Below are 51,887 nucleotides of genomic sequence, written 5' to 3' on the forward strand. Positions count from 1 at the left end.
GCCCACCAAACCCAAGCGGCGCATGGTGCTGGCCACGGTTTTGCGGGAGATGATCTCGCCATCGGCGCGGAGGTCGGCGAGGATCCGCAGGGACCCGTAGACCTCGTCTGAGTCGCTGTGGAACCACGCGACCTTCTGCTCGATGTTCTCCCGCCGCACCGCCCTCTCAGATGGGCTGCGGCCCAGCCAGGCGTAGTAGCCCGACCGGGACACGGCGAGGAGGCGGACCATGCGGACGATACTGAAGTTGGTCTTCTCCACCAGCATCAGTGCGAACGCTTGGCGTTCGTATCCGAGGCTTCCTGGGCGAAGAAGAGGGAGGCTTTTTTTAGGAACGCCCGGTCCAGTTTCAGGTCGGCGTTCTCTTTGCGCAGCCGCAGCAGTTCGGCCTTCTCCGTCTCCGTGACCCCGCCCTCACCGGCGTCTTGGCTGGCCTTGAACACGGGCCGACCGGTGTTGATCACCAGCTTGACGGCCTCGTCTTTGAACTCAGGAGTGAACTCCCGGCGTGTGTTTTCAATGATAAATATTCTCTCTTGTGAGGTGTCCACCAACCGGGGTCAAGGCCATACATCAGGTCGGTGGCTCGCGTGTCAGTTGTGAGGTCGATTACGGTATACGCCGCAGTCCGGGTAGAGGTGAGTTGGGGCGTAAACGTGGTCATCTTCTATCTCGTCTGGGAGGGCGAAAATGGCACCACTTTGTGGGCGTGTTGACATGAAGTACCGCGGGTGAAAGTCTGAATTGTAGTTACAAGCAGGCGAAACGAGGACAGTATGGCCGAATTCACCACGGAAACTGATCAGCTCACGGGGGTGCGGCATCGCACCGTTACAGTCGATGGGTTGGAGATCTTCTATCGGGAAGCGGGTCCGGCGGATGGGCCGACGCTCCTGCTTTTGCATGGTTTCCCTGCTGCGTCGCACCAGTACGCGCGCCTGATGGATCGGCTCAGCGACCGGGTGCATCTCATCGCACCGGATTATCCGGGGTTTGGTTACAGTAGCGCTCCTGCCTCGAGCACCGGCGGCGGCGACTTTGTTTACTCTTTTGATCACATTGCCGAGGTCGTCGAAGCGTTTCTGGTGACCCTTAACATTGACGCGTTCTTCATGTACGTTTTCGACTTTGGCGCTCCTATCGGGTATCGCATCGCGGCGCGACATCCGGATTGGATACAGGGGGTCATCGCGCAAAATGGCAACGCCTACGAGGCGGGGCTGGGGCCGAATATGCAGTCTGTGGTTCGGTACTGGGCAGATCAAGAGGGGGTGGAGACCGCTATCCGCGGAGCGCTAACAGCGGAGGCGACGCGCTCCCAGCATCTCGAAGGGACCGCGCACCCAGAGCTCGTCGATCCTGACTCATGGACTTTGGATCAGCACTGGCTCGATCAATCCGGGCGAGACCAGATCATGCTCGACCTGCTCTATGACTACCAGTCCAACGTCGTGTTGTATCCAGCGTGGCAAGCGTGGATGCGCGAACATCAGCCCCCCATGCTTGTGCCTTGGGGGCGCAACGATCAGTTCTTCTCTGAAGCAGGCGCACGAGCATACCTCGATGATCTTCCCGCTGCTGAACTGCACCTGCTTGACACCGGGCACTTCGCCTTGGATGAGCAGCTGGACTCCGTTGCGCATCTGATCGATGACTTCATCGGACGACATGCGCAATAGCGGTCGCTCTACGTACAAGCACCATGAACACTGACAGAAAGGTAACGACAATGTCAGTTGAGCAACGCCTCTCCGTCGGTGATGTCGATCCCGAGGCCTAGAAACCGATGTTCGCCCTAGAGAAATACATCCATGCGGGAAGCCTGGGTGAAGCTCTGCCGGCGCTGGTGAAAATTCGCGCGTCGCAGATCAATGGATGCGCGTACTGCCTGGACATGCACGGGTGCGAAGCCCGGGCGGCGCTCAGCGCCGCCTCGATGTGTTAGAGGCAGGGAGGAGGCGCCGAGCTTGTACGGCTACGTCCCCGTGAGTGTTGTGTTGCTTCGTCAACGTGAGTCGTCGCATGGTCACGGCGATGGTCTTGCGAGAGATGATCTCCCCGTCCGCGCGGAGATCAGCCAAGATCCGCGGGGCCCCATAGACCTCGTCGGAATCACCGTGGAAGAAGGTGACCTTCTGCTCGATATGCACCCGCCGAATCGACGCCGGCGACGGCGGCCGGCCAACCCAGGCGTAGTAGCCCGACCGGGAAACTTCGAGGAAGCGGACCATGCGGGTGATGGTGAAGTTGGTCTTCTCCGCCAGCATCAGTTCGAACGCTTGCCGTTCGTATCCGACGCTTCCTGGGCGAAGAAGATGGACGCTTTTTTTAGAAAGGCCCTGTCCATCTTCAGGTCCGCGTTCTCTTTCCGAAGCCGCAGCAGCTCGGCCCTTTCAGTCTCCGTCACCTCAGTCTGCCCGGTCTCGTTGCGAGCCTTGAACGCGCTCACCCACCGGCCCAGAGTGGCCTCGTTAACACCGAGCTCGCGGGCAACGGTCGCGACCGCTCCCCTACGTGTCAGGGTGAGTTGAGGCCAGTTGGGGGGAACCTGACGAGGTGACACTCGACGACCTGCGGCTTTCAAGAAGCGCATTTCACGTTCCGCACATGCCTACAACAGAAATGAGTGGAGCGATGACAGCCAGTTGGGTCCGCCTCTCACTCTGGGTTGCCGCCCTGGTCGCATGGTCCGCGCTCATCCTCGTCGGGCTGGTCCTGTTGGGGACAGGTCTCGATAATGCGTTTTATTTTGAGCCAACCGGTGGGGCTCTTGAACGCGATCGTGTGGGGAAGATTCTCATTCTCGTGGGTTCGGTCGCCCTCGTCGGGGCCGCGGTCTGGGCTCGGTCGATGCACGCCCCCATCTGGTCCTTCGCCCTCGTCGCAGCCCCGGCTGTCCTTGTCGGCGGCCTCACCTTGTTTTTTGGAGGTTCTCTGCTCCCGCACCTCAGCGCCTTGGTGACTTTCCCTGTTGCCCTCGCTGGCCTGGTTTGCGGGCTTGTCCTCGCCAGGCCACTGCTTCGCGCTGGATCCACGGGCCCTACCGCGTCGGTCGACCGTCAGGAATCAGACTGAGCTTCCGCCCGCCGTCGGCGAGTGCTGATCACTATCCATCTGAAGATGGCAGCATTGATCGCAGCCAAGAGGAAGAATCCCAGGTAGTACAACGCCGCGCTCATGGTCAATGCTTCGACGGCGAATTCTGCTGGCCCGGACATTTGCGATGAACCCAGTGAACCGACGACATAGTAAGCAGTAGATAACGGCAACGTCAGTACCACGATGAGCAGAACCATCGCTTCGGGTGCGGCCGTCCCGCCGCCCAGTTCGAAGGCGCGCATCACGGACACTGCCGCAATGAGCCCGGCGACTGACACTAGGTAGGCGCCCATCGACCCCGCGGCCCAGAGCCGTTGCTGCGAGCACAGCCGCCAGACCCGGTTCTCACCTGCGGTGAGGCCGGCCTGGCCGAGCTCGTCGGAGATGAACCGGTAGCCGAACGCGGGGTCGTCTCCGTGGATATCCCAGGCGGCGTTGGTGAGGTGGGCGTCGTCCCAGTCGCGCTGGGAGATGGGGTCGCGCTTCCATTGGTAGAACGCTTGTTTGGAGAAGCGCAACACCCGGCAGGTCACCGTGACGGGGACACCGTCGACGGCAAGTTCAAGGACCAGCGGGTAGATCATTTTGGGTTGACGTCCCGGGACAGATAGGCGACGGCACGGCGCATGACCTCGGCTTCCTGCTCGAGCAGCCGAATGCGCTTCTTCGCATCCCCCAGCTCGACGGACTCCTTCTCGGTTACGCCGGGCTTGACGCCTTCTTCGACGTCGGCTTTCTTCAGCCAGTTCGCGAGACAGGACTCGGAGATCCTGAAGTTTCTCGCGATCTGGTTCAGCGGGGCTTCGTGCTTCCGGGCGACCGCGACATCGCGGCGGAACTCGGGCGGGTAGGGCTCGGGCATGATGACATCCTTCCAGCGAAGACGAATCTCCACAGGTCAGGAATCAACCAAACCGGGGGCAGTCCCATCCTCTTCGGTGCAGTGGTGCAGGTGGCCCTTGTACTCGGTGTCTTTCGTGTGTACCCCGCTGATTTTGCTGGCGATCTGACCGGCCTCGAAATTTTTAACCTGCCCGGTCACCACCGTTGAAATTGTGGTTCATCGGTGTCTCCTTCCGGTCCGTCCACCCGAAAACTGGGCTACTCGCCGACCATTTCGACGGCGGCCTCGGGTGTGGCGACCCGGAAACTGAACGACTGCTCAAGGTACAGGTGAATCGCTTCGCCGTCGTGATAGTCGTAACCGAGAGAGAGGTCCTGGCCGGATTCGAAGAGGAAGTCCCCGCCGCGCAAGCTCAGGACGACCGCGCCGCGAACGCCGGCGGCCCACACGATCGGGCCTCCTAGGATTTGGCGCAGGTGGTCCAACAGGGGATAACCGCCGTGCTCGCTCGTCTCGATTACGGCCGTGTAGTCATTGGGACCCAGCGCAAGCCCATATGGGCCGCTGATACCATTCCTGAGCAGCGCCGTGACGGCCAGGGCCACCCGTCGAGGATAGTCGTTGAAGTCCTCTACCCGTTCGATGGCAGCATTCGGGGATGACTCCGTGATGCCCGTGATGCCCGCACTTTCCCAGCCGTGGAAGACGGCAATATTTTCCGTGCTGGCCATGCGCATGACTGCCCTGTCGAGATCTCGCAGATCCGGATCCGCAGCACCTCGGTCGTAGTCAAGCAGGTCCCTGCGGGAAACGATGAACTCGGCCCGTACCTCAGTCAACCGCAACACCTCACGGCGACATGCACTGATGCCGACGACGGGGACGTCTGCCACAGCTTCGGTCCGCCCCAGGTTGGTGGACGAGTATGACCACCCGTGAGGGCCCGAGAAATCCACGACCTTCCGCGCACCGAGCGTCACAGTCAGACGTTCCTTCGCTTCTTTATCTAGCAGCTGCCAGCCGTCATGAGAAATCGGAGCGAGGGTCCGCAGTAAATGGTTCATGCTCATGATTCTGCTCGCTTCAGTCTGCCGATTCCTAAGGATGAGATCGAACCTACCCCGCCGGGCGTATCGGAAGCCCGACCATGTTTTTCAGCAGCCGCAGCTTCCGATCGTTCACCATTCTCAACAATGTCACCATCCTGAAAGAGGATGCCGCGGGCGGTCTCGCGCCACAACGGTTTGGCCCGCATCAGGAACTCCAGATCCATGCTGAAATGCTTGAACTCCTCACCCAGCGAGTCCTCCATGATGGCGCGGGAGGTGGCATCGGGCTCCAGCGAAATGCGTTGCTCATACCACCCGATGGCCTCAGCTTCTTCGGTCAGGTTCGCGCACATCCGGGCGAAGGTGCGGGTCTGCGCGGACAGCTCCCCAGCAGGTTCGTGGTACTGATCAAAGCCCATTTCAACACCCTCTTCCGACGTTGGCGGTAGCACTACTACGGTACTCCGCACCGGCCCTGCAGACAACCGATCGCCTGGACTCAGTGAGGATGCCTTCTCGATCATCGGTCGGCACATCTCTGGGTCGATGTCGAGGGACTGCTCCGCTGGATCGTAGTGATGTGGTGGGCGGAGTGGGCCGCTCACCAGAATCGGTCGAAACAGCAGATCCTACTAAATGACGCGATCGCGACCGGGCTCCTCCAATGCATCGCGTCAATTCCGGGTGGGTCAAGGTCGGTCGCGACGATCAGCGCAAAAGTATTCCACGGCCTCGAGCATGTCGCCGCAACCCGGCTCTCGTTTTTACTTACTGTCCCGGCGCTCGTCGCCGCCGGCGGATACGAAGCAGCCACGCAGGCCGGAAACGATCGGTGCTTCTGTCGGTTGGGGCACTACGCTGGCCGCAACGCTGGCGCACTTCGTTGTAGCGGTCGCGGTCGCGGCCGCCAGGCTGCGTCGTCGTCAGCGTGCCACGATGAGTGCCTGCGGGGCGGCCTGTTTCATGCGGGTGCTAAGCCAGTCGAGTTGCACCTTCGTCTGCCCCTCACATCGGGTGATGATCTCGACGAGTTCACTGTCGCGGAGCCCGAGGGCGGCCTGTTTGACCACGGTCCAGGTGACGTCGACCAGGCTGGCCAGAATGTAGACGTCCTGCAGGTCTCGAAGAAAGCCGATGGGGCCGCTGCGGCTGGACAGAACCGCGTCGGCATGGAGTCGTTCCGGTTCGTCGTCGGGCCGCTCGCCATAGCGGCCGATTGCGGGGGCGAGCGCCTTCTCGTGCTGGTCGCACTGCGCGGCGAGGGCCTCGCAGAGGTGTAGTACGTCCGGTTCGTTGCCGTGTTCTGCCGCGACCTGGCGGAATGAGTCGGCGAGGGAATGCTCGGCCGTCGCCAGCATGCCGAGGTACACGGGTAACAGCATCAGTTTCCCTGCCCGGTTGCGACGGTAGGCGGCTCAATCGGGGGTATCGATTCGTGCGCCTCCGCGTCACCACCGCCGTCGGTGACCGGCACGCCGCGGGGATCCGCGGGTCGGGATGCGGCGGTGGTTGGGGCGGGGGACGGCCCTGCACCGTCCGCTATCTTTTCCACACGCACGGCCGCGTTTTTGAACAGGGGCTGCTTGGATACCGGATCCCACTCGGTCACCGTCAGTTCGTTGGCTGCGGTGGGTTGGCCGTCGGGGCCGGACCGACCGGAATCCCAGTAGCCGTAGTGGAACGGGGCGAATACTGTTCCCTCGCGCACATTTCCGACGCGGGCGGGCAGGACGAGTTCGCCGCGGCGGGAGGTGACCCGGACAAGGTCGCCCTCCGAGATGCCGAGGTGGCCAGCATCCGGCACCGAGACCTCTATCCACGCCGACGGTGCGGCATTGTTCAACTGCCGGGCGCGACCGGTTCGAGTACGGGTGTGGAACTGGTAGGCCGTGCGACCGGTCGTGTATCGCAACGGGTAGTCGGCATCCGGCTCTTCGTGTGGTGGCGCGTAGGCTGCAGCCCTGAAGAGGGCCCGACCGTGGGTCTCCAGCGCACGGAACGCCTGCTCGCCGACCGTCGCGCCGGTGAGCAGGTCATGGCCGAACGTTTCGCAATCGTCGGGTTCGGTGCGGAAGACGCCGTCACCATAGAGTCGAACCGTTCCGTCGGAATGCTCGTCGTTGCATGGCCAGGGAATGCCGCTTCCCCCGCGAAGTCGTTCGTAGCTGATGCCGGTGTAGTCGCACGGGCGCCCGCGGCTGCAGTCCTGCCAGGCGCGGAAGCCATCCTCGGGCCCCGCCCAGTCGAGGAGTGGCGCGCCCGACTTCGTGCGGAAATCCATCCGTGCCGAGTAGTCAAGAAAAATGTCGAGGTCGCTCCTTGCCTCACCGGGCGGCTCGACGGCCTTGTCGGAGAGATGCACCGTACGGTCCACGTTGGTGAAGGTTCCTGTCTTCTCGCCCCAGCCCGCGGCAGGCAGCACGACATCGGCGTACCTCGCCGTCTCGGTGAGATACAGGTCCTGCACGACCAGGAAGACGCTTTCCTGGCCGAGGATGCCGCGGATGCGAGCCAGTTGCGGCATCGAGACCGCCGGGTTCGTCGCCGAAATCCAGAGGAACTCGATGCTGCCCTGCTCGACATAGCGGAAGATCTGCATTGCATGGGTCGGGGGTGCCCAGTGCGGAATGACCGAGATATCAATGTCCCACAGTGTCGCGAGCTCGGCGACGTGCTCCTGGTTCTCCCAGTTGCGGAATCCGGGAAGGTCCCCGTCCGCCCCGCACTCTCGGTTGTTCTGTGCGGTGGGCTGGCCGTTCATCTGCAGCACCCCGTTCCCCGCGGTGCCGATTTTTCCTCGGAGCAGGTGCATATTGTTCACCTGGCAGGATGCTGCGGTCGCCTGCGCCGACTGGTAGAAGCCCTGTAAAACGGTGGAGAGCACCCGCTCGCTCGTGCCGAAGATACGCGCGGCCTCCCGCACGTCGTCGGCGGAGACACCGCAGGTGTCCGCTACCGCCTCCGGGGTCCATGGTTCCACCACGGCCCGCAATTTGTCGACGCCGATGGTGTGCGCCGCGATGTACTCCTCATCGATCCATCCGTTCATGAAGAGTTCCCGGATCAGGCCGTTCATCATCGCCTGGTTCGTGCCCGGACGCACCGCGAGGTGCACGTCCGCGAATCGTGCCACCTCGGTCTCGCGCGGGTCGATGCAGACGATGCGCGGCCGGTCCGGCCCGGCGATGCGGTCTAGCATCCTCGCCCACAGCACCGTTTGGGTCTCGGCCATGTTGTGGCCGTAGAAAAACATTGCGTCACACTCGTCGATGTCGACGTAGCTGCCGGGCTGGCCGTCCGCGCCGAAGCTCTCCTTCATCGCCGCGGCGGCGGTCGCCGTGCACAACCGGGTGTTGCCATCCATGTGCGGAGTGCCGATGCCGGCCTTGCCAAGAATCGCCAGCGCGTAGTACTCCTCGAGAAACAGTTGGCCGCTGGTATAGAACGCGTGACTCAGCGGTCCCTTGTCCGCCAAAAGCTGCCTGCTTCGCTCGACGATCCGGGACATGGCCGTGTCCCAGTCAGTCTCGACCAGCTCGCCACCGATCCGGATGAGCGGACGAGTCAGCCGGTCGCCATTGGACATGCCCTGCCAGCTGCCGAAAAGGCCCTTCGGCCCGAGTCGCCCATGATTGACGATGTCGACGGCGCGGCCGCGCACGCCGACCATCCGCCCGTCTTTCACCGCGATGTCGCACGCGCAGCCATTGCTGCATAGCGTGCAGGCCGACTGCACCCAGCGATCAACGTCGTCGTCGCCGAGGCCATCAGCCAACTTCTGATCGACGCGCACCGGCCATTTCTCGCCTCGGGCAAAGGGCGTCCTGGTACCCCAGATGTCGCCGATCCTGTCCACCATGACAATGCCCGCTTCCGCTCTGACTTGTAGTCTGCGCTCACGAGCGGTTCAGATCAATGTCACGACGGGACTCATCTGAAGTGCACTGTGGCAAAGCCATGTTGTGCGGATTATCATCACGGGTACTGCATTGATTTCTTTACCGACGTACGGGACGAAGGAACAGTTAACATGGCCACGACTCACACTCCGAACACCTCGAAGATGGGCACCGAACAGGTGGATCTTTCGCGTGCGCTGGCGACCCAGTTGAGGGTGGATTCCATCCGCTGCAGCACCCGGGCGGGTTCCGGGCATCCGACCTCGTCGTTGTCTGCGGCCGATCTGATGTCGGTCCTGCTTCTTCGGCACCTGCGGTATGACTGGGCCAACGCCCAGCAGGCGACCAATGACCACCTGATCTTTTCGAAGGGGCACGCTTCGCCGTTGTTGTACTCGATGTACCGTGCGGTGGGCGTCGTGGATGAGGACGAGTTGGTGAACACCTACCGCCAGTTCGGTTCTCGTCTTGAGGGGCATCCGATGCCTATCCTGCCTTGGGTGGATGTTGCGACCGGTTCTCTCGGACAGGGCCTACCGGATGCGGTCGGGGTGTGTCTTGCCGGAAGGTACCTGGACAAGCTGCCATACCAGGCGTGGGTGCTCTGCGGGGACAGCGAGATGGCCGAAGGCTCCATGTGGGAGGCGATCGACAAGGCGAGTTATTACAATCTCGGCAACTTGACGGCCATCGTCGACGTCAACCGGCTTGGCCAGGACGGTCCTACCGAGCTGCAATGGGACATGGACAAGTATGCCAAACGGGTCGAAGCGTTCGGCGCCCGTGCTCTCGTGATCGATGGACACGATGTCGCCGCGATCGACGCGGCACTGACCGAGGCCCGGTCCCATCCGGAGCAGCCGACGGTGGTCTTGGCCCGCACGATCAAAGGTAAAGGTGTGCCCGAGATTGAAGACAAAAACGGCTGGCACGGCAAGGCCCTGCCGCAGGAGATGGCGGAGCGGGCTATCGCTGCTCTGGGTGGCGTGAACGGGTTGACTATCACTACCGCCGTCCCCGAAGCCGGCACATCGGCGATCGTCCCCGACCCGGACGTCGCCGTCACCCTCCCCACCTGGGAGATCGGCGAGAAAGTCGCCACCCGCGCGGCTTTCGGTGCCGCGATCTCGGCGTTGGCGGTGCGACCGGAGGTAGTTGTCCTCGACGGTGAGGTCGGCGACTCCACGCATGCCGGCGAGTTTCGGGAGGTCTGTCCGAAACGATTCTTTGAAATGTTCACTTCTGAACAACAGCTCATCGCCTCCGCGGTGGGTTTGTCGGTGCGCGGATACATCCCCTTCGCGTCAAGCTTCGCAGCTTTCTTAATCGCCCGACCCTACGACTTCATTCGGATGGCCGGTTTGTCGGAGGCGAACATTCGCCTCGTCGGCACTCACGCGGGCGTTGAAATCGGCCAGGATGGGCCCTCCCAGATGGCGCTGGAAGACATTGCGGCGATGCGGGCCATCCACACCTCAATTGTGGTGTATCCAAGCGACGCACCCTCGACTGCGGCGCTGGTGAAGATAATGGCCGACACGGACGGCATCAGTTACCTACGCGCAACCCGTGGGGCCTATCCGGTCATCTACGGACAAGAGGAGCAGTTCCCCCTCGGCGGGTGCAAGGTCCATTGGGCTGGGGCCGACGACACCGTGTCACTCATCGGGGCGGGAGTCACCCTGCACGAATGCTTAGCAGCCGCCGAGGAGCTCGCTCAGTCCGGCATCGCCGCACGGGTGATCGACCTGTACTCGATCAAACCCCTCGACCGGGACACCCTGATCGACACCTGCCGCATCACGAAGGGACGGTTGGTTGTGGTGGAGGACCATTATCCGCAGGGCGGCATCGGGGCTGCGGTGATGGAGGCTCTGGCTGAGGCGGAGGTGCCACAACTGCACGTCAAACTCCTCGGCGTCGCCAAGCTACCGATGTCGGGTGAGTCGGCCGAACTCCTCGACGCCGCAGGGATCTCAGCCCGCCATATCGTCGCCGCTGCCCGAGAACTAATGGGGTTTCGATAATGCGCCTCCCAGACACGGCCAACTTCCGGAGGCGCGCAGAGTGAGGTTGTCGTCAGCAGTAATGTTTGTACGTGAACTCGACCGATCAGTGCTGTTCTACAAGAAACTACTCGGCTTCGACGTGACGGTTCGAAACAACAGCGCTGCGCTGCTGGCGGCGCCGACGACGGCGAGCTGTACCTTCGCGAGATAGGAGCGCGCGCCGAGCATCCCCTCGGAGGACGAAGAAGAACTTCGACTATGTGAACGGGTACTCCGCGCGCAGTCACCACACGTGACAAGCCAAACCATCGATGGATTCAGGATGGTCGAGAACCGTGGTCCCGACGACGTGCCGATCGTGGTCACTTATCCGGGACCCGAGCAGGCACCGCGGCACGAGATAGTCCAACGCATCTACGAGTGGTAACCACACACCCGGCGTAAAAGTCGATCACGACCCTGTCGGCCGGGCACGCCGCGGATCATGCCCGTCAGGTTGAGTCGGTCTGGCGCCGAGTTGTGGTGGGGCGGGGATCGCGCACTCACCGGTTTTCCAGCGGAAACGGTGACCTGTTGGCCGTGGTGGACGAGTTGGACCGGCACGCCATCGAGAGCGGAGTACGTGGCGGCCGTGGCGGTGACCTTGACCCGCAGCATTCGCCCGGACAGGAGCAGTCCGAACGCGAGCGTGGTGAGCCCGGGAGGCAGCCGAGGGGCGAAGCGAAGCGTGGTTTCGGCGTGCCGCGTTCCGCCGTACCCAGCAACAAGCATGCCCCCCTCCCGATACTTTCTTCGTAGGCCCACAAGGTGTGAACTGGATACGTGTTGGCCTGTCGGATCCGGCATAGTCGTTGCCCCCAGTCGTTGATGATCCGGGGGGGTGCCTTTATATTTTTGTCAAGCGGCGAGTTGGTGTTCGGTTTCGTAGAGGGTGCCGTCGCGCAGCATCGCAAATAGAACATCACGCCGCCGTCGGGCGAGGGCGATGAGGGCTTGGTTGTGGCGTTTGCCTTGGGCGATTTTTCGGTCGCATTACGTTCTGGAGACGGGGTCTCGCGGGGCCGCGAAGGCGGAGAGGAACAGGGCGCGTTTAAGGATCTTGTTTCCTCGTCGCCAGGGATGTTCACCGCGGATTGATGATCCGGAACGTCGGGTTACTGGTGCGAGGCCGGCGTAGGCGGCGAGGTGGCCGGCGGTTTCGAAATGCTTGCCGGCGACCTCGGTGAGGAGCCGGGCTGCGGTCCTGACGCCGACTCCGGGCATGCTCGTCAGGACGGGGGAAAAGGGGTGGTCGTTCACCAGCTTCTCGACCTCGACGGCGATGTCGGACCGTTGTCGGCGCAGAGCGGCGAGCTGTTTGGCCGAGCGCGGTAGGACGGTTGCGGGAACCTGATCATCGGGCTGGGAGGGATCGCGATCGGGACCCTCGTCGAACGCACCACGAGGTTCACGATGCTATTGCACCTGCCTCCCATGGGCGAGCACAAGATGGCCGGCGCGCAGGTCAAGAACGGGCCAGCGACAGCCGGACACGGCGCCGATGCCGTCTGTGATGCGATCGCCCGGACCATCACCGGCCTGCCCGAGACCCTGCGCAAGTCACTGACCTGGGACCAGGGAGAGAGATGGCCCTGACCCCGTTGAGTGGACACCTCACAAGAGAGAATGTTCACTATGGCAAGATCACGTCGGGAGTTCACTCCTGAGTACAAAGACGAGGCTGTAAAGCTGGTCATCACTACCGGCAGAGCGGTCGCGACCGTTGCCCGCGAGCTCGGAGTCAACGAGGCCACACTGGGCCGGTGGGTGACCGCGTTCAAGGCTCGCAACGAGACTGGGCAGACTGAGGTGACGGAGTCCGAAAGGGCCGAGCTGCAGCGGCTTCGGAAAGAAAACGCGGACCTGCAGATGGACAGGGCGTTTCTAAAAAAAGCGTCCATCTTCTTCGCCCAGGAAGCGTCGGATACGAACGGAAAGCGTTCGAACTGATGCTGGCGGAGAAGACCAACTTCACCATCACCCGCATGGTCCGCCTCCTCGAGGTCTCCCGCTCTGGCTACTACGCCTGGATCGACCGGGCACCATCGCCGGCGTCGATCCGGCGGGTGCACATCGAGCAGAAAGTCACCTTCTTCCACGGTGATTCCGACGTGGTTTACGGGTCCCTGCGGATCCTCGCCGACCTCCGCGCCGATGGCGAGATCATCTCCCGCAAAACCGTGGCCAGCACCATGCGCCGCTTGGGTTTGGTGGGCATCAGCCCGAAACGCTGGCGCACCACCACGGTCAGCCAGGCCGAGGACGCCTACCCGGTCGACGCCGTCAAACGGCAGTGGGATACCGGGGCTCTGAACCAGGTCTGGGTGGGCGACATCACCTACCTGAGGACCTGGGAAGGGTGGCTGTATTTAGCCACCGTGATCGACGCGCACTCGCGCCGCGTGATCGGCTGGGTCATCGCCGATCACATGCGCACCGACCTCATCCAGGACGCCCTGGTCATGGCCATGGCTCTCCGCGGTAAGCGGCCCGAGCAGGTGATCTTCCACTCCGATCGCGGTACCCAAGGCAGATTCAACCGGTGGAAGCAACACCTCGATTATGAAGGTGGAATATGGGACGTCCGAAGGGTTGGATGGCCACGCAACTCGGGCGGGAGCCGATGCGGTCGCCGGGCCGACCGCCGGCGTGGCGCCGGGAGCACCGGCAGGATTTCTGGGACCTCGTCGGGCAGGGTGTCTCGAGCGAGGAGGCTGGCGAGCGGGCCGGCGTGTCGGCGCCGGTCGGGACTCGCTTCTTCCGTCACGCTGGCGGGATGCGAGACGTCAGCAAGGCACCGCTCTCAGGAAGATTCTTGTCCTTCGTCGAGCGTGAGGAGATCGCGATCCTGCGGGCCCAGAGCGCTGGAGTTCGTGAGATCGCGCTGGCGTTGAGCCGATCCCCGTCGACGATCTCACGTGAGCTGCGGCGCAACGCGGCATCGCGCGGCGGCAAGTCTGAATACCGTGCCACGAGCGCCCAGTGGCACTGCGACCGGCGTGCCCGCCGACCCAAGACCGCCAAGCTCGCGGGAAGCCCCCGGTTGCGCGAGTACGTGCAGTCTCGGTTGGATGGAACGGTCACGCGCGCTGACGGCACGCCCGCTGCAGCTCCCGGGATCAGGGCGTGGAACGGGCGTCGTCATGGGCCACGCCAGGATCGCCGCTGGTCCACAGCGTGGAGTCCGGAGCAGATCGCCGGTCGGCTCAAAGTTGATTTCCCAGACGATGGGAGCATGAGAATCTCGCATGAGGCGATCTACCAGGCCCTCTACATCGAAAATCGTGGCGCGCTGCGTCGCGAGCTGACCACCGCCTTGCGAACTGGTCGGGCGCTGCGAGTGCCGTGGGCCCGTGCCAAGCGCGGCAAGAGCTTCCTGACAGAGGAGGTCATGATCGCCGCCCGACCCGCGGAAGCCAACGACAGGGTCGTGCCCGGGCACTGGGAAGGGGACCTGATCGTCGGGCTGGGCGGGGTCGCGATCGGGACCCTCGTCGAACGCACCACGAGGTTCACGATGCTGTTGCACCTGCCTCCGATGGGCAAGCACAAGATGGTCGGCGCGCAGGCCAAGAACGGGCCAGCGACGGCCGGACACGGCGCCGATGCCGTCTGTGATGCGATCGCCCGGACCATCACGGGCCTGCCCGCGACCCTGCGCAAGTCGCTGACCTGGGACCAGGGCGCCGAGATGGCCCAACACGCCCGACTCCGCATCCAAACAGGACTGCCGTTCTACTTCGCTGATCCCCATTCGCCCTGGCAGCGGCCCAGCACCGAGAACACCAACGGGCTACTACGCCAGTACTTCCCCAAAGGCACCGACTTCACCCGCTACGCCCTCGTCGATCTCGAAGGCGTCGCCAAGACCCTGAACGAACGCCCTCGTAAGACACTCGGATTCAAGACGCCAGCCGAAGCGATGAACGAGCTACTCTTAATCGCAAACACTGGTGTTGCTTCCACCGGTTGAATCCGCCCAATACGCGTCAGCGCAGATCACCGCGTTCGCTGCCGCACATGGCATTACCCGGTCGATGGGACACACCGGAATTTGCTGGGACAACGCGATGGCGGAAAGTTTCTTCGCCACGCTCAAGACCGAGTTCTACCCGCAAAAGACATCCAATACGAAGTCTTCGGCCCCGACCTGTAGCTAGCCGACTTCCAATCGTAAGTTGTTCCGACCTGTCGGTCAGTGCGTGGGATGTCAGATGGATTGCCGATAGCCGAAGAACTCATGGTCGTTGTCGTACCCACCCAGACCACCGCCGACCTCGGAGAAGTCTTCGACGAATTCGATGCCCTTAATCCACTTGACCAGCTTGAAACCGAGCTGCACCTCGTTGCGCAACCGCAGCGGAGCACCGTGACCGAACGACAGCGTTTCATCATTCATGTCATAGGCCAGCATGGTCAGTTTGTAACTCATCTGCTCGATCGGTTGAGCGTCGTAGTAAATCCCACCATCAGGACCGACCGCAAAGGAGTAAAAAATCACCCACTTCGCTTCCAGCTTCGGCTTCGCGATGTCAAGAATGGTCTGCATTGAGACGCCACCCCACTTCGCGACACCCGACCAGCCCTGAATGCAAAAGTGCTGCGTGATTTGCTCGTGGTGTGACAGCGCCCGTAATTGCTCAAGGTCCAACTCCACCGGATTATCAACGAGCCCACCGATTTGCAGCTTGTAATCCGTGAAGGTGCCAGCTTGGAGCTTCTTGTACTCCTCCGATTCCGGGTACTTACCGTTATGCCAGAAATAGGGAGAGATATCTTTCTCCGTGTACTGACCCGGCTTCGAATCGATGTGCTCGAACAACCGCTGCGCGGGACCGATCAGCGCATACCCCACCTTCTGCACCACACGCGGATGCCGGTACGTGAACGGTGTCGCCGCCACCCAGCCGATGATGATGACCACCATCGAGGCGGCGAAGATCAAAAACCCGACCCAGGAGCTGTCGTCCCGTGACGCATACATGTGGTTGAGGTTGCGGAGGGCGCCGGTGGTCAGCACGAGGGTCACGTGGATGATGATGAACATGACGAACCAGGCGAGCACCAAGAAATGGAGTGATCGTGCGACCTGGATACTGAAGACCGAACTGATGGTCCGGAATTTGGTCGACAACGCCGGTGACATCCCGAGCCCGGTGATGAGAGCGGCCGGAGCGGCGATGAACACGGTGATGAAGTAGGCGATCAGTTGCAGACCGTTGTAGTTGACCCAGCCGTTTTCCGTCGGCCAGTCTAGCGACAGATATTGGATTGCGACCGAAATGGAATGCGGGATGACGTCCCAACTCATGGGGACCAAGCGCATCCACTGGCCGGTGACGAAGATCAGAACGTAGAACACGATTCCGTTGAGTAACCACAACGTGTCAACGCCGAGGTGCCACCAGCGGGCGAGCCCGATGGAGTGACGACGCCCCGGCAAGCCGACGCCGTCCGGCAAGGTGATCGATTCCTGCTTCGACGTATACAGCAGATCACTCGGCACCGGCTTCTGCATACGCAACCAGTCTTTACCCGGTGTGGAGTGTCTGGACCAGTACAAACGCGGGTGATCGGCGATGATTGTGACGCCGGAGCGGATGATGAAGATCATCAGAAAAGCATTCAGGAAGTGCTGCCAGCCCAGCCATGCAGGGAAACCCACCGGCGCGTTCTCCGGAAGCTCAGACTCGCCAGGATACTGCTGAATGAAATCCTGCACGGCAGGGAGCTCGCGTATCCCCTTCGCTACCGCGATGCCGATGACCAGGAGCACCAAGCCGATCGGAATCAACCACAACAGGTTGAACCACTTGCTCTTACCAATTCGCACCCGCGGAGCGACACCGTACTGGGCTGGGAGACCGCCTGCCCAGTGTTCGTCGACCGCGGTGTAGTGCGTGCTGTCAAGCTCCGAACGGAAGCTTCGCATCCCCCCCGGCCCACGATCGGGGGCGGGAACATTCTGCTCTTCCAGTCCGGGCGTCATGTCGTGAGCTTAGCAACCGCTAAACTGCCAGCACCAGATTGACGGGATCTGCCCGCACGTAGATGATTGTCCCCGACATGGACATGGACACGGAAGCGGCCAAACTCTGCCGATATCCGGCTACATGGGAGTCGATCACCGTCGAAGCTAGCTTTATACCGAAGCTAAATAAGACTGACCGGCCTCCATCACCCCTGCGAACTGAGATCGATCCCACATGTTGCGGAAGGGGCCGCACCCACGGGTGCGCCCCCTTCGCTCTGCTGAACTAACATCCATCCACGACCGGGTGGAATGGCTTCATCCCGGCCTGAACTGACTTACTGTCGACGCCAAGCGTCTCCGGTCTCTTCCTCATAGCCTGCAAAGGCTTTTTCCAGCCCAGTGAGGACCTCGGCCGTTGTCTCGAACAGTGCCTTTGGCCCTGACCCCGTTGAGTGGACACCTCACAAGAGAGAATGTTCACTATGGCAAGATCACGTCGGGAGTTCACTCCTGAGTACAAAGACGAGGCCGTGAAGCTGGTTTTGACGACCGGCACGTCCCAGGCCGCAGAGATCCAACTCGCCGCCTAACCCGTGTCCACTCTCCGGGGTCAAGGCCAGTTAGCGCTCACTGATGACGAGCTTGGTGAAGCGGCATAGGCGGCGCCCCCGCTGGCGATGCCGACCTTCCCCCGCCGCCGACCAACCGGTCCTCCACTCCGAACAGGTATGCATCGACCATGTTTTCGTACACTTTTGTTGAGAATAGCAGCGTGTTGTTCACGCTGATGCCCTGACCGATCAACCGCCGGATCGCCGGGATGCCCTCCGTGATCATCGGATTGGGCCGGTCGGCCGCGGCCCATAACCGCTGCGGTAAGTGCGCCCGTTCCCGCGGTGTTGTGGGCCAGGTCGGGTGCTACCTCCATCACGTATCGTCGCCAGCATCCGTGCCTTCATACACGCCTCGTCGCAGGTCCGCCGCCCGCCGCAGATCGATGATGACCAGAATCTTATACACGAATTTGGGAGTCAAGGCCGTAGCATCCGCTGACGACTCGGTGTGAGCCCGAGTCAGCGCGTGACTACAGTCGGTTAAGCCGACGATCACCTTCTCGAAGATCGACGGGTTCGAGGTGACCGTTCAATCCGTCCTCACGCACCATCCGTTCGCACTTGCCGGAAATAAGTAGGCTGCAGCGGATGTAATCGAGCCAAACGACTTTGCCCTAAAGTCCCAATGTCGCTGATCGGGCTACGTACCCTATGGAAGGTGACATCGAAACCTCAGTGTATTTCTCGTCACGGAGATGTTTCCCCGCTGGAAGGTAACCCAAGGGTGGCCCTAGCCTCGCGGATCATTTGGTGGGTGAAGCCCCACTCGTTGTCGTACCAGGCCATGATCTTTATCAGGGTGCCGTCCACGACCTGCGTCAAATCAAGGTTCACCACGGCGGCGCGTGAATCGCCGATGATGTCGGAGGAGACCATCGGGTCCGCCGAAACGCCGAGGATGCCTTGATACCGGGGCGTCTTCGCCTCCTCGATGAACACGGCGTTGACCTCCTCTACGCTGGTCGGGCGGGAAGTGACAATGACAATGTCGGCAATGGAACCAACCTCGATCGGGGCGCGGATCGCAACCCCGGCGAAGAGCCCGGTCAACTTCGGCAATGCCCGGATTGTCGCCTGTGCAGCACCGGTAGGAGCGGGCACCAAGTTCGCTCCACCCGCCCGCCCACGTCGGAAATTGTCACTTGGAGAGTCGACCAGGCGCTGGGTCGCGGTATAAGCATGAATTGTGGTCATGATCGCACGCTCCACCCCCAGACGCCTTGTCGCGATCTCGATGACCGGTGTGATGCAGTTCGTCGTGCAACTGGCGCAAGAGATGATCTGCGGATGCCCATCCGGCCGGTTCACCCCGTGCACAACCGTCGGGACGGATTCGGACTTCGTCGGGGCAGACAAGATGACGAACGACGCGCCCGCCTGAATATGTTTGGTCAGGTCCTCCGCCCGAGTGAAAGCACCAGTGCACTCCAGCACTAGATCGACTCCGAGCTCCCGCCACGGCAGAGCCGCTGGGTCCCGTTCGGCAAGAACAACCACCCGGTGGCCGTCGATGACAAGTGCATCAGCCTCCACAACAATCTGACGGTGGTACCGGCCGTAGACCGTGTCGTACCGCAGCAGGTAGGCAAGATTCTCAATTGACGCCACATCGTTGACCGCAACAAGTTCCAGATTCTCTGAATCGAGCAGAATTTTTAATGCAGCCCGCCCGATTCGGCCCAACCCATTGATCGCCACTTTCGGCATCTGAGATCCTCCTGATTTCCAATCATTTTCACGTCGCAGGTTTTGCACGACAAAATAGGTTCCTATTTCATGCTGCGCCCCCCCAACAGCTTTCGTCAACAAGCGAGAGCACATTACCGGGAGCACTTGTCGGTGCAGGTACCCGAGAGTTTGATGGGATCACGTCAGTCTTGAGGCTGTATGTGCTCATTCTTGGCGGCGGCTATATTAGCCCGTACACCGCACGGGGTTGCCGAAGCACCTGTTCTCGGCACCAACGACGATCACCCGGTTACATCCCCGTGAGTGGTGTGGTTTCCGGCTTCTAAGTATTGCTTCGTCAACGTGAAGAGCCACCAGGCGGTTTCAAGGGGTCGTATCAACACCGTTTGAGTGAGGTGTTGTTAATGGCGTCGAGATTGGTCATGAAGGTCCGCGAGAACTTGTTCTGGGATCGGGTTCGGGAAGGCATGTCGGCATCGGCCGCGTGTGAATCTATAGGAATGGGTCGCAAACAGGGATTTCGATGGAACAAAGCCGCTGGCGGACGGATACCCGTTCCGACGGTTGCGTCTTCGGGACGTTTTCTAGGCCAAGAGGAACGTCTGCGCATCGCGGATCTGAGGTTGGGTGGTGCAGATGTCAGGGCAATCGCGCAGGATCTGGGTCGTGTCGCGTCGACGATCAGTCGGGAGCTGCGCCGGAACGCACACCCGGCAACGCGTAGCTATCGGCCCTGTGCCGCACAGAAACGGTGTGAGATCAGAGCGTGCCGGCCCAAACCCGGCAGGCTCGATGTCCGGCAGCTTGCCGCTGTCGTTGAGGAACGCTTGCGGAAGAGCTGGAGTCCGCAGCAGATCAGCGACGACCTCGCAGTCGCGTTCGCCGGCCAGGACGAACTGCAGGTATCCCACGAGACGATCTATCAAAGCCTCTACGTGCAAAACCGCGGCTACGTCGGAGTCCGCCCGCACCGGCACCTACGACGAGGGCGATCAGCTCGAAAATCGCGAGCCGCACATCTCATTACCCCCGGTCGAATTCGCGACAAGGCGCTGTTGAGTGAACGGCCCGCTGAGGCCAACGACGGAGTGATTCCCGGGCATTGGGAGGGCGATCTCATCGTTGGCTCGGCGTCAGGATCCGCGATCGCGACCCTCGTTGAACGCACGACCCGATTCGTCGTCTTGGTCCACCTGCCCAACGGCCATAGCGCCACGGCGCTCCATGACGCGCTCATCGGCGCCCTCAACCTCATGCCCGCGATGCTGCGGCGGTCATTGACCTGCGATCAGGGAAGCGAACTGGCACGGCACGTTGAGATCACGAAAGGGACGGGCGTTCCCATCTTCTTCTGCGATCCGCACTCGCCCTGGCAACGCGGCACGAACGAGAACACCAACGGCCTGCTGCGTCACTACTTCCCCAAAGGCACCGATTTGAACGCGCACAGCGCCCAACGACTCCTCGAAGTCGCCACCGAACTCAACGAACGCCCCCGCAAAACCCTCAACCGAAGCACCCCAGCCGACCTGCTCAGCAGGCTAACCTCGAAGAAAGAAATAACCCCCGTTGCTTCCACCCCTTAAAACCGCCCATGGGTTGCGACACAAATAGGTTTCGAGATACGAAAGCGCAACGGGGTGCTTGGATGCCTCGACCTGTTGGCTCGGCATAAAACGCCGCATGCTCAACGAGCCCCGTCGGTGCATCGAGGCTAAGCTCGAGGCGGTTCAGTTCACGGATGTCGTCGACGAGTGGGAGGCGAATGAGCTCTCAACGCCGGGATGGCTATACGGACTTACGCTCGTACGCTGCGATCGGTGACGGACGCACGGTGGCGTTGGTCGCACTGGATGGCGGCATCGATTGGCTTCCCATATCGGCGCTCAACTCTACCCCTGTGTTCGCGCGGCTGCTGGACGCACGAGAGGGCGGCAGCATTGAGCTCGCGCCCGCGAGGACCTACACCGTCACGCGCCGGTATGTCCCCGGAACCAATGTGCTGGAGACCACGTTCACAACGGATGCGGGTGTCGCCCGAGTCACGGATGCTCTCGTTAACGGATTCGCCGGCCGGCTTCCGTGGGTGGAGCTGGCGAGGCGTGTCGATGGCATCCGTGGTGCCGTGCGTTTCCGATGGCGCGTTACTCCCGGTACGTGCCTTTCGACTGCATCGCCATGGGTCGACACGACGATTCACGGAAAGGTCATCCGCGTTGGTAGCGTGACGATTGCGGTGCGCGGACTGGCGCATGGACCGCGCGGGGGTGGCAGCCGCGCACTGGCCGGAAGCTTTACGACGGCGGCGAAGTCCCGCCACCTCATCACGGTTGCGGGTACCGCGAACGAACCGGTTCATGTGCCGGTGCCCGAGTTGACTGACGAGAGTGTGAACCGCACGATCGAGAGCTGGCAATTGTGGTCGCGTGACTTCAACTACGACGGGCCATGGGCGGACGCTGTCCAGCGCAGTGCTCTGGCTCTCAAACTACTGATCTACAGCCCGACGGGAGCGATTGCGGCGGCGCCGACGACATCGCTTCCAGAGAACCTCCGTGGCGGCAAGAACTGGGACTACCGCTTCGCGTGGGTGCGGGATACGGCGTATACGGTGCGTTCTCTCGTTCGTTTCGGCCTTCGCGAGGAGACCCACGCGGCGGTCGCATGGCTGCTTCGCACGATCAGGGAGTGCGGCCCGGAGTTGCACATTCTTTACACACTGGACGGCGCTGTTCCCGGTGATGTTGAAACCCTTGACGTGCCGGGGTGGCGCGGAATTGGGCCGGTGACCATCGGTAATCGCGCAGCCAACCAGCTGCAGCTCGGGGTATACGGTGACCTGTTCAACGTCATGCGTGTGTACGTCGAGGCCGGAAATGTGCTCGATGTGGATACGGGCTTACTGCTGGCTTCACTCGCCAACCACGTGGCGGACATCTGGCGACAGTCGGACTCCGGGATATGGGAACTCACCGAGCAGCGCCACTACACCTCGTCGAAGATGGGATGCTGGCAGGCCCTCACCGACGCGACGCGCCTCTGTGAGATGGGCCAGATCCCGGGAAACCCCACACACTGGCGATCCGAATCCGAACTCATCGCAGCGTGGGTACGCGAGCACTGCTGGTCCGAAGCGCGAAAGAGCTTCACGGCCTGGGCGGGCGGCGACGATCTGGATGCATCCGTACTCCTCCACGCGGCCAGCGGGTTCGACCGAAGTTCGCGGATGTCGTCGACGATAGACGCAATTCGTACGGAACTTGGCGATGGTCCACTCACGTATCGCTACACCGGGGCCGCCCACGAGGAGGGAGCATTTGTTGCCTGCTCGTTCTGGTTGGCATCCGCACTCGCATGCGTCGGTCGCAATGACGAGTCCGTCGTGCTCATGGACGAGCTCATTGATTTGGCGAACGATGTGGGTCTCTATTCGGAGATAATCGATCCGAGCGACAACGCCTTTCTAGGTAACCTGCCACAAGGGCTGAGTCACCTCGCACTCCTCAATGCCGCAATCACAATCGAGGAACTCACCCGCGACTGAAGAACGGAGTGGGTTGGCGTCCTTGAGTGTCCGTTTGAATCGCAAATACGCTACCGGACAGCGGATACGCCTCTAACTGTGCTTGCGTCAGGTTTTCGCGCGCGCTTGCAACATACAGCATGGAGAGGTCGGCGCCGCCAAATGCAACAGAGGTGAGGTTCAGTGCCGGTATATCGATGGCGAAGACCTCAGCGCCATTCGAGTTGTAGTGCACGACCTTGCCGCCCCCGTACAGCGCGCCCCAGAAGTTACCGTCCGTATCGATCGTGAGGCCGTCGTGCGGTGCGCCGCGGGTGAACACATTCACATCCGTGATGTCGCCGTTCGCGCTGTACGCACCCGTGTAGATCGTGCCGACACTTGTGTCTGTAAAGAAGATGCGACGACCGTCCAGGGACCATTCCAGCCCGTTCGCGACACCGATACCGCCCCGGAGCAGACGCACGTCCCCATCACCGGAAACCGAGTAGAACGCGCCGACCGGATCGTCATTGAAAAGGTTCATCGACCCAGTGATCCACCGGCCCGCTGGATCAACCTTTCCTTCATTGAGCCGGAGGCCAAGGCGACTGTGATGGATCTCTGCGACTGTTCGGATCAAGTGACCCGAGGAATCCGTCACGACGATTCGATCTTCGAGCGACACGATGAAACCCGGGCGTCCTCCTATTTCTGCAACGGAAAATGAGGCCAGAGGCGGGGGCAGCGTGATCGTGTCGTCAGCCGAGCCGTCCGCGGGCATGCACAGCGGACTTCGGTGGATGAGCCCCGCAGTGATGTCGCACCAGAGCATTGCGGGATGGTCCCCACGAGCATCCCAGATGAGGCTTTCCCCCAGGATCGCGCCGGTGCTCCTGAATACCTCCGGGTCTCCAACGGCATTGCGCACTTGAATACCACAACATTGTTGAGCGGCGATGTCAAGGAATAGAAAATTGTTGAGTGCGCGGCGTACGGTGAAGTCATGGATCTTGGTATCAAGGGAAAAATAGCGCTCGTCTCCGGCGGTGACTCGGGGATCGGCTGGCACACCGCTCACCGGCTACTTGCCGAAGGCGTCACGGTAGTCATCACCGATCAGTACCAGGACAAACTGGATGCGGCGGCCGAGCAGCTGAACGCGAAACCGAATCAGCTGTACGCATTCACTGCCGATATCACCAGTGTCGACTCGATCGCGACCCTTCGAGACAGGGTGCTTGACGCGGTCGGCGACATCGATATCTTGGTGCAGTCAGCAGGTATTACCGGCGCCCAAGGCCTCTTCCATGAGCTGACGGACGAAGGCTGGATGGAAACGCTCCTCGTCGACCTGATGGGCCCGGTGCGGCTCGTCAGCGCCTTCCTGCCGTCGCTTCGCAAAGGCGGCTGGGGCCGGCTCGTGTTTCTGGCGTCCGAGGACGGGGTGCAACCATACGACGACGAACTGCCGTACTGCTCGGCGAAAGCCGGCATCCTCGCGCTTGCCAAAGGCTTGTCTCGCAGCTACGCCATGGAAGGGTTGCTGGTCAACTGTGTGTCACCGGCGTTCATCCATACCCCGATGACGGACGCGATGATGAAGAAGCGGGCACACAAGCTTGGCATTTCGATTCCGGATGCGATCACCACCTTCCTCGATGAAAAGCGCCCATCCATAGAGCTAAAGCGCCGCGGCACACCGGACGAAGTGGCCAGCGTGGTCGCGTTCCTTTGCTCAGATCTCGCTAGCTTCGTCAACGGAGCGAACTACCGCGTCGACTCCGGCTCTGTAGCCACGATCTAAAGCCCCGCCCCACGAAAGGAACATCATGGCGACCGACCAATACTCCCTCACGGATCCGCGCACACGTTACCCCTCCATTTCTCCACCCATCCAGCAACAGCCAGAGCCGGGCATCCAAGCGAACATGGACCCGGTGCCAGACCTCGGAGAGACAAGTTACCGCGGCTCTGGGCGGCTCACCGGACGCAAGGCGCTCATCACTGGTGGAGACTCCGGAATCGGCGGTGCAGTCGCCATCGCATTCGCCCGGGAGGGCGCCGATGTTGCGATCTCCTATCTGCCGGAAGAGGAACAAGATGCTCGCCACATCGTCGGCCTGATCAAAGAGGCCGGCCGTACTGCTGTCGCATTCCCTGGTGACCTAAAAGACAAAAATTACTGCCGTGAACTGGTCGAAGCTGCCGTCACCGGGCTGGGTGGCCTGGACATCGTCGTGAGTAACGCCGGAAAACAGGTCTTCGTCGAAAAACTGGAAGACATCAGTGACGAGCAATTCGAGGACACCATGCGCACGAATGTGTTCGCGATGTTCTGGATCATTAAGGCAGCCGTACCGCATCTGAAGCCCGGCTCGACCATCATCGCCACGGCATCCTTGGAGGCCTACCACCAGCTACCGTTCCTTCTCGACTATGCGACCACGAAAGGCGCCATCAACAACTTTTCAAAGGCGCTCGCTCAGCAACTCGCGCCCCGCGGCATCCGCGTCAACGCAGTGGCTCCCGGCCCCACCTGGACGGCGTTACAAGTGACGCAGGGGTATCCGCCCGAGAAACTGCCCGAGTACGGCAAGGACAACCCACTCGGCCGCTCCGGACAACCAGCCGAACTCGCGCCCGCCTATGTATTCCTCGCCTCCGGAGAGTCCAGTTTCGTCATCGGAGAAACACTCAACGTCAACGGAGGAATGCCGACACCCTAGAAAGTATCGGGCGCAGCGGTTCAATCGGGTATAGATCAGCTAATCAGCCGCGTATCTACGTCAGCTTCGGCTCTCGAAAACGAGACCCACGACTGATGAGCGTTCAGATCCTGCGAGGAACACCCTGCTACTAGAGGTCAGAAGCGGGTCGTCCACAGATCCGATGGTCTGGCAGCGGCAGCTTTTCAGTGAGGTTCGACTAGGACCGACGCTGCGCGGGATCGTTTCCGGCAGGAGGTGCTTCACGAAGGCGTTGGGGACCAAACCGAACCAAGTCAGGAAGCCGAATCCGCCGGCGCACACGACCCACGACGCAGCGGCGACGGCGGCCGGAATCCAGGGAAATGGGCTTTGGCCTGGCCTTGTCATCCCCCGAGCCTAGGTCACCGCCGAGCAGGCATCGCTCTCGGCCTGGTCGACGCACCGGAACTTTCGCCTCGCCAGGTTCGGCTCGTGACTCGGCACGAGTGGTAATTCGGACACGCGATTCAGAGCCGGCGAGGTACCGGGGTGATGTAGCAAGCTGACCTCATGGGCGACAAGGTGATCTATGTGGAGATCGAGATCAATGCCGACGCCGATCGGGTATGGCAACTCACACAAGATCCGGCTCAGCATCCGCGCTGGGATCTCCGATTCAGCAGCATCACACCCGTCGCCGCACTACCGACCAGGGGCAACCGCTTCGTCTACCAGCGCCGCACGCTCCTCCACACGATCACGGGAACAGGTACCTCTCTGGGAGAACGACAACGACCAGACGGAACACGCACCTCGGCACTTCGATTCACGACCAGCGACAAGCTCTCGCCACTCCGGGCAGGTCGGGGCGAGTGGCGTTACCTTCCCACGGCTAACGGGACGACTTTCATCACCGGCTTCAACTATGAGCCCGGGTGGGGTCGATTGGTCGACAGGCTGGTCATTGTCAGCTACGCGCTTGGTCGCTTGGGATCCCCATGGCCGTTACCACCTACAGACGCGGAAGTCTGGATGTAAGTAGACGGTGTCGACGTCCGCGCAGGCATGAGCAGGTGCCGACGTCGGCGCGGATGATTCGGGGCTACTCCCCTTGTCTGCCGATGAAGTCAGCCATGCCGGGCACGGTGAATGCGACGAAACCGCGTTCTGGTGTGTAGATGTGACCGCTCCGGATCAAGTCTCGGCGATTGACGGAGAGGTCCGTGGTGCGCTTCTTCCGCAACCGGGTCACGAGTTCGGCCATTGATGAGGAGGCATCATCGTCGATGGCCATTGCGGACATGAAGGCCCGCTGAGTCGGGGTAGCCCGCTCCCACCTCGATTGATAGAGACCTTGTTCCACTTCACTTCGCGCTGACTCGATCCCGATTTGGGCGTCCTGCAGAGAAATGGTATCCGTGGCCCTGACAGCGCAAACATGACTGCCACAGGCTTGGATGAAATATGGGTATCCCCCCGTAGCTGTCACCGCGGCATCCAGGGCGTCAGGCTCCCAGTCGACTCCGTTAACGTGCCGGGGCAGTGAGGGCGTCAGACGTCGCGGCAGTGTCGAGCAAACCGATCTGACGATAGTCGTAGAGGGGCTCCGCGTAGCTAGTCGCGTCAGCGAGCACGGCAGGCAGGGAAGGTAACCCCGCGCCGACGAAAACGACCGGGACGGGGAAGACGTCTTGACCGAGGTTATGCAGGGCGACATTGAGAGCAGTGAGATCCTCGGATGAGGCTTCTTGGAGTTCATCGACGGCCAGAACGATAACCGTGTTGGCCTCACGCGCAGCAAGCCCAATGGTCTCCAATAGCTCCTGGAGATCGACAGCGAGATCGCCGCTGTCGGCTACGCCGCGCTCCGGTTCAACGTCGACAGTGAAGGAGTAGGTCCCTGACGGGTCGACACGCACTTGGAATGAACGAAGCACGCGGGCGGCCTTGGACCAAAGCGCTTTGGCACAGTCAGAGCTTGAGAGGACTCGTCGAAGTGCGAGGTGGAGCTCTTTAGCCAGCGCGACGGCCAGGGGCTTGCTGCTCGATGCCTCGACTTTGATGAAGATCAATGAGCTCGGCCGCGTCGCGTCCGAGCTGATTGAGCAACACGGTCTTCCCTACTCCGCGGAGCCCGGAGAGGATCCAAGGCCGTTCCCCCTCCCCTGTTTCCCGTGCATGGTACAGCCGTGTACGGAATTCACTCAGTAAGTCGGAGCGGCCTGCCAGAACTGGTGGCACCCGCCCTGCGCCTGGCTTGAAAGGATTCGTCTAAAGCTCCATAAATAGAACAATATAGCCCCGAGTAAACAGATTGTTTACTCGATCGTATAAGCCCTTATAAAAGAGCGGTGATATCGCTTTGCTTCACGAATGCGCGGCCCGCGCTGTCGCAATTCGCGCACCAGATCGCGAAGCTGTTTCGGTCGGGCTATCGGTCACCCAGTGCAGCGAGGGCTCCTCACGCTGTCATCGCGTGGATGTGTGCGCTCAAGGTCCGTCTTGCGGGCATGCCAGCCAGGAGTTGGATCCGGTTCGATCCGTAGGATTACCATCATGCTCCCGAACGCTGAACTCGCAGTGCCGACGGCCGAAGACTTTGAGCTCGTTGAGCTCGCAAGAGAGGTCATTGACGCGAACACGGATGCCGGGCCGGATGAAGATGGTGCGCACACGATTGGCGCGGCAGTTCGAGACGCCGACGGCCGCATGTTCGCTGGGGTGAATTTGTTCCATTTCACCGGTGGTCCGTGCGCTGAGCTGGTTGCACTTGGCGCGGCGCGTGCACAGGGCGGGCGAGAAATCACGACAATCGTCGCTGTTGGCAATCACGGGCGCGGTGTTGTCGGCCCGTGCGGGCGTTGCAGGCAGGTCCTTTTCGATTACTACCCAGGCATCAGGGTGCTGCTCCCGACTGCCGAAGGAGTTCGGGTCGCCACCATTGAGGCCCTGATGCCGTTTGCCGCGGCGTGGACTCTGGAGGGTGGCACTCGGCAGTTCGACGAGGAGCGTTTTCGCTGATGTCGATGGGAATTGGATGAGGATCGATAGTGAGAAGCTAGCTAAGTGATGCTGACACGCAGGCGAAGGTGGGGTGCTCTCTTCGTGTTCGTCGGGATTGCACTCTCCCTCACTGGCTGCAGCACCGAGTACCACGGCTACGACAGTGGGATCGATGGCACGCTGTGGAGACAGATCGTCACGCTACCAGCCGTCAGTAAACGAACCGGGTGGCTACCTCGACTCGCTGCAGGGTGAGCGATGGAATGGTTCGGTTGTATCAACATCCGATCTCGATCTTCGGAAGGGCGGTGTGGTCCTCTATGACATCTCCTCGACGGATTCTGCTGCAAAGCTTTCGGTATTCATTGCGCCCGGACCTCGACCCGATGTTCCAACGGATGATGGTCAGCACTACAACGGCCCAAGCCAGGTATTCACGTGTTACCGGGTGGAAGCCACCTTCTCCTCGGTAGTGGCGCCTTCTGTGGGTCGGGTCACGTTTGATGACTGCCCGGCGGCCCTCGTCGAACTGATGCCTGAAGGTGCAGTCTTCGCGAGTGGTGAGGTCTTTGATGGCTGAACGCGTGAGCGCATCTATGCCACGCCCGTAAACCGTTCGGCCTGCGGGTAGGTCCTGCTGGAGCGGGAGGATCGAACGGTGCTACGTCTTTCCAGTCTCGAGGACCACTTCCGGGTCACTGAGATCGAGCGAGCCGCCGGCGAGTTGTTCCGCGACATCAACATGGCGATAGTCGCCGATGATCAACCGATCAGCAGGCAGGATTTCCAGCGCTTCGTCACGGACCATGGGGCGTTTGTGTGGCTGGTCGACGGTGTGACCGTCGCCTACTTACTCCTCGAGCAGCTTGACGGAGCTGCTCATATCGAGCAGGTCACGGTCCACCCAGAGCACGCGCGTCAGGGTATCGGAGCGCAACTGATTGTCGTGGCTGACTCTTGGGCCTGTGAACGCGAACTCCCCGCTGTGACGCTGACCACATTCCGAGACGTTCCGTGGAACGCGCCGTACTACGAGCGCCTCGGCTTCCGTGCCTTCTGGCCACGTGACTGGGGCCCGGCGATGGGCGCTCGAATGGAGACAGAGGCAGCGCGAGGGCTCGAAGCCTGGTCCCGCGTGGCGATGATCCGACCCGTGAGCAAAGTCAGAACAGCAGAAGCTGTCGTTCACGGATAATCGCCCGCAAATCGTTCCCAACCGCCACTCCCCGAGATGTCGAAACTTCGGCGAGTTGGTGTCGAAACTGCGTCCGTCGAGGTCCGGCTTGCGGACAACGTGAATGTGGGGTGGCGTTTGTTAGGAGCTGGCAGCTTTATGGATTCGTTGAAGGAGCACTGCGAGGTTCGCCTGCTCCTCGACGCTGAGTGCCGCGATGATCGCATGCTCGGTTTCGAGGTGGTCGGGCAATGCCGCCTCAATGAGTTCGCGTCCGGAATCGGTGAGCGCGACGAGCGTGCCGCGGCCGTCATTCGGGTTTGCCTCCCGACTGACTAACCCGCGCGTTTCGAGCTTGTTCAGCCGCTGGGCGACCGCGCTCGTGGAAATCATAGCGTCACGCGCCAGCTCTATCGGGGCAATCCGATAGGGGGCACCACTTCGCAGCAGCGTGGCGAGCACATCGAATGATGCGGAGTCCAGAGCATGCCGAGCGAATGTCTTGGCCAGGCGCGATTCGACAGCGACTGCTGCGCGAGTCAACCGACCGATGACCGCCATCGGCGAGACATCGAGATCGGGTTTCTCGGAATGCCACTGGTCAAGGATTCGATCCACATGGTTCGCCATGCGTCCAGACTAGCAATTGCTAAGCACTTAGGTATTATGACTAAGTGCTTAGCAATCGAGTCCTCCTGTTGGTGACCACGGCCGTGGCCCCCGCATTGTGGGGAACCACATACCTGACGACCACGTTGTACCTTCCGGAGGACCGGCCGTTGCTCGCGGCAACGTTGCGCGCGCTTCCTGCCGGAGCCCTACTCCTGCTGCTGTGCCGTCGGCTGCCGCGCGGCGAATGGTGGTGGAAGTCCTGGGTACTCGGCGTCCTCAATATTGGCGCGTTCTTTGCGTTGCTCTTCATTGCCGCCTACCGGCTGCCCGGCGGTGTGGCCGCCGTCGTTGGCGGGCTTCAGCCTCTCGTCGTCGCGGTCTTGGCGACCCGTGTTCTCAACGAGAAGCTGACCTGGCGCGTGGCAGCGGCCGGCATGACCGGAGTGTTCGGCGTGTCTCTCATCGTGCTTCAGGCGCAAGCACGCCTTGACACTATCGGCGTCCTGGCCGCCGTCGCCGGCACTCTATCCATGGCATCCGGGATCGTGCTTTCCAAGAAGTGGGGGCAGCCGGCACCCCCGCTGACCACAACCGCATGGCAGCTCCTCACGGGAGGACTCACCCTTCTGGTCATCCTGCTGGTCATCGAGGGTCTCCCTACCGCGCCGCTAACAGCACAAAACATCATGGGGTACGGCTATCTGTCCGGGGTCGGAACCGCGTTCGCTTATGTCCTGTGGTTCCGCGGCGTCGCACGCCTTCCCGCGAGCACTCCAGCTTTCCTCGGCCTACTCAGCCCGGTCGTGGCCTTACTCCTCGGTTGGATGATCGGAGGCGAGGACCTCGCCCCACTGCAAACTGCAGGAATCTTCATCGTCCTGGTTTCGATCGCCGTTGCCCTCCCCAAAGCCACGAAACCTCGCCGCCTTGGGGGCAGAACCCGTGAAGGAACCCGCCGGTGCGACATGAGCTTGTGACGGTCATTCCTGCAGCGTGAGAGAGCAGGACGCACGCGGTAACCGTTGGACGTTCCACTTCCGGCGGCGGAGTCCTGCAGCTATAGAGTCTGAACGTGATTATCTGGCTCAACGGACCGTTCGGCGGCGGCAAGACGACTGTCGCTCAAGAACTTTGTGAACGTGATGAGTCCTTCGTTCTCTTCGATACCGAGGCAGTCGGGCAGATGCTGCGTCACGCGCTCGACGTCAGGCGCCCGGTCAATGATTTTCAGGACTGGCCGGCATGGCGCACCCTGGTCGTCGCCACTGCAATCGAGTTGGTAGCCGACCTTGAGTGCGATCTCGTGATCCCACAATCCGTGTTCGCTCACGCCTACTGGAACGAGCTGACCACCGGATTCGCTTCCGCGGAATTGGCAATGCGCGCATTCACCCTCCTGGTTCACCCCGAGGAACACGAACGACGAATCCTTCAGGACGTGAATGAGTCCGACGCGGTGGACTGGCGTCTCTCAAGGATCCCGGACTTTGAGAGAGCCTTGCCTTGGCTTGAAGGAGAAACCACTGCCATCGACACAACCAGTCGCACGCCAGCCGAAGTCGCATCCTTCATCCGCGAGGAATTGGCCACGACGCGACCTTGAGTCGCAGGAACCAGACAAGTCGGCCGCTCAGGGTTGCTCCAAGAAACACGTCCGGGCGATGGGCTCCGTTCGAGGCTCCGGGATCGCGATTCTGAAGGGACGAGCTGCCGATCCGTTTCAAAGTCGCTGCAGGCTGGCTGTGGTACGGTGATCTCATCACGATCAGCCCGCTCGCCTCATGGCTCGGGCTGATTTTCTTTAACCAGGAGACTCGTGGCTGAGTACATCAAGAAATGGCTGTCGCTTGAAGACCAGATGGCCAAACTCGCGTCTCGCGGCGTCGAGGTGCGAGACCCAGAGAGCTGCCGGCAGATACTCCAAGCCGTTGGCTATTACCGCCTCACTGGCTATCTCTACCCGCTTCGCGAATCTGAAGCGTTCGTGGATGATGAAGGCCGACGACGGGTCCGCATCCTCAACCACTATCGCTCTGGTACCTCGGTCGAATATGCCGCCACACTCATAGATTTTGATCATCGCCTGCGGCTGCTCGTCCTTGACGGCATCGAACGAATCGAAATATCTTTTCGCATGCAGGTGGATCGAGCGCATCAATGCGCGGCAGGCAGAGTCTGACGAAGCATTCGTTGCGCACTTTCGCGAAAAGTACGACGACGAAATGCCCATCTGGGCACTGACCGAAATCTTGGAGTTGGGGCAACTTGGGCGACTCTACTCAGGATTGAACAATTCGATCGCGACCGAAATCGCAACTGCCTACGGGGCACCATCAAAAAGAGTAATGAGCAGCTGGATCTCAAGCTTGAACTACGTCCGGAACGTCTCAGCGCACCATGCACGCCTCTTCAACCGCAAGCTCATCAGCGCACCAGCACGCCCCACCCACGGACAGGTTCCTCTTCTGGGTCATCTCAAGCAGGCAACGACCGCGAAGCAGGTGTTTGGCCTGTACAACGCCCTCGCGGTAATGGCATACCTATTGCGTTCGATTGACCCGGATAGCGGATGGCCCGCCCGCGTAGTCGAGCTCATTCAGGCCTTCCCCGATTCTGATTATCTGACTGCGGAGTCAATGGGCGCGCCCCCAGGCTGGTCGAAACTCGAGCTCTGGTCCTCACAATAGTTGGCGCACGTTCCTTCCCATTCGGCGCTCCCGGAGGCTTGTGGCACCGGATGACCGCGCAGGGCAACCCGCTGAGCGCTCCCTACCAAGCCCCATCAGCTCACCAAACACAGGCGCCAACGTGTTGATCGTCGCAGCCGCTGAGAAGACGTCATCAACTCGGCGGTAGTTTCGCCCTTCAGGGTTCCTCGGCTGGCCTGGCGAGTAACGCAGGCTCTCCCCCATCTTGATTCCGTCCCGTGATTGCTCGGCCCCTCAGGACATCAATTGAAATCCGTGCCGTGGGGATAAAGTAGGGGCCACCGATGATCGCCTGGCTTCACGCCCTCGTGTGAACGGTCGAGGGCGTGGGAGGCAACCGATGGGCACCTTCCTCAGCACGTTTCTCTCCGATTCCTCGGAACTTCCGGAGCTAGCCGATCGTGTTCGTTCGTCCGGGCCGGTGCCGCTTTCGTCGCCATTGCTTGTCGGGGATCTTGCCGCGGACAGCATCGCGGCGACCAAGCTCATGGCCTCGTTGCTGCACCTTGTCCGCATGGGAGTGCGGGATCCGAAGGCGAGCGAAGTTCCGCAGGTGAGCATTGCGCCGCAACTCGTCGCCGGCGCCTACCGGAGTGACCAACTGTTCCGGTGGAACGGGAACCCCGCGCCAGCGTGGGCGCCCCTGTCCGGATTCTTCGCCTCGAGCGACGGCTGGGTTCGCACTCACGCTAACTATCCCCATCACGAAGCGGCTTTGCGCTCACTTCTGAGATTGGATGGCTCCGCCACCGCCGAGGCTGTCGCTCGCGTAATTTCGCGCCGCAGCGCCCTCGATCTGGAGGATGAAGCATCAGATTCTGGTGCGGTCATCAGCGCGGTTCGCAGCCCGAGCAGTTGGAGAGGACATCCTCAAGCCCAATCCCTGAAAGCAGCTCCGTTCATCAGCCTGGTGCAGCAGGCAGGAGACTCGGGCTTCCATAGCCTGAGGTCGGCCGACAGACACGCGCCCCTGGAGGGCGTTCGGGTGCTCGACTTGACCCGCGTCATAGCCGGGCCGGTGGCCACTCGCAGCCTCGCGTTCTTCGGGGCAGATGTCTTGCGCATCGACAGCCCTGGCATGCCGGAACTCCCCTGGCAGAGCCTCGATACCGGGCAAGGGAAGCGTTCCGCGCTCCTTGATTTCCGCTACAAACAGGATCGAGACTGCCTCGAACAGCTACTGACGGACGCCGACGTTGTTGTCACGGGATACAGGCCGAACAGCCTCGACCGGTTCGGCCTCTCGCCGGTCGAACTCCACGACCGCCATCCGGGGCTGGTCATCGGCCGGGTGAGCGCGTGGGGGCAAAGCGGACCTTGGGCCGAGCGCCGTGGATTCGACAGTATCGTCCAGGCAGCCAGCGGCATCGCCCAGATTCACGCAGACGGCACCGGCAGACCAGGCGCCTTGCCAGCCCAAGCTCTGGATCACTCCGCCGGGTACCTACTTGCCGCCGGGATCATGTCAGCACTTCGACGTCGACACCTCGACGGGCACGGGTGGACCGTCGACATTTCACTGGCCCGGGTCGCTCAAGAGCTACTCGCCCAGCCTCATTCCCCGCCGACCGAAGCCGGCCCATACGAGATCCAAACCGTGAACGCAGAAACGCCAGAAGGAACCGTCACCTGTGCCGCACCCGCGATCAGCATCAGCGGCGGCCTGGATCGCTACAGGTGGATCGGCCGCCCGTGGGGAGCGGACCAGCCGGAATGGGGCGAGCCACGATCCGCGAGCGTCCAGCGATAGGTCCCACCCGAAAGGTGCGCCATCGGCAGGTGCGGCATGGCGAAAGCCGCCCGCTGAGGGTTCCCTTCTGACAGTGACCAGGCGGGGCCGCTACGTCTTCGATAGGAGCTTCGCACCGTCCGAACGCAGCGCCCCCGCAGGTGAGACATGGCGGTACAACGTCTGCCGGGTGATCCCGAGCTCCTTGCAGAGGTCGCCAACCTTCGTTTCCTTCTGACCCATCGCGGCCATGGCCAGGCGGACCTTGGCCGGCGTCATCTTGAACGGCCGCCCACCAGTCCTTCCCCGTGCTCGAGCTGCGGCAAGCCCGGCGATTGTGCGCTCAGAGATGAGCGCCCGCTCGAACTTGGAGAGAGCAGCAAAGATTCCGAAGACGAGCTTCCCAGGTGCCGTCGTGGTGTCGATCGCTGCGCCCTCTCCGGTGAGCACCTTGAGGCCGATGCCACGGTCGGTGAGGTCATGCACCGTATTGACCAGATGACGCAGGTCTCGGCCGAGCCGGTCCAGCTTCCAAACCAGGAGCGTGTCACCATGACGCAGCGCCTTTAAGCAGGGCGCCAAGTGTGGCCGGTCGTCCTACTTGCCAGATGCCTGGTCCTCGTAGAGATCCCCTGCAGCGACGCCGGCGGCCAGGAGTGCGTCTCGTTGTAGATCAGTGCTCTGCGACCCGTCGGCTTTTGACACGCGCATGTATCCGACGAGCATGCTCGACTCCTGTCATTTATACGTTCGATTGCGTGACAGAGGCGGCTCACCCTCGAGGAAGACAGAAACTGTCACACAACCCGTCATCCAGCCTCCGTATCGCAAACAACGCAGAAACAGTCCAAAGTGACGGCTACAGGAGGGCCACCCATGTCACCTTCCGAACCCGGTATTGTGCGATCGCTTGATGACCCATTGAGCTGAGCTCGCAGACTCCACAGCGGCCCGAGTGTCTCGTATCCCCTGGGGTTTCGCGACGGTCATTCGGCCAGCGCGGCAGTTCGTCGCCTAGCCGATCCGGAATGGCGGGCAGCTCTTGCCACCGATGATGGGTCCTGGCGGTGGAGCAGTTGGAGGCTCGAGCTAGGTGTTGGTCCCACCGACGTTGTGAGCACGGTCGGTGCGAACAACACCTAGCCCTCGGTAGGGGCTTGGTCTTCTAGATGCTGCGGTGGTCGCGTACCGCAAGTTCAAGGGCCTCGAGGCCGGGCGCGAGGGCGGCGTCCACCGCCATCGCATCGGTGATGTTAAGTTGCTGCATCTCGCGGCGACCCTCCGGTGCGGTGTTGATTTCATGTTCGCCAGCCTCGAGCGCAGCGATGAGGTCGGTGATGACGTCGTCGAGCGGTCGACGTCCCCACCCGAGCTCGGCACCGGCGGTCTGTGAGGTCATCATCGCCGTGTCGGTCGCGCCGGGATAGACGGTTGCCACATGCACACCCGTTCCGATCAACTCTCGGCGAAGCGACTCTCCAAACTGCGAAATACCCGCTTTCGTTGCCGCATAGATCGAGTAGAACGGCATACCGACAAGCGCAATCCCGCTTGAGATGTTCACAAGGATGCTGCCGCGTTCTTTCCCGCTCTTCCGAAGCGCGGGAAGCAGGGTCTTGGTCAACAGAATCGGAGCAGTGAGATTCAGATCGATCATCGAGTGGACATCCGCATCGCTTGTCAATTCGAGCCTGCCCGCGCGCACATTCCCGGCGTTATTGACGAGAAGATCAACGATGCTCCACGACGAGACCAAGTGCGCGATCCGCTCAACAGCGCCAGGCTGAGTTAGGTCTTCAACCAGGACCTCAGTGGTTCCGCCTGCGGCGGCCACGAGCCGCGCAGTTTCTGCGAGAGTATCCAACTGCCGACCGACGAGCAGCAGATGACCACCACGGCGACCAAATTCGAGGGCGAGTGCCCGACCAATGCCCTGCCCCGCGCCCGTGATGATTCCGTGCCTATTGGTGAGGTCCAACTTACTGAGATCCATGGACTGGCTTCTTTCCGTTGATTGTGACTGGCTGACGGCAGCGGGTATCTCCGACTATTCTCAGACGTACTTCCACCACAACCAGACACCACCGTGCTTTATTCACGATCCAGCGACCGCTTATCCCAATGTCACCGAGGCAACCTGCAGAGTCTCGTTGCTGATCTGACCGAGGCAACCGATAGACAGCCATTGCTCCGGCGGCCGCGTCTTTGGTTGGGGGTCTGACCAGTAATGGAACGGTACTGAGGCTAAGTCCGCGATGCTCGGCCGCAGCCCCACCGTCTCATATCCCATGGGTTACAAGACGTCAGGGTTGCGCGACACCCATATCCTTCACGGGATGCCGCGGGAAATCTAGCACTGTTCTGGTGGAGACTTGGCGGCACCGCAGCCAGCCCTAAGGGAGAATGGCGGCCCAAGTTAGCCCCTCGGATGTGGTTCGCTGGCGCAGCTCAAGCCAAGATAGCGGCGACGACGCAGCGGCATCGAGGTCGCGGTCGATTGCGGATAAGGCCGTCTGCACGAACTCGGACCTCAGGACTGCAGAATCAGGGCCTCTGTCGTTTACGTCAGCGTTCGGCTTGGTCCGCCAGAAAGCGTAATCGGCCACTTCATACATCTGCAGGGCTGCCCAAACAGCGTGCTGGGCGTCGTCCTTACGCCAGGTGCTGATTGTGTAGGCCACGGCGGCTGCAGCGTTCTGGGCGTACCCCGACTCCAGAACCCAGCCGTGATCATCTTCATCGGGAACCATCGTCGACGCCTCAGCCTCCATCTGCTGCATGTCGTCCGCCTGCCCAGACGCAAGGTCCCACGCGCCCGCGAGGATCAGCGCCAACCGTTGGGATTGTGCAGGATGGTTGACCACACGTGCATAGCGCTCGAAGAGAGGAAACAGCCGCTGGGCGCAGGCTGCGGCGAACGCGGTTTTTGCCCGGCGGTCCAACGGCTCCAACCGCGCCAACACGGCACGCTCGTCATAGGTTCGCATCAACTTCACCAGTTCTACCGACGAGCATGTCGTGGTCGCTGTTCCCCCGGTAGCGACAAACCTAGTCGTTAGACCGCACAACACGCCCCGCCAGCAGAGGCATCTCTTATCCCCAGGGATTCGAGCGTCTACCCACCGCTCGTCGCGACTCCATGAAATGATCCCTGCGTCTCGTATCTCATGGATTATGAGACGAATAGGTTGCGAGACGGCTTGCGCAGCCCGGAAGCCCGTTGCGACACGCAAACGCCTTGGCTGGCGGTTCGGAACCGAATCGGTCATTGAGGATCAGGTTTGCAACTTTTAAGCGCTGGTCAATGCGTCCCCTCAGTGGAACGACCGCCCATCAGACACTGTGGCGGTCCTGCCCCGCACGTCGTCCAGACGTCTAGTCTGGCAATGTGACGATGCTGACGCCGACGGCCGCCCGAGCATTTTGGCTGGCACTCCTGGACAACGCAGCACGGATCATCATCGAGGCCGACGCTCTGTTCCCATCACCGCGCGCGCAGTCGCTGGTTATCCTTGCGCAGGAGGAAGTGGGCAAGGCGGTCTGGGTCTACAAGACGTTCTGGAACGCCTGGAACGACGGTGACGAGACGCCGCGCGAGGTGACTGAACTGCGCAAGCAGGGGTTTCATCACCTCGCAAAACTCATAGAGGCCACCGACTTCTTGACCACACACGTCGAGGTGCCGGGCAGTCCGGAGCCCGTGGAGATCGAACTGGTGAAGACCCACGCGCCCGGTGTGCTGGTCGCCTACCTGGAGGGCCTCGCCCAGGAGGACAACGAGGCGAAGAAGAGGGGCTTCTACGTCGATCTCCGAGCGGACGGCTCATTCACGGTGCCGCATGAGATCGACAGGCCACTCCTGAGGTTTCAGATCTGGCAGGCCGCTGACATGATCCAGTGGTTCCTCGTCGAAGATCAACTTCGAGCCAGTGTGACGGGCAAGCCGGTCTCCTCGACCGAGGAGGTTGAGGCACTGCTCGGAGCTGTCTTGGCTCACGGCCCGGACGATTAGGTCGGCAGGGCGCTCGGAGTGGAGAGATTCACGCCGAGGACGTGGCTCAAGGGCTCGCGGAGGGATCCCCCGGAGAAATCACTTGGCAGCCCTCAACGTCTGCACTCAGCGCCAGCCGAAGTATCTGTCTTCGCTGTTCCCGCGAGGAACCGGGACCTTGACCCATGCACACCCAATCAATCGTGGGCGGGATGACCATCACCTTCGAATCCCTCGCGCTGCCCTCCCCACCCGGGCGATTTCACCGAACCCGGATCGACCTCAACCGACGCCCTCAACCTCATGCGCAGCTGGATTGCCGACCAACACCCCGTCTCGAAACCCTAGCGATATAAGACGTCTCACCGACGTGACCTGAGCTTCCTCTGTGAGTCGCAGCGATGAATGGCGCGTTTCTCGCAGCGCTTTATGGCCGATCGCCCAGTCCCGCAGGATCATCCTCAACCGGATGCAGGAGGCTGCTCAGGCGGTGCGCACGGACAGGTGCACGTTTACCACGTCTCCGAGTCCTTTGCCGAGGGTCTTTCGCAAAGCTGCCCGGATGGGCATCATGTGGGTGCCACCGCCAACGGGCAGCATAGAGGCGGCGTACTCGTGGCCGTTGACGGTGCCTTCGACTTTGACGGCTTTACCTGTGCCGAATGCCTTGGCCGAGCCTGGCATTTGGACACACAGCCATCCGCTGTTGTTGTCGGCAATGATCTGCGCCGAGAATGTTATGTCGAGGGCGGGGAAGTTGGGAGTATCTGTCATGCTCGGGCTCCTGATGGAAGGCAGTACGGGACGAGGCTGCTCATTGAGACGCTTGTTCTAGCTTTCGTGCGAATGTTGCGGCACCTTCACCTGAGAAATCTTCCTTATCGACGGGGCGCCCCGAGATGGCCATGAGAAGTGCCAACGAGGTTCCTTTGACCTCTGAGCCAGAACCGTGCTCAAACCTTGAATCGGAAGCTTGCAGACGTAATCCAGCTGCGCGTTCCTTGCCACCGCCCATAGAGATGCCGGTTTTGAGTTGATAACGCAAGGCCGCGTCGATCGACTCACTCGGGCAGGAGCGCAAAAGTCCTAGGGGACGCCGAATGTCCTCACCATGCACGATTACTTCGACGAGTCGAGTTGCTAGAGCAGCAGGCGGCGTCTTGGTTGCTTCGCGTATGCGGCGGAACTCAGTCAGGGTCACTTCCGGGGTCGCGGCACGTTCCCTGGTGATGCCGTTTGCGTTGTCTTTGTCGAAATCGAACTTCGCGGCGATCAGTCGACGGAGAAAGCTGAGACGAGTTGTCTTCGCGGAATCCACGAGATGAGCTACGACGTCGTGAATGTCCCAGCCGGGGCAGAGCGAGGGCTGGGCCCATTGCTCTGGGGTGAGCGATTCAAGTTCTCTAATGAGGGTTTGGCGTTCGTTGTGAACGGCTGGCCACACCGCGGCCGATGGTCGGGAAGGCATGGGGCAATATAACCACGCGATACGACCGGCTAACTAGTACCGACACGCGACAGGGACGACCAGTGGGTGTATCTCACGACGTTTGGGTCAGCGTGCGCGTTTGGACGGGATGTGAGCGTTGGTAGTTGATCGTCGTCGAAACGATGACAGACCCTATCAACCAGGACGGCGGAAATGGCAATGCTCGAAGACCGGAATGGCGGAACTCCCGCCGTTCGTGAACGACCGTCCACGAAACACGCGGCAGTCGACGTGGAGAAATCGGAGCGTCGTGTTCAACGGCTCGTGTCCGAGACCTATGTTTTGCGAGGCACGTCAGAGGTACAGTTTTGTCATGGCATCTGTCGGTTACGCCCGAGTCTCCACGCGAGAACAGAATCTCGACGCGCAAACCGACGCTCTCGAGGCAGCTGCCTGCGAGAAGGTTTTCGTCGAGCACGCGTCCGGGGTCCTCGCGAAACGGCCGGCTTTGGATGACGCCCTTGACTATCTCCGCGACGGCGACACCCTCGTCGTGACGAAACTTGACCGGCTCGGCCGGTCCGTCCGGAACTTGAAGGAGGTAGCCGACGGGCTCGAGCGGCGCGGCGTGGGCCTGAAAGCTCTCTCCCAGGGCATTGACACGACGACCCCGGGCGGGCGGCTGTTCTTCCACATGCTCGCCGCGATCGCAGAATTCGAGCACGACCTCATCGTCGAACGCACCAAAGACGGTCTCGCTGCCGCGCGTGCTCGAGGCAGGAAAGGCGGCGGTCGTTCGAAGATGACGGCGACGAAGGCGCGTCAGGCGCGAGCGATGTATGACGAGAAGACGTTCACGGTGCAGCAGATCGCCGAAACCTTCGGGGTCTCTCGCGGCACCATCTACCGTCACCTCGGCGAAGACGTCAGCCCTGCGTAGGTCGTGACCCGCAATGGCGCAGAAAACAGCCGAGATGAAACTCGCACTTCTGCGTCGACACGACGACGGCGTCCCCTGGACCCGGATCACAGCCGACTCCGGAGTGCCGGTACGCACCCTCACCCGCTGGGCGAGCAGGTATCGGGCTGATCCAAGCTCGCGCGCTCTGGAACGTCCCCGCCGAGGTGACCGGGGCATAAGACGGATTGCCCCCGAGCTGGTGGAGGTCGTGGAGGCTCTAGCCTTGCGCCGACCGGAGCCGACGGCGGCGTTCATCCATCGCCGTGTCTGTGACATCGCACACGACCGGGCCCTTGCAGCGCCGAGCTACACCACCGTCCGAACGATCATCGCCGGACTCGACCCGGGACTTCGCACCCTCGCCCAGCACGGGGATGCCGCCTACCGGGACCGGTTCGAGTTGGTGTTCCGCCGCAACGCCAGCCGCCCCAACGAGCAGTGGCAGGTCGACCACACCCTCCTCGATGTCGCCGTCCTCGACAAGACCGGCATCTCCGTCCGGCCCTGGCTGACGATCGTCCTCGATGACTACTCCCGCGGGATCGCCGGGTACACCGTCTTCATCGGCGCCCCCACGGCGGAACAGACCGCCCTTGCCCTGCATCAGGCTGTCAACAGGAAAGCGAACTCCGGCTGGCCCGTCTGCGGTCTGCCCGATGTGCTGTATAGCGACCACGGCTCGGACTTCACCTCCGCCCGCCTGGAACGCGTGTGCCTTGACACCCACATTCAGCTAATCCACTCCCGAGTCGGCGTCCCGCAGGGACGCGGAAAGATCGAACGGTTCTACGGAACCGTCACCACCGAGCTCCTCCCGCACCTGCCCGGGCACATCCCGCACGGAACCAACGGCACCTTCATCACCCCGCCCGCCCTGACCCTCCGGCAGCTCGACGAGATCCTCGAACGATTCATCGTCGACGACTACAACCATCGTCCGCACTCGGAAACCCACGAGGCACCCTCGATGCGGTGGGCTGCGTCAGGTTTCATCCCGCGAAGCCCCGCGCACCCCGAGGACCTCGATCTGCTCCTTCTTACTTACTGCGGCGGCAACCAGGAAAGTCCAACGAGACGGCATCCAGTTCGCCTCCACCCGGTACGTCTCAACCGTCCTCGCCGCCTACGTCGGGGAGCAGGTGACCGTCCTCTTCAACCCACGCGACGCAGGCGAGATCCGCGTCTACTTCGACGACGCCTTCCTCTGCCGAGCCATCGCCCCAGAACTCGCATCAGAGTCCGTCTCGTTATCGGAGCTGCAAGGTGTCCGCGCCAAGCGGCGGCGGGAGCTAAAACAGCAGCTCCGGCAGCGGCGGAGCCTTGCCGACGCTCTCCCCGGCGACACCCGCTACCTGCCCATCGACACCGAGGAGGCAGAAGCCGGCGAGGCTGAACCGGTGCTGCCATCACAGCCCGCCCCACGAAAAGGATTGCGTCTCTATGCCACCGACTGACCCCGGCCACAGCATCCTCGGCAAGAACGACGACGGCCGACGGTTCCTCCTCGAACGATTCGGCGAGGTCAACACCACCCCGGTCCCCAAGACCGGAATGGCACCTTTTCAAACGACCCGAGAGCACCGGCGCTTCACCGAGTTCGCGGACACCGTCCGCGCCCACCGCTACATCGGCTTGTGCTGGGGCCCACCCGGCGTGGGAAAGACCTTGTCCGCCCGGCACTACGCCGGGACCGACGAGTGGAACAATGGCAAACCATCTTCGAGGACAACTTCGGCCCCATGCCTCCCCGGGTTCTCGAAGCGCACACCGCCTTCTTCACCCCCAGTGTCGCCGCGACCGTCCGGGAGATCGACCGCGGCCTGCCCACCGCCTGCCAACGAATCTCCTTCGCTATCGACTACCACGAGCACGGACTCGTCGACCCTTACGTCTATACGCAGTCCCGCTCGAGCGGCCGCACCGAACTGCTCATCATCGACGAAGCCGACCGGCTCAAAACAACAGGCCTCGAGCAAGTCCGCGACTACTTCGACCGGCACAACATGGGCGTCATCCTCATCGGCATGCCCGGCATCGAGAAACGACTTGCCCGCTACCCGCAGCTCTACAGCCGCATCGGATTCGCCCACGAATACAAACCACTCACCCCTGACGAACTCACCGCCGTCCTCAGCAATCGCCTTCCGGCAGGAGATGCGGCGGACGACGACGGTATTGGCCACGCCACCGCGATCGCCACAATCGTCCGCGTGACCGGCGGCAACTTCCGCCTCGTCGACCGGCTCATTACCCAGATCGAACGAATCCAAAAGCTAAACATGCTCGACGGACTTACGCCGGAAGTCGTCGACGCCGCCCGTCAAGCTTTACTCATCGGCCAGTAAGCGCCGCAATAACTGGACCAGTTACTTCTGCGGTTCACAAGCTTCCTCAGAATCACCGGAATCTTGCGGTGCGCCGATTCTCATAACTACGTCGCATAACCGCATGCTTGAAGTGTGGTACTCGCCATTGGTTATGAGACACCCCGGGGGCAGAAATGACGAAACTGATCGGCTACGCGCGCGTCCACGCGACAGCAGTCCACCGACCGGCAACAGATCGACATCCTCGCCGCTGGCGTCCGGCGTGACGACCTCTACGTCGACCACGGCGTCTCCGGTGCTCGAGCATCACGGCCTCAGTTCGACCGTGCGCTCGACGCACTCCACGACGGCGACACTCTCGTCATCACGACCCTGGACCGGCTGGGCCGATCGGCGCAGAACATGCTCGCTTTCGCCGAGGAGCTCCGCGGTCGCGGCGCCGGCCTTCGCGTACTCAACCTGGGCGGCGGCGATGTCGATACCGCGACACCGATGGGGTCCATGCTGTTCACGATCACGGCTGCACTCGGGCAGATGGAACACGAAATCAAACGAGAACGTGTGATCGACTCCATCAACAAGCGCCGCAACGCCGGCAAGGATCTCGGTGGGAGGCCGCGGCTCATCACCGACAGCCAAATCCGCAATGCGCGTCGACTCATCGACGGTGGGGAGCCAGTGACAACGGTTGCCCGCGATCTTGGAATGTCTCGAGCAACGTTCTATCGCCGAGCGCGGGTATTGGACCTCGCCGGAGAGTCATCTGAGGCGTCCGAACGCGCCCCGTATAGCCTCCCTTCACCGGGCATTTTCTCGGACGGGGCTTACGGGACGATCGCCCTCTCGACACCGCAGGGAACCGAGTAGACGACGATGATTCGAAGGTGTCCCGGTCGCCGTCCGGCTATCGGACACCCGGCAGATCTAGGTCCAGCACATACGTCTGCGACGGACGTCCCAACAGCGAATGCGGGAATAGCTCTCCCCACGGTCGCCAGCCGTTCTTTTCGTAGAGGTGCACAGCAGCGCGATGATCGGCAAGAACGTGAAGAACAGACCGCTCATGGCCATGCAGAGCAAGCGCGGCGGCTGCTCCAGTTAGAAGTGCGCCGCCAAGCCCGCTCCCCTGAGCGCCGGGAGCGACAGCGAGCAGACCGATGACAGGCGAGCCGGATGGATCACTGGCCAGACCCGAACCTGGTTTCGTTGCCAGTACAAACCCGACGAGCCCAGCGGCTGCATCCTCGGCCACGATCCAACATTCTGAATTGTCAAATTTGAGTCGAGCTCGCTCGGCTACTCCATCGACCGCTTCACCATCCCGAGCGACGCACGCCGCGACCCAAAGCGAAACGCACCCCGCCGCATCCTCTGCGGTGCCACTTCGAAACACAAAATCGTTCTTCCCGCACGGCTTCGCCATGTCTCGAGTTTCCCACCCGCTTCGATGATCATTCCGCTCCCGGTTGGTGGACGCGCTGTGCATATCGGGGCTCAGGTTTCCAGGCGTGGACTGGCGAGCGTTTTGGGCGTTCATTTCGCGGGCATCACGACCGGACGCCGCTCCATGTGCCGCCACGCTCCTCCGGAGAGAGGACTCAGCGTGACGAGCGTGTAGACGATCGCGACGATTCCGAAGGCGAGCGACAGGCCGATCGTGTCGGCAGCGATGCCGCCGAGTAGGGCGCCGAACGGCACACCCGACCACGCACCGGCGTTGATCAGGCCGAACACCCGGCCGCGCATGTGTTCGGGAACGCGTTCGAGTTCCACCGCGCCGAGTATCGGGTTGATCGCCCCAGCCGCCAGGCCCGAGAGCGCGGTCATTGCGACGAGCGCGGGCAGCGGCGCACCGACGGCAAAGGCAGCGCTCGACGGGCCGCCAGCCAAGGCGAAGCAAACCGCCAGGGTCACGCGGCGGGGCACACGGTGAGCGACGAAGCCGAAGGCCACGTTGCCCACCAGGGCGCAACCGCCCATGACCGCCACCAGCAGACCCAGAGCGGCCGCGCCCCCCAGACGATCGTTCGCATAGAGGGGCATCAGGGTCGAGCCGCGGGCGGCGTCGAGCAGATTCGTGACCAGGACGAGGCCGACGACCAACCGCATCAGCGGGTCGTGGATGACGAAGCGGAAGCCTTCGCCCAGGTCGGCCCAGTAGGAGGAACGGGGAACGTCAACACTGTCGCCGCTCGGCCTGACGGCGGCGGGCACGGCTGCCACGAACGCCCAGGTCAGCAGGGCAGAGACCGCGAACGTTGCCGCGTTGACGAAAAGGGCTGCGATCGGCCCCAGGAGCGCGACGAGCAGGCCGGCGATCGAGGCGTCGATCAGCTTGGCGAAGCGTTCAGAACCGTCCAGGAGCCCGACACTCTGCTCGATCCGCACGCCGGCCCGCACCGTCAAGCCGGGCAGCATAACGCGCCGGGCGGTCTGTCCCGGGGTGTCGAGCAGTCCGCCCGCGAATACCAGGATGAGAAGGGCCCAGAATGGCAGCCCGACGGTCAGCGCCAGTACCGGCATGGCCAGCACGGTGGCACCACTCACGAGGTCCGCAACGATCGCTGCTTTACGGTGACCCACCCTGTCCACGACAACCCCGCCGAGCGCCCCGCCGACCACAACCGGGGCGGTGGCGAAGAATGCCGCGATTCCCACCTCGACACCCGACCCACCAAGGCCGAGGACGTAGAAGGGGATGGCGAACGCTGTGATCACGTTGCCCGTTTGCGAGATCGCGTGGGCAGCCAGCAGGGCCGAGAGGGCGCCGGTTGCGCGGCGGTTGCGACGCAGCGCCTCCATCATGTTCTTCCTCATCGGCGGTCTGACTCAGGGACGGCGATAAGCCTGGTAGACGAGCACCACGGGCTCGGCGCCATCGGCCATGGCCGGGTCGTGGGCGGCGCTCGCGTCGACCCACCGGTTGACCAGGGCTTCGAGCTCGGTCCGCATAGTGCCCAGTTCCTCGACAGTAAGACGCAGGCTGCGGTCCCCGCTCGCGCCTGCCGCGACCCACTCGCGGGGCAAGGCCGGTGTCGCGTCGATGTAGTCCGTAAACCGGGCGGCGTAGGCCTGAGCAATGGACTTCTGCAAAACAGAAGACGCCGCCAGCTTGTCGGGGTCGTCGAGCAGATCGGCGGGCTCCCAGCTGGTCAGCAGTGTCGTGGCCCTCCACCAGCGTTCGCGGTGGTCGGTGCTCTGAGCCTCGGCGGGCTCAATCAGGGCGATGGAGGCAAGCTTTCCGAGGTGGTAGCTGATGGTACCGGGAGCCTCATCGACGACGTCGCCGAGCTGGGCGGCGGTCAACGGGCCGCGTTCGCGAAGTAGGCCGAGCAGACGAAGCCGGGTCGGATGCGCGAGGACCCGCATGGAGGCAGCCGAGTTGAGCGTGGTGCGTGAGGCGTCGCGGGGGGTCATACCGATGACCCTATAAGAACAACATCTATTGCGCAATGATTGTTGCTCAATAACTGTCACTCGATCTTTCTCTCGCTCCTAAGCTGAGCCCATGGTCAACGAGGCGGAACATGAGGGCCGGGCTCTTCGGGTCGAAGGTTTGGTGAACGCACGCGATCTCGGTGGTCTCCCACGACGAAATAGAAAACTGACGCCCCGGGGCGTCCAGTTCCGAGAACGTTGACTGGGTTACCCCGGCGGGGTGGGACCAAATGCATGAAGCCGGTATCCGCACCATCGTCGACCTCCGCCAGGCAGGAGAACGATCCGTTGCGGAGTCTGGCGGATTCACTCGACGCCCACCCTCCCTTCACTCTCTACATGATTCAAAGGGCCGAGGACCGGCGCGCAATTGGCGGGATCGGCTTTTTCGGTGCGCCGGGTGCAGACGGAGTGGTCGAACTGAGCTACGGAGACCAACCCATGCGAGGACTAGGCCTGGCGACGGAAGCATTACTGGCGGCGATCACGATTGCCGCGACCTACGGCGCACTGCGAGTCAAAGCAGACACTGCGGTCGAGAACATCGCCTCCCAGCGCGCAATCGACAAAGCAGGGTTCCTCAAAACTTCTCGGTCAAGTGAGGCCATCTATTACGCGCTCGATCTGAGGCGCGAAACGCAGATTTGGCCGTAGCAGACGCCAGCCGTTCGATCGACCAAGCGCGCAAACCGTTCCCTTACGTGTGCCGTGTACCGTCGAGTGATGCCAAGCTACGAAAGCTCCGACGGTTCAGCACTTCACTACGATGACGTGCGCCTGAAGGACAGCGACGGCGACAAATGCCCGGTTATCCTCATTGCCGGAGGAGCGGCCCGCCACCCCAGCTACCTTGGCGATCTGGCCGGCCTCAGCGATCGGCACCGCCTCATCGTGCCCCACCTACGAGGTGTCGGACGCACGGCCGCGCCCGACCAGGAAGAGCTGGGGTCGTTCTGGACTCAAGCCGACGACATCGAGCACCTGCGTGTCCATCTCGGCCTCGATCGCGTCGTTCTGATGGCTCACTCAGCGGGAACGAGATTGGCCCTTGCCTACGCGGCGCAGTTCACACTCAGCGTTGCCAGGCTGGTGCTGATCACACCGCCGGCGGCTTATCTCGTCGATGAGCCATCCGATGCCCAAACGCTGAGCGAGAAGCGGCGCGGAGATTCGATTTTCGAAGCCGCTTTCGCAGCTTTGGAAGCGGGGCCCCAGACGGTTGACGATGACGGGTTCAACGCCTGGCGACAGGAGTCGGCGCCGGCCGGATACGCGAACTGGGGCGCAACAGAGCGATCCCATGCGACGATCGGGCGATGGAGCCTGCCCGCCACGAAGGCGTATTTTAGTGTCGCCCCACCGCGCGACCTTGCGGCGCGGCTGGGGCAGGTGAAGGCCCCCGTGTTGGTGATTGCCGGAGCCGAGGACTGCCTCACCGGATTAGCGCCGGTGGCCGCGCTGGCACGCCTCTTTCCCACAGGTGAATGCGTGGTCATCGAAGGGAGCGGGCATTACCCGTGGATCGAACAGCCGGCTGCCTTCCGGGGAACGATCGACGCGTTCCTCGAGCAGCCGTCTAAATCAGCGGCGACGAGAGGCTGATTGCCCGGAAAGGGTTCCCCTTCGGGCACAAGGGGTGACATTCAGCACTGCGAACTGGACGCCCTTTAGCGCTGCGATTCGAACCACTTACCGAGGACAAGGCCAGCGCGAAATCGGACAGGGATTACTAATAGAGTCGGCACATGGTGAAAAGCAGGGTGGCATTGACGAAGCCAATCGGCATTTCTCTGATCGTTGTCGGCGTACTCGCTGCTCTCTGCGTAGTCGGGCTAGCTTGGCTAACCGCCACATACGGAGGACTTGACTACAAATGCGTCGTTGAGGGACCACGGCGTGAGTCCGCCCCGTTCGCGGTCGCGTCGGAAGCTGTGCGGGTACATGGATCTTTCTCGTCGTGGCCTCTGGGGCGCGCCTGTGAGTGGGAGCGTGCAGACGGTCAGGGCTTTGTGACTGCGGGTCCCAGCTGGACCACGACGATCGTTTTCTTGGTCTGGATCGCCATTGCATCTGTCGGCGCGGTTATCCTTGCCCTCGGAGGGGCGCGCACGCGCTCAGGAGCCGAAATAGGGTAATACCCGCTAGGCGACCCGTATGAGGTTCCCCTTACGAAACGGAGCAATAGGCGGGGGATCGACTGTTGGCCTTTTTGGGTGTCCCGGTCGGCGTCCCGCTCACGGCACCCTTCGTCAAGCTACTCTCGGATTCATGTTGAAGACATTTGTTCGACAAGCGAGGGCCGACGATCTGGAACTTCTTGAAGTGATCGAGAATGAAGCTGACGCGCTGTTCGCGACCGTGTTCTCGATAGTCGGCTGGCGGCCTGCTCCTTCTTATACGAAGCCATCACAGCAGAGTGGCTTCATCCTCGTAGCCAGCGACAGTCCAGGATCGGATGCGATCGGGTTTGTCCACGTCCTCGAAGTCTCTGGCAGCGGTCATCTCGAGCAGCTATCGGTCAGGCCGTCAGCGGCGCACCACGGGCATGGGCGCGCGCTCGTCGAAGCAGTCAAGAGCGAATCAAGACTGCGCGGATGCAAACGGGTCACCCTGCGAACGTTCGCGGACGTTCCATGGAACGCCCCCTTCTACTTGAGCTGTGGTTTTATCGAGCGTGGTCCCGATTCTGATTTTCTTCGAGATCTGTTAGTAGCGGAGCAACAGCGAGGACTTGGGTACGGCCGGCGTGTTCAAATGAACTTCGACCTGACTGATGAGTTGCCCCGATAACCGTTCGCCTGGCGACACGTCTCCACCCCCTGGCAGGATGAGCGAATGCGAATCGATCCTGAACCCAACTGCGCGGAATTCGTCATGCTCGCGCAGTACCTAGATTATCAGCGTGAGACGTTGCTCTCGAAGACCGACGGCCTGACCCGTGAGCAGTTGGCACAGAAGCACTCCCCCTCCGAACTCACCCTCGCGGGCCTGCTCAACCATCTGGCGCTGGTGGAAGAAGACTGGATGGAGGTCCGCTTCGCTGGCCTCCCTGATCGAGAGCCATGGGCCAGCGTCGACTGGGACGACGACCCAAACTGGGAGTTCCGCACTGCCGCTCTTCTCGATCCGGTGCTGTTGCGGAGTCGCTACCGCGACGCCTGTGATCGGAGCCGGGCAGTCGTATCCAAATCGACAGGCTTGGATCAGCTGTCGGTCAAGACGCTGGGCGATGGACGCAACTTCTCGCTCCGATGGGTGCTGCTGCACCTTGTCGAGGAGACCGCCCGCCACGGCGGCCACGCCGACTTTCTGCGCGAAGCAATCGACGGCACGGTCGGTGAATAGCAAACGAAAACGTCAGAATCCTCGCTAGAGGAAACGTCGTGGAACAGCATCGACCCTTTAGTCATTCGGTGACCGGCAGTTGACCAGTCGCGTTGCAGGTTCGGCTACGGGCCTTGACTCTGTAGCCGGCGATTTCTTTCTTTCCAGTCTTCAAACGCTTACCCGGTGTCTGGCAGCTCGTACTTTGAAAAGGAGGGGGTACACGAAATGCAACTGCAAAGACCGGCCTTTCCCGTGCTCCTCGCCGTGACTGCGCGGTCTTGGATCCTCGGTATTCCGTCGATGGCCCTCATGGCCCTGGCTGGGCTGCAGTTCGCGTTCATCTCACACGCGGGTATCGGCGAATTCTGCCATCAGAACCCCAAGCTAGGCAATCTGGCTCTGCCCCCAGCAGGCTGGACCGCGAGCGGTGCATTTTCGTTCTTTCCCGTTGGGGTCCGATGCTCCTATTTCACGAGCGAACACGAACTCCTCCTGGTGCATACCCAGACCAGCGTGTGGGACTGGGGAATCACGTTCGCCGCGATCCTCGGAGTCCTTGGCGTCGCGCTCTTCCTGACCGCCCGGCTCGCCACTCGACGAACCTGGCGCGCATCGCTCTAACAGAATCAGACCCGGACCGTCCCGATGGAGGTTCCTCGTACGGGAACGCGGTGAAGGCATATTTGAGTGGAGTGGCTGTTTCCATCGAGCGGCCGTGTGCGAGGGCTCAGGCGCCGATGCCGCGCGCGTCGGAGAATCACCTCGACGCGCACCACAACCGGCGAATAGGGTCACAGAAACTGTCGACTTCTGGCACTGCTAGCCTCGCCGTATGGAAAGTGCGGTAGCAGTCCCTGGGAATCGAGTACGTCCGCGCGTACTGTCAGATGCTGGTCTCTGGCGCCTGCCGGGACTAATCAGCGCAGGTTTGGTCTGGGGCCTTCTCACGTCCTTCGGGCAGACCTACCTTCCAGGGCCCCTCGTTCAGTTGACGAACTGCTATTCGGTCTGGCTCTTCATCTCCTATTTCGTCGGCTACCTGTCGGTCACGGGCGGCTTAGCGACGGTCGCCGGGCTTCTCTCGGTTCTCGCCGCTGATGTCGGTTTCTACATAGGCATGTGGGCGCAATTCGGGATCATCGGAAGCTGGACCGGTGACACGTACTACATGATTGGCGCTCTCATGTTCGGCCCACTCCTCGGGTTGGCTGGGTATTTTTTTAAAACCCGGTCCCGTTGGGCGACGTACGGCGTCGCTCTCATGGCTTCGCTCTTCTTCTCCGAAGCGCTCTACCGGCTCAGCAAGACTGACGTAGTGACGGCAGGGTTCTCGGACGGTTGGTACGTGTTCGCAATTCTCGGCGTTGGGTTCCTGCTCGCGACTCTTTCTCGTACTCGACACCAACCGCTCTCTCTATGCAGCATCATCCCGCTTACTGCATTCGCATACGTTGGAGTTGCCCTAGTTCTACCCGTCGTGCTGTCGCTGATTTAGACGCAACCCAGGCTCAGGACGCATCCAAATTCCGGATCGCGGTTCGGCCGTCCGCGGGGACCAGCCCCTTCTCGATCGACCCGAGCTTCGTCGTCGAGGTGGTGCTTGCAGGCACTCTGACACGCAAGTCACGCGTCCCGTATGGGGTTCCCCTCCAAGCACGGCGCTCGGTGCCGGCGGACAGGCTGGCGAGTAGCGCTTGGTGGTAGCGGTAGTCCGGCGAGTTGGTAGCACGTTTCCGGGAACACGGTAGCGCTGGCGGGCGGTGTACTGCTCTGCTGTGAA

General features: G+C 61.8%; 51 protein-coding genes and 9 pseudogenes. 33 read left to right on the forward strand and 27 right to left on the reverse strand.

Annotated features, from left to right (window positions below; genetic code table 11):
- Together E3T40_RS00330 and E3T40_RS00335 are read right to left on the reverse strand one after the other, a co-directional pair.
- Window positions 1-267: IS3 family transposase (locus E3T40_RS00330; protein WP_134542372.1), on the reverse strand; the 267-nt coding region annotated here is incomplete at its 3' end.
- Window positions 267-551: a hypothetical protein gene (locus E3T40_RS00335; RefSeq protein ID WP_134542373.1), complete on the reverse strand. Its 285-nt coding sequence runs from the start codon at window positions 549-551 to the stop codon at window positions 267-269. The genes E3T40_RS00330 and E3T40_RS00335, both read right to left, overlap by 1 nt.
- A 225-nt stretch (window positions 552-776) precedes the next feature.
- On the opposite strand from E3T40_RS00335, the gene E3T40_RS00340 reads away from it, so the two are divergent.
- Window positions 777-1,679, forward strand: coding sequence for an alpha/beta fold hydrolase (locus E3T40_RS00340; protein WP_134542374.1), 903 nt, complete (start codon window positions 777-779; stop codon window positions 1,677-1,679).
- 107 nt (window positions 1,680-1,786) lie between these two features.
- Window positions 1,787-1,945: a carboxymuconolactone decarboxylase family protein gene (locus E3T40_RS00345; RefSeq protein ID WP_104169147.1), complete on the forward strand. Its 159-nt coding sequence runs from the start codon at window positions 1,787-1,789 to the stop codon at window positions 1,943-1,945.
- Here the strand turns inward: E3T40_RS00345 and E3T40_RS00350 are convergent.
- The 5 genes and pseudogenes from E3T40_RS00350 to E3T40_RS00375 form a co-directional block, all read right to left on the reverse strand.
- The gene (locus E3T40_RS00350) at window positions 1,923-2,267 is read right to left on the reverse strand and encodes an IS3 family transposase (protein WP_134542375.1); all 345 of its coding nucleotides are present in this window, start codon (window positions 2,265-2,267) and stop codon (window positions 1,923-1,925) included. The two genes, E3T40_RS00345 and E3T40_RS00350, sit on opposite strands and share 23 nt — an antisense overlap.
- Window positions 2,267-2,593 (reverse strand): transposase, encoded by a 327-nt coding sequence (locus E3T40_RS00355; protein ID WP_134542376.1) that lies wholly within the window; start codon window positions 2,591-2,593, stop codon window positions 2,267-2,269. Before E3T40_RS00355 ends, E3T40_RS00350 begins: the two co-directional genes overlap by 1 nt.
- Before the next feature lie 808 nt (window positions 2,594-3,401).
- Window positions 3,402-3,961, reverse strand: a pseudogene (locus tag E3T40_RS16775) (IS3 family transposase); the annotation flags it as partial.
- A gap of 239 nt (window positions 3,962-4,200) precedes the next feature.
- Window positions 4,201-5,007 carry a family 1 encapsulin nanocompartment shell protein gene (locus tag E3T40_RS00370; RefSeq protein WP_104194263.1) on the reverse strand — a complete coding sequence of 269 codons (807 nt, stop codon included), beginning with the start codon at window positions 5,005-5,007 and terminating at the stop codon, window positions 4,201-4,203.
- A 2-nt stretch (window positions 5,008-5,009) separates the two neighbouring features.
- On the reverse strand, window positions 5,010-5,411 hold the full coding sequence (locus E3T40_RS00375; RefSeq protein ID WP_233194011.1) for a hypothetical protein: 402 nt from the start codon (window positions 5,409-5,411) through the stop codon (window positions 5,010-5,012).
- Between the two features lie 159 nt (window positions 5,412-5,570).
- On the opposite strand from E3T40_RS00375, the pseudogene E3T40_RS17425 reads away from it, so the two are divergent.
- Window positions 5,571-5,795, forward strand: a pseudogene (locus E3T40_RS17425) (undecaprenyl-diphosphate phosphatase); the annotation flags it as partial.
- Between the two features lie 120 nt (window positions 5,796-5,915).
- On the opposite strand, the gene E3T40_RS00385 reads toward E3T40_RS17425, so the two are convergent.
- Window positions 5,916-6,374 (reverse strand): hypothetical protein, encoded by a 459-nt coding sequence (locus tag E3T40_RS00385; RefSeq protein ID WP_104194255.1) that lies wholly within the window; start codon window positions 6,372-6,374, stop codon window positions 5,916-5,918.
- Entirely contained in the window at window positions 6,374-8,851 is a 2,478-nt protein-coding gene (locus E3T40_RS00390) for a molybdopterin oxidoreductase family protein (RefSeq protein ID WP_134542379.1), read from the reverse strand. Before E3T40_RS00390 ends, E3T40_RS00385 begins: the two co-directional genes overlap by 1 nt.
- A 171-nt stretch (window positions 8,852-9,022) precedes the next feature.
- On the opposite strand from E3T40_RS00390, the gene E3T40_RS00395 reads away from it, so the two are divergent.
- Window positions 9,023-10,918, forward strand: coding sequence for a transketolase (locus tag E3T40_RS00395; RefSeq protein ID WP_134542380.1), 1,896 nt, complete (start codon window positions 9,023-9,025; stop codon window positions 10,916-10,918).
- Window positions 10,919-10,958: 40 nt separating this feature from the next.
- Entirely contained in the window at window positions 10,959-11,111 is a 153-nt protein-coding gene (locus E3T40_RS17430) for a VOC family protein (protein ID WP_370287839.1), read from the forward strand.
- Between the two features lie 203 nt (window positions 11,112-11,314).
- Here E3T40_RS17430 and E3T40_RS00400 read toward each other — a convergent pair whose 3' ends face one another.
- Complete coding sequence (locus tag E3T40_RS00400; protein WP_166786527.1) at window positions 11,315-11,671, reverse strand: glycosyl hydrolase family 65 protein; 357 nt, start codon at window positions 11,669-11,671, stop codon at window positions 11,315-11,317.
- Between the two features lie 126 nt (window positions 11,672-11,797).
- Window positions 11,798-12,277 (reverse strand): annotated as a pseudogene (locus tag E3T40_RS00405) (transposase); the annotation flags it as partial.
- Between the two features lie 6 nt (window positions 12,278-12,283).
- On the opposite strand from E3T40_RS00405, the pseudogene E3T40_RS00410 reads away from it, so the two are divergent.
- The 4 genes and pseudogenes from E3T40_RS00410 to E3T40_RS00425 form a co-directional block, all read left to right on the forward strand.
- Window positions 12,284-12,520, forward strand: a pseudogene (locus E3T40_RS00410) (IS30 family transposase); the annotation flags it as partial.
- A gap of 54 nt (window positions 12,521-12,574) precedes the next feature.
- Window positions 12,575-12,889, forward strand: coding sequence for a transposase (locus tag E3T40_RS00415; RefSeq protein WP_166786528.1), 315 nt, complete (start codon window positions 12,575-12,577; stop codon window positions 12,887-12,889).
- The gene (locus tag E3T40_RS00420) at window positions 12,886-13,833 is read left to right on the forward strand and encodes an IS3 family transposase (RefSeq protein WP_241981620.1); all 948 of its coding nucleotides are present in this window, start codon (window positions 12,886-12,888) and stop codon (window positions 13,831-13,833) included. Before E3T40_RS00415 ends, E3T40_RS00420 begins: the two co-directional genes overlap by 4 nt.
- Window positions 13,716-14,912, forward strand: coding sequence for an IS30 family transposase (locus E3T40_RS00425; RefSeq protein WP_134542405.1), 1,197 nt, complete (start codon window positions 13,716-13,718; stop codon window positions 14,910-14,912). The genes E3T40_RS00420 and E3T40_RS00425 overlap by 118 nt, the downstream gene beginning before the upstream one ends.
- A gap of 237 nt (window positions 14,913-15,149) precedes the next feature.
- On the opposite strand, the gene E3T40_RS00435 is transcribed toward E3T40_RS00425, so the two are convergent.
- The 3 genes and pseudogenes from E3T40_RS00435 to E3T40_RS00445 all read right to left on the reverse strand — a co-directional run bounded on the left by E3T40_RS00435 (window position 15,150) and on the right by E3T40_RS00445 (window position 19,234).
- Window positions 15,150-16,928 (reverse strand): molybdopterin-dependent oxidoreductase, encoded by a 1,779-nt coding sequence (locus E3T40_RS00435; RefSeq protein WP_198411901.1) that lies wholly within the window; start codon window positions 16,926-16,928, stop codon window positions 15,150-15,152.
- A 612-nt stretch (window positions 16,929-17,540) separates the two neighbouring features.
- Window positions 17,541-17,771, reverse strand: a pseudogene (locus E3T40_RS17435) (transaldolase family protein); the annotation flags it as partial.
- Between the two features lie 443 nt (window positions 17,772-18,214).
- Complete coding sequence (locus E3T40_RS00445; protein ID WP_104194246.1) at window positions 18,215-19,234, reverse strand: type I glyceraldehyde-3-phosphate dehydrogenase; 1,020 nt, start codon at window positions 19,232-19,234, stop codon at window positions 18,215-18,217.
- A 482-nt stretch (window positions 19,235-19,716) separates the two neighbouring features.
- Between E3T40_RS00445 and E3T40_RS00450 the strand changes: the two genes are divergently transcribed.
- Both E3T40_RS00450 and E3T40_RS00455 read left to right on the forward strand, forming a co-directional pair.
- Window positions 19,717-20,802: an IS30 family transposase gene (locus E3T40_RS00450; RefSeq protein ID WP_206750348.1), complete on the forward strand. Its 1,086-nt coding sequence runs from the start codon at window positions 19,717-19,719 to the stop codon at window positions 20,800-20,802.
- A 179-nt stretch (window positions 20,803-20,981) separates the two neighbouring features.
- Window positions 20,982-22,760, forward strand: a complete 1,779-nt coding sequence (locus E3T40_RS00455) for a glycoside hydrolase family 15 protein (protein WP_134542384.1) — start codon at window positions 20,982-20,984, stop codon at window positions 22,758-22,760.
- Here E3T40_RS00455 and E3T40_RS00460 read toward each other — a convergent pair.
- Window positions 22,747-23,790, reverse strand: coding sequence for an SMP-30/gluconolactonase/LRE family protein (locus E3T40_RS00460; RefSeq protein ID WP_241981617.1), 1,044 nt, complete (start codon window positions 23,788-23,790; stop codon window positions 22,747-22,749). The two genes, E3T40_RS00455 and E3T40_RS00460, sit on opposite strands and share 14 nt — an antisense overlap.
- Between E3T40_RS00460 and E3T40_RS00465 the strand changes: the two genes are divergently transcribed.
- From E3T40_RS00465 to E3T40_RS00475, 3 genes are all read left to right on the forward strand, one after another.
- Complete coding sequence (locus E3T40_RS00465) at window positions 23,725-24,525, forward strand: SDR family NAD(P)-dependent oxidoreductase (protein ID WP_134542385.1); 801 nt, start codon at window positions 23,725-23,727, stop codon at window positions 24,523-24,525. The genes E3T40_RS00460 and E3T40_RS00465 overlap by 66 nt on opposite strands.
- Before the next feature lie 25 nt (window positions 24,526-24,550).
- Window positions 24,551-25,447 carry an SDR family oxidoreductase gene (locus E3T40_RS00470; protein WP_134542386.1) on the forward strand — a complete coding sequence of 299 codons (897 nt, stop codon included), beginning with the start codon at window positions 24,551-24,553 and terminating at the stop codon, window positions 25,445-25,447.
- A gap of 531 nt (window positions 25,448-25,978) precedes the next feature.
- Window positions 25,979-26,446, forward strand: coding sequence for an SRPBCC family protein (locus tag E3T40_RS00475; protein WP_134542387.1), 468 nt, complete (start codon window positions 25,979-25,981; stop codon window positions 26,444-26,446).
- 64 nt (window positions 26,447-26,510) lie between these two features.
- Here E3T40_RS00475 and E3T40_RS00480 read toward each other — a convergent pair whose 3' ends face one another.
- Window positions 26,511-26,711 carry a hypothetical protein gene (locus tag E3T40_RS00480; RefSeq protein WP_134542388.1) on the reverse strand — a complete coding sequence of 67 codons (201 nt, stop codon included), beginning with the start codon at window positions 26,709-26,711 and terminating at the stop codon, window positions 26,511-26,513.
- A 223-nt stretch (window positions 26,712-26,934) separates the two neighbouring features.
- Window positions 26,935-27,345: a hypothetical protein gene (locus E3T40_RS00485; protein WP_134542389.1), complete on the reverse strand. Its 411-nt coding sequence runs from the start codon at window positions 27,343-27,345 to the stop codon at window positions 26,935-26,937.
- A gap of 619 nt (window positions 27,346-27,964) precedes the next feature.
- On the opposite strand from E3T40_RS00485, the gene E3T40_RS00490 reads away from it, so the two are divergent.
- The 3 genes from E3T40_RS00490 to E3T40_RS00500 all read left to right on the forward strand — a co-directional run bounded on the left by E3T40_RS00490 (window position 27,965) and on the right by E3T40_RS00500 (window position 29,606).
- Window positions 27,965-28,429 carry a cytidine deaminase gene (locus tag E3T40_RS00490; protein WP_134542390.1) on the forward strand — a complete coding sequence of 155 codons (465 nt, stop codon included), beginning with the start codon at window positions 27,965-27,967 and terminating at the stop codon, window positions 28,427-28,429.
- A gap of 154 nt (window positions 28,430-28,583) precedes the next feature.
- Window positions 28,584-28,991 (forward strand): hypothetical protein, encoded by a 408-nt coding sequence (locus E3T40_RS00495; RefSeq protein WP_134542391.1) that lies wholly within the window; start codon window positions 28,584-28,586, stop codon window positions 28,989-28,991.
- 78 nt (window positions 28,992-29,069) lie between these two features.
- Entirely contained in the window at window positions 29,070-29,606 is a 537-nt protein-coding gene (locus E3T40_RS00500; RefSeq protein WP_134542392.1) for a GNAT family N-acetyltransferase, read from the forward strand.
- A 120-nt stretch (window positions 29,607-29,726) separates the two neighbouring features.
- Here the strand turns inward: E3T40_RS00500 and E3T40_RS00505 are convergent, their stop codons facing one another.
- Entirely contained in the window at window positions 29,727-30,215 is a 489-nt protein-coding gene (locus tag E3T40_RS00505; RefSeq protein WP_104169445.1) for a MarR family winged helix-turn-helix transcriptional regulator, read from the reverse strand.
- Window positions 30,216-30,259: 44 nt separating this feature from the next.
- Between E3T40_RS00505 and E3T40_RS00510 the strand changes: the two genes are divergently transcribed.
- The 4 genes and pseudogenes from E3T40_RS00510 to E3T40_RS00525 all read left to right on the forward strand — a co-directional run bounded on the left by E3T40_RS00510 (window position 30,260) and on the right by E3T40_RS00525 (window position 34,655).
- Window positions 30,260-31,174, forward strand: coding sequence for a DMT family transporter (locus tag E3T40_RS00510; protein ID WP_134542393.1), 915 nt, complete (start codon window positions 30,260-30,262; stop codon window positions 31,172-31,174).
- A 95-nt stretch (window positions 31,175-31,269) separates the two neighbouring features.
- Window positions 31,270-31,800, forward strand: a complete 531-nt coding sequence (locus E3T40_RS00515) for an AAA family ATPase (RefSeq protein ID WP_104169443.1) — start codon at window positions 31,270-31,272, stop codon at window positions 31,798-31,800.
- A 255-nt stretch (window positions 31,801-32,055) separates the two neighbouring features.
- Window positions 32,056-32,884 (forward strand): annotated as a pseudogene (locus E3T40_RS00520) (Abi family protein).
- 361 nt (window positions 32,885-33,245) lie between these two features.
- The gene (locus tag E3T40_RS00525; RefSeq protein ID WP_134542395.1) at window positions 33,246-34,655 is read left to right on the forward strand and encodes a CoA transferase; all 1,410 of its coding nucleotides are present in this window, start codon (window positions 33,246-33,248) and stop codon (window positions 34,653-34,655) included.
- Window positions 34,656-34,745: 90 nt separating this feature from the next.
- On the opposite strand, the pseudogene E3T40_RS00530 reads toward E3T40_RS00525, so the two are convergent.
- The 3 genes and pseudogenes from E3T40_RS00530 to E3T40_RS00540 all read right to left on the reverse strand — a co-directional run bounded on the left by E3T40_RS00530 (window position 34,746) and on the right by E3T40_RS00540 (window position 37,621).
- Window positions 34,746-35,360, reverse strand: a pseudogene (locus tag E3T40_RS00530) (recombinase family protein).
- Between the two features lie 439 nt (window positions 35,361-35,799).
- Window positions 35,800-36,627: an SDR family oxidoreductase gene (locus tag E3T40_RS00535; RefSeq protein WP_198411902.1), complete on the reverse strand. Its 828-nt coding sequence runs from the start codon at window positions 36,625-36,627 to the stop codon at window positions 35,800-35,802.
- Window positions 36,628-37,027: 400 nt separating this feature from the next.
- A complete protein-coding gene (locus E3T40_RS00540) occupies window positions 37,028-37,621 on the reverse strand; it encodes a DUF416 family protein (RefSeq protein WP_166786529.1) in 594 nt (197 codons plus the stop codon).
- 407 nt (window positions 37,622-38,028) lie between these two features.
- Between E3T40_RS00540 and E3T40_RS00545 the strand changes: the two genes are divergently transcribed.
- Window positions 38,029-38,646, forward strand: a complete 618-nt coding sequence (locus tag E3T40_RS00545) for an AbiV family abortive infection protein (RefSeq protein WP_104194236.1) — start codon at window positions 38,029-38,031, stop codon at window positions 38,644-38,646.
- A gap of 462 nt (window positions 38,647-39,108) precedes the next feature.
- Here E3T40_RS00545 and E3T40_RS00550 read toward each other — a convergent pair whose 3' ends face one another.
- Both E3T40_RS00550 and E3T40_RS00555 read right to left on the reverse strand, forming a co-directional pair.
- Entirely contained in the window at window positions 39,109-39,399 is a 291-nt protein-coding gene (locus E3T40_RS00550; RefSeq protein ID WP_104169438.1) for a DUF1905 domain-containing protein, read from the reverse strand.
- A gap of 40 nt (window positions 39,400-39,439) precedes the next feature.
- Window positions 39,440-40,093, reverse strand: a complete 654-nt coding sequence (locus E3T40_RS00555) for a maleylpyruvate isomerase family mycothiol-dependent enzyme (protein WP_134542398.1) — start codon at window positions 40,091-40,093, stop codon at window positions 39,440-39,442.
- A 334-nt stretch (window positions 40,094-40,427) separates the two neighbouring features.
- Here E3T40_RS00555 and E3T40_RS00560 point away from each other — a divergent pair, with 334 nt between their 5' ends.
- Together E3T40_RS00560 and E3T40_RS16780 are read left to right on the forward strand one after the other, a co-directional pair.
- Complete coding sequence (locus tag E3T40_RS00560; RefSeq protein ID WP_104169436.1) at window positions 40,428-40,994, forward strand: recombinase family protein; 567 nt, start codon at window positions 40,428-40,430, stop codon at window positions 40,992-40,994.
- Between the two features lie 34 nt (window positions 40,995-41,028).
- Window positions 41,029-41,715, forward strand: a pseudogene (locus E3T40_RS16780) (DDE-type integrase/transposase/recombinase); the annotation flags it as partial.
- A 33-nt stretch (window positions 41,716-41,748) separates the two neighbouring features.
- Here E3T40_RS16780 and E3T40_RS16785 read toward each other — a convergent pair.
- Window positions 41,749-41,949, reverse strand: coding sequence for a hypothetical protein (locus E3T40_RS16785; protein WP_233199143.1), 201 nt, complete (start codon window positions 41,947-41,949; stop codon window positions 41,749-41,751).
- A gap of 145 nt (window positions 41,950-42,094) precedes the next feature.
- Between E3T40_RS16785 and E3T40_RS16790 the strand changes: the two genes are divergently transcribed.
- From E3T40_RS16790 to E3T40_RS00580, 3 genes and pseudogenes are all read left to right on the forward strand, one after another.
- Window positions 42,095-42,469, forward strand: a complete 375-nt coding sequence (locus E3T40_RS16790) for a Mu transposase C-terminal domain-containing protein (RefSeq protein ID WP_241981621.1) — start codon at window positions 42,095-42,097, stop codon at window positions 42,467-42,469.
- A 243-nt stretch (window positions 42,470-42,712) separates the two neighbouring features.
- Entirely contained in the window at window positions 42,713-43,360 is a 648-nt protein-coding gene (locus E3T40_RS00575; protein WP_370287840.1) for an AAA family ATPase, read from the forward strand.
- A gap of 155 nt (window positions 43,361-43,515) precedes the next feature.
- Window positions 43,516-44,086, forward strand: a pseudogene (locus E3T40_RS00580) (recombinase family protein); the annotation flags it as partial.
- Window positions 44,087-44,246: 160 nt separating this feature from the next.
- Here E3T40_RS00580 and E3T40_RS17440 read toward each other — a convergent pair.
- From E3T40_RS17440 to E3T40_RS00595, 3 genes are read right to left on the reverse strand one after another with little or no spacing between them, the layout of a single operon-like run.
- Complete coding sequence (locus E3T40_RS17440; protein ID WP_104169435.1) at window positions 44,247-44,879, reverse strand: GNAT family N-acetyltransferase; 633 nt, start codon at window positions 44,877-44,879, stop codon at window positions 44,247-44,249.
- Entirely contained in the window at window positions 44,876-46,147 is a 1,272-nt protein-coding gene (locus E3T40_RS00590) for an MFS transporter (RefSeq protein WP_241981618.1), read from the reverse strand. Before E3T40_RS00590 ends, E3T40_RS17440 begins: the two co-directional genes overlap by 4 nt.
- A 24-nt stretch (window positions 46,148-46,171) precedes the next feature.
- On the reverse strand, window positions 46,172-46,759 hold the full coding sequence (locus E3T40_RS00595; protein WP_134542399.1) for a helix-turn-helix domain-containing protein: 588 nt from the start codon (window positions 46,757-46,759) through the stop codon (window positions 46,172-46,174).
- 255 nt (window positions 46,760-47,014) lie between these two features.
- Here E3T40_RS00595 and E3T40_RS00600 point away from each other — a divergent pair, with 255 nt between their 5' ends.
- The 6 genes from E3T40_RS00600 (at window position 47,015) to E3T40_RS00625 (ending at window position 51,602) form a co-directional block, all read left to right on the forward strand.
- Window positions 47,015-47,434, forward strand: a complete 420-nt coding sequence (locus tag E3T40_RS00600) for a GNAT family N-acetyltransferase (protein WP_134542400.1) — start codon at window positions 47,015-47,017, stop codon at window positions 47,432-47,434.
- Window positions 47,435-47,503: 69 nt separating this feature from the next.
- Window positions 47,504-48,382: an alpha/beta fold hydrolase gene (locus E3T40_RS00605; protein WP_134542401.1), complete on the forward strand. Its 879-nt coding sequence runs from the start codon at window positions 47,504-47,506 to the stop codon at window positions 48,380-48,382.
- A 666-nt stretch (window positions 48,383-49,048) separates the two neighbouring features.
- Window positions 49,049-49,570 (forward strand): GNAT family N-acetyltransferase, encoded by a 522-nt coding sequence (locus E3T40_RS00610; RefSeq protein WP_104169431.1) that lies wholly within the window; start codon window positions 49,049-49,051, stop codon window positions 49,568-49,570.
- Between the two features lie 45 nt (window positions 49,571-49,615).
- Window positions 49,616-50,125: a DinB family protein gene (locus E3T40_RS00615; protein ID WP_134542402.1), complete on the forward strand. Its 510-nt coding sequence runs from the start codon at window positions 49,616-49,618 to the stop codon at window positions 50,123-50,125.
- Window positions 50,126-50,332: 207 nt separating this feature from the next.
- Window positions 50,333-50,728 (forward strand): hypothetical protein, encoded by a 396-nt coding sequence (locus E3T40_RS00620; protein ID WP_134542403.1) that lies wholly within the window; start codon window positions 50,333-50,335, stop codon window positions 50,726-50,728.
- Between the two features lie 211 nt (window positions 50,729-50,939).
- Window positions 50,940-51,602, forward strand: a complete 663-nt coding sequence (locus E3T40_RS00625) for a DUF6518 family protein (RefSeq protein WP_241981619.1) — start codon at window positions 50,940-50,942, stop codon at window positions 51,600-51,602.
- Window positions 51,603-51,887: the final 285 nt, after the last annotated feature.

The sequence above is a fragment of the Cryobacterium sp. TMT1-19 genome (assembly GCF_004403055.1).
Classification (GTDB): domain Bacteria; phylum Actinomycetota; class Actinomycetes; order Actinomycetales; family Microbacteriaceae; genus Cryobacterium; species Cryobacterium sandaracinum.

Excerpts from the sequence above, each read along its gene's own strand:
- E3T40_RS00600 (WP_134542400.1), top strand. The coding sequence starts at position 47,015 with ATGAAGCCGGTATCCGCACCATCGTCGACCTCCGCCAGGCAGGAGAAC.
- E3T40_RS00455 (WP_134542384.1), top strand. The coding sequence starts at position 20,982 with ATGAGCTCTCAACGCCGGGATGGCTATACGGACTTACGCTCGTACGCT.
- E3T40_RS00340 (WP_134542374.1), top strand. The coding sequence starts at position 777 with ATGGCCGAATTCACCACGGAAACTGATCAGCTCACGGGGGTGCGGCAT.
- E3T40_RS00505 (WP_104169445.1), bottom strand. The coding sequence starts at position 30,215 with ATGGCGAACCATGTGGATCGAATCCTTGACCAGTGGCATTCCGAGAAA.
- E3T40_RS00495 (WP_134542391.1), top strand. The coding sequence starts at position 28,584 with ATGGCACGCTGTGGAGACAGATCGTCACGCTACCAGCCGTCAGTAAAC.
- E3T40_RS00615 (WP_134542402.1), top strand. The coding sequence starts at position 49,616 with ATGCGAATCGATCCTGAACCCAACTGCGCGGAATTCGTCATGCTCGCG.
- E3T40_RS00390 (WP_134542379.1), bottom strand. The coding sequence starts at position 8,851 with ATGGTGGACAGGATCGGCGACATCTGGGGTACCAGGACGCCCTTTGCC.
- E3T40_RS00435 (WP_198411901.1), bottom strand. The coding sequence starts at position 16,928 with ATGACGCCCGGACTGGAAGAGCAGAATGTTCCCGCCCCCGATCGTGGG.
- E3T40_RS17440 (WP_104169435.1), bottom strand. The coding sequence starts at position 44,879 with ATGAACGCCCAAAACGCTCGCCAGTCCACGCCTGGAAACCTGAGCCCC.
- E3T40_RS00560 (WP_104169436.1), top strand. The coding sequence starts at position 40,428 with ATGGCATCTGTCGGTTACGCCCGAGTCTCCACGCGAGAACAGAATCTC.
- E3T40_RS00590 (WP_241981618.1), bottom strand. The coding sequence starts at position 46,147 with ATGATGGAGGCGCTGCGTCGCAACCGCCGCGCAACCGGCGCCCTCTCG.
- E3T40_RS00375 (WP_233194011.1), bottom strand. The coding sequence starts at position 5,411 with ATGGGCTTTGATCAGTACCACGAACCTGCTGGGGAGCTGTCCGCGCAG.
- E3T40_RS00625 (WP_241981619.1), top strand. The coding sequence starts at position 50,940 with ATGGAAAGTGCGGTAGCAGTCCCTGGGAATCGAGTACGTCCGCGCGTA.
- E3T40_RS00555 (WP_134542398.1), bottom strand. The coding sequence starts at position 40,093 with ATGCCTTCCCGACCATCGGCCGCGGTGTGGCCAGCCGTTCACAACGAA.
- E3T40_RS00595 (WP_134542399.1), bottom strand. The coding sequence starts at position 46,759 with ATGACCCCCCGCGACGCCTCACGCACCACGCTCAACTCGGCTGCCTCC.
- E3T40_RS00480 (WP_134542388.1), bottom strand. The coding sequence starts at position 26,711 with ATGTCCGCAATGGCCATCGACGATGATGCCTCCTCATCAATGGCCGAA.
- E3T40_RS00475 (WP_134542387.1), top strand. The coding sequence starts at position 25,979 with ATGGGCGACAAGGTGATCTATGTGGAGATCGAGATCAATGCCGACGCC.
- E3T40_RS00540 (WP_166786529.1), bottom strand. The coding sequence starts at position 37,621 with ATGCGAACCTATGACGAGCGTGCCGTGTTGGCGCGGTTGGAGCCGTTG.
- E3T40_RS00550 (WP_104169438.1), bottom strand. The coding sequence starts at position 39,399 with ATGACAGATACTCCCAACTTCCCCGCCCTCGACATAACATTCTCGGCG.
- E3T40_RS16785 (WP_233199143.1), bottom strand. The coding sequence starts at position 41,949 with ATGGTTGTAGTCGTCGACGATGAATCGTTCGAGGATCTCGTCGAGCTG.
- E3T40_RS00465 (WP_134542385.1), top strand. The coding sequence starts at position 23,725 with ATGGATCTTGGTATCAAGGGAAAAATAGCGCTCGTCTCCGGCGGTGAC.
- E3T40_RS00620 (WP_134542403.1), top strand. The coding sequence starts at position 50,333 with ATGCAACTGCAAAGACCGGCCTTTCCCGTGCTCCTCGCCGTGACTGCG.
- E3T40_RS00400 (WP_166786527.1), bottom strand. The coding sequence starts at position 11,671 with ATGCTTGTTGCTGGGTACGGCGGAACGCGGCACGCCGAAACCACGCTT.
- E3T40_RS00525 (WP_134542395.1), top strand. The coding sequence starts at position 33,246 with ATGGGCACCTTCCTCAGCACGTTTCTCTCCGATTCCTCGGAACTTCCG.
- E3T40_RS00610 (WP_104169431.1), top strand. The coding sequence starts at position 49,049 with ATGTTGAAGACATTTGTTCGACAAGCGAGGGCCGACGATCTGGAACTT.
- E3T40_RS00470 (WP_134542386.1), top strand. The coding sequence starts at position 24,551 with ATGGCGACCGACCAATACTCCCTCACGGATCCGCGCACACGTTACCCC.
- E3T40_RS00345 (WP_104169147.1), top strand. The coding sequence starts at position 1,787 with ATGTTCGCCCTAGAGAAATACATCCATGCGGGAAGCCTGGGTGAAGCT.
- E3T40_RS00450 (WP_206750348.1), top strand. The coding sequence starts at position 19,717 with ATGGGTCGCAAACAGGGATTTCGATGGAACAAAGCCGCTGGCGGACGG.
- E3T40_RS00425 (WP_134542405.1), top strand. The coding sequence starts at position 13,716 with ATGCGAGACGTCAGCAAGGCACCGCTCTCAGGAAGATTCTTGTCCTTC.
- E3T40_RS00395 (WP_134542380.1), top strand. The coding sequence starts at position 9,023 with ATGGCCACGACTCACACTCCGAACACCTCGAAGATGGGCACCGAACAG.
- E3T40_RS00545 (WP_104194236.1), top strand. The coding sequence starts at position 38,029 with ATGCTGACGCCGACGGCCGCCCGAGCATTTTGGCTGGCACTCCTGGAC.
- E3T40_RS00605 (WP_134542401.1), top strand. The coding sequence starts at position 47,504 with ATGCCAAGCTACGAAAGCTCCGACGGTTCAGCACTTCACTACGATGAC.
- E3T40_RS00490 (WP_134542390.1), top strand. The coding sequence starts at position 27,965 with ATGCTCCCGAACGCTGAACTCGCAGTGCCGACGGCCGAAGACTTTGAG.
- E3T40_RS00535 (WP_198411902.1), bottom strand. The coding sequence starts at position 36,627 with ATGGATCTCAGTAAGTTGGACCTCACCAATAGGCACGGAATCATCACG.
- E3T40_RS00445 (WP_104194246.1), bottom strand. The coding sequence starts at position 19,234 with ATGCCGAAAGTGGCGATCAATGGGTTGGGCCGAATCGGGCGGGCTGCA.
- E3T40_RS00370 (WP_104194263.1), bottom strand. The coding sequence starts at position 5,007 with ATGAACCATTTACTGCGGACCCTCGCTCCGATTTCTCATGACGGCTGG.
- E3T40_RS00350 (WP_134542375.1), bottom strand. The coding sequence starts at position 2,267 with ATGCTGGCGGAGAAGACCAACTTCACCATCACCCGCATGGTCCGCTTC.
- E3T40_RS00355 (WP_134542376.1), bottom strand. The coding sequence starts at position 2,593 with ATGCGCTTCTTGAAAGCCGCAGGTCGTCGAGTGTCACCTCGTCAGGTT.
- E3T40_RS00385 (WP_104194255.1), bottom strand. The coding sequence starts at position 6,374 with ATGCTGTTACCCGTGTACCTCGGCATGCTGGCGACGGCCGAGCATTCC.
- E3T40_RS00415 (WP_166786528.1), top strand. The coding sequence starts at position 12,575 with ATGGCAAGATCACGTCGGGAGTTCACTCCTGAGTACAAAGACGAGGCT.